This window comes from Shewanella sp. TC10 (assembly GCF_009663145.1).
In the GTDB taxonomy this organism is placed as follows: Bacteria; Pseudomonadota; Gammaproteobacteria; order Enterobacterales; family Shewanellaceae; genus Shewanella.
Genome location: NZ_VKHR01000006.1, coordinates 57,672 through 113,989, shown reverse-complemented (window position 1 = coordinate 113,989; position 56,318 = coordinate 57,672). Strand labels below are relative to the sequence as shown.

51 protein-coding genes (1 of these 51 only partly in view) are annotated in these 56,318 nt (G+C 41.4%); 27 read left to right on the top strand and 24 right to left on the bottom strand.

Features of this window, described 5'->3' with window-relative positions; all coding sequences use genetic code 11:
• Positions 1-24: 24 nt before the first annotated feature.
• The 4 genes from FNZ24_RS21930 to FNZ24_RS03640 form a co-directional block, all read right to left on the bottom strand.
• Positions 25-138, bottom strand: a complete 114-nt coding sequence (locus FNZ24_RS21930; protein ID WP_194944987.1) for a NapC/NirT family cytochrome c — start codon at positions 136-138, stop codon at positions 25-27.
• A 79-nt stretch (positions 139-217) separates the two neighbouring features.
• Positions 218-331: a NapC/NirT family cytochrome c gene (locus tag FNZ24_RS21925; RefSeq protein WP_194944988.1), complete on the bottom strand. Its 114-nt coding sequence runs from the start codon at positions 329-331 to the stop codon at positions 218-220.
• 79 nt (positions 332-410) lie between these two features.
• Positions 411-524 (bottom strand): NapC/NirT family cytochrome c, encoded by a 114-nt coding sequence (locus FNZ24_RS21920; protein WP_194944987.1) that lies wholly within the window; start codon positions 522-524, stop codon positions 411-413.
• Between the two features lie 69 nt (positions 525-593).
• Complete coding sequence (locus tag FNZ24_RS03640; RefSeq protein ID WP_153913062.1) at positions 594-1,157, bottom strand: NapC/NirT family cytochrome c; 564 nt, start codon at positions 1,155-1,157, stop codon at positions 594-596.
• Between the two features lie 750 nt (positions 1,158-1,907).
• Between FNZ24_RS03640 and FNZ24_RS03635 the strand changes: the two genes are divergently transcribed.
• The 4 genes from FNZ24_RS03635 to FNZ24_RS03620 all read left to right on the top strand — a co-directional run bounded on the left by FNZ24_RS03635 (position 1,908) and on the right by FNZ24_RS03620 (position 8,229).
• Positions 1,908-2,318 carry a hypothetical protein gene (locus FNZ24_RS03635; protein WP_153913061.1) on the top strand — a complete coding sequence of 137 codons (411 nt, stop codon included), beginning with the start codon at positions 1,908-1,910 and terminating at the stop codon, positions 2,316-2,318.
• Positions 2,319-2,431: 113 nt separating this feature from the next.
• The gene (locus tag FNZ24_RS03630) at positions 2,432-3,082 is read left to right on the top strand and encodes a heavy metal-binding domain-containing protein (RefSeq protein ID WP_153913060.1); all 651 of its coding nucleotides are present in this window, start codon (positions 2,432-2,434) and stop codon (positions 3,080-3,082) included.
• A 23-nt stretch (positions 3,083-3,105) separates the two neighbouring features.
• Positions 3,106-5,073, top strand: a complete 1,968-nt coding sequence (locus tag FNZ24_RS03625) for an efflux RND transporter periplasmic adaptor subunit (RefSeq protein ID WP_228768364.1) — start codon at positions 3,106-3,108, stop codon at positions 5,071-5,073.
• Positions 5,074-5,085: 12 nt separating this feature from the next.
• Positions 5,086-8,229: an efflux RND transporter permease subunit gene (locus FNZ24_RS03620; RefSeq protein ID WP_153913059.1), complete on the top strand. Its 3,144-nt coding sequence runs from the start codon at positions 5,086-5,088 to the stop codon at positions 8,227-8,229.
• Between the two features lie 73 nt (positions 8,230-8,302).
• Here FNZ24_RS03620 and FNZ24_RS03615 read toward each other — a convergent pair whose 3' ends face one another.
• The 4 genes from FNZ24_RS03615 to FNZ24_RS03600 form a co-directional block, all read right to left on the bottom strand.
• Positions 8,303-8,569, bottom strand: a complete 267-nt coding sequence (locus tag FNZ24_RS03615; protein ID WP_153913058.1) for a hypothetical protein — start codon at positions 8,567-8,569, stop codon at positions 8,303-8,305.
• A 121-nt stretch (positions 8,570-8,690) separates the two neighbouring features.
• Positions 8,691-9,479, bottom strand: coding sequence for a VOC family protein (locus tag FNZ24_RS03610; protein WP_153913057.1), 789 nt, complete (start codon positions 9,477-9,479; stop codon positions 8,691-8,693).
• 190 nt (positions 9,480-9,669) lie between these two features.
• Positions 9,670-10,893: an HlyD family secretion protein gene (locus FNZ24_RS03605; protein WP_153913056.1), complete on the bottom strand. Its 1,224-nt coding sequence runs from the start codon at positions 10,891-10,893 to the stop codon at positions 9,670-9,672.
• A complete protein-coding gene (locus FNZ24_RS03600; protein ID WP_153913055.1) occupies positions 10,890-11,234 on the bottom strand; it encodes an MFS transporter in 345 nt (114 codons plus the stop codon). The genes FNZ24_RS03605 and FNZ24_RS03600 overlap by 4 nt, the downstream gene beginning before the upstream one ends.
• A gap of 158 nt (positions 11,235-11,392) precedes the next feature.
• Between FNZ24_RS03600 and FNZ24_RS03595 the strand changes: the two genes are divergently transcribed.
• Positions 11,393-12,436, top strand: coding sequence for an AraC family transcriptional regulator (locus FNZ24_RS03595; RefSeq protein WP_153913054.1), 1,044 nt, complete (start codon positions 11,393-11,395; stop codon positions 12,434-12,436).
• A gap of 29 nt (positions 12,437-12,465) precedes the next feature.
• Here the strand turns inward: FNZ24_RS03595 and mtr are convergent, their stop codons facing one another.
• Together mtr and plsB are read right to left on the bottom strand one after the other, a co-directional pair.
• Complete coding sequence (gene mtr / locus FNZ24_RS03590) at positions 12,466-13,710, bottom strand: tryptophan permease (RefSeq protein ID WP_153913053.1); 1,245 nt, start codon at positions 13,708-13,710, stop codon at positions 12,466-12,468.
• An 11-nt stretch (positions 13,711-13,721) separates the two neighbouring features.
• Positions 13,722-16,142 carry a glycerol-3-phosphate 1-O-acyltransferase PlsB gene (gene plsB / locus FNZ24_RS03585; protein ID WP_153913052.1) on the bottom strand — a complete coding sequence of 807 codons (2,421 nt, stop codon included), beginning with the start codon at positions 16,140-16,142 and terminating at the stop codon, positions 13,722-13,724.
• 417 nt (positions 16,143-16,559) lie between these two features.
• Here plsB and lexA point away from each other — a divergent pair, with 417 nt between their 5' ends.
• The 6 genes from lexA (at position 16,560) to FNZ24_RS03555 (ending at position 22,760) form a co-directional block, all read left to right on the top strand.
• On the top strand, positions 16,560-17,177 hold the full coding sequence (gene lexA, locus FNZ24_RS03580; RefSeq protein WP_153913051.1) for a transcriptional repressor LexA: 618 nt from the start codon (positions 16,560-16,562) through the stop codon (positions 17,175-17,177).
• Positions 17,174-17,680 carry a cell division inhibitor SulA gene (locus FNZ24_RS03575; RefSeq protein WP_153913050.1) on the top strand — a complete coding sequence of 169 codons (507 nt, stop codon included), beginning with the start codon at positions 17,174-17,176 and terminating at the stop codon, positions 17,678-17,680. Before lexA ends, FNZ24_RS03575 begins: the two co-directional genes overlap by 4 nt.
• Positions 17,681-18,122: 442 nt before the next feature.
• Positions 18,123-19,691, top strand: a complete 1,569-nt coding sequence (gene coxB, locus FNZ24_RS03570) for a cytochrome c oxidase subunit II (RefSeq protein WP_153913049.1) — start codon at positions 18,123-18,125, stop codon at positions 19,689-19,691.
• 9 nt (positions 19,692-19,700) lie between these two features.
• Complete coding sequence (gene ctaD, locus FNZ24_RS03565) at positions 19,701-21,323, top strand: cytochrome c oxidase subunit I (protein ID WP_194944986.1); 1,623 nt, start codon at positions 19,701-19,703, stop codon at positions 21,321-21,323.
• Between the two features lies 1 nt (position 21,324).
• Positions 21,325-21,888 (top strand): cytochrome c oxidase assembly protein, encoded by a 564-nt coding sequence (locus FNZ24_RS03560; RefSeq protein ID WP_153913048.1) that lies wholly within the window; start codon positions 21,325-21,327, stop codon positions 21,886-21,888.
• Positions 21,885-22,760 carry a cytochrome c oxidase subunit 3 gene (locus FNZ24_RS03555; protein WP_153913047.1) on the top strand — a complete coding sequence of 292 codons (876 nt, stop codon included), beginning with the start codon at positions 21,885-21,887 and terminating at the stop codon, positions 22,758-22,760. Before FNZ24_RS03560 ends, FNZ24_RS03555 begins: the two co-directional genes overlap by 4 nt.
• 5 nt (positions 22,761-22,765) lie before the next feature.
• Here the strand turns inward: FNZ24_RS03555 and FNZ24_RS03550 are convergent, their stop codons facing one another.
• Positions 22,766-22,984 carry a DUF2909 family protein gene (locus FNZ24_RS03550; protein WP_102526718.1) on the bottom strand — a complete coding sequence of 73 codons (219 nt, stop codon included), beginning with the start codon at positions 22,982-22,984 and terminating at the stop codon, positions 22,766-22,768.
• Between FNZ24_RS03550 and FNZ24_RS03545 the strand changes: the two genes are divergently transcribed.
• The 5 genes from FNZ24_RS03545 (at position 22,983) to FNZ24_RS03525 (ending at position 26,978) form a co-directional block, all read left to right on the top strand.
• The gene (locus FNZ24_RS03545; protein ID WP_228768363.1) at positions 22,983-23,822 is read left to right on the top strand and encodes an SURF1 family protein; all 840 of its coding nucleotides are present in this window, start codon (positions 22,983-22,985) and stop codon (positions 23,820-23,822) included. The genes FNZ24_RS03550 and FNZ24_RS03545 overlap by 2 nt on opposite strands.
• A 40-nt stretch (positions 23,823-23,862) precedes the next feature.
• Positions 23,863-24,417, top strand: coding sequence for a hypothetical protein (locus tag FNZ24_RS03540; protein WP_102526716.1), 555 nt, complete (start codon positions 23,863-23,865; stop codon positions 24,415-24,417).
• A complete protein-coding gene (locus FNZ24_RS03535) occupies positions 24,417-25,397 on the top strand; it encodes a COX15/CtaA family protein (RefSeq protein WP_153913045.1) in 981 nt (326 codons plus the stop codon). Before FNZ24_RS03540 ends, FNZ24_RS03535 begins: the two co-directional genes overlap by 1 nt.
• Positions 25,398-25,411: 14 nt before the next feature.
• Positions 25,412-26,323, top strand: a complete 912-nt coding sequence (gene cyoE, locus FNZ24_RS03530; protein ID WP_153913044.1) for a heme o synthase — start codon at positions 25,412-25,414, stop codon at positions 26,321-26,323.
• Positions 26,324-26,384: 61 nt separating this feature from the next.
• Positions 26,385-26,978 (top strand): SCO family protein, encoded by a 594-nt coding sequence (locus FNZ24_RS03525; protein ID WP_153913068.1) that lies wholly within the window; start codon positions 26,385-26,387, stop codon positions 26,976-26,978.
• Positions 26,979-27,094: 116 nt separating this feature from the next.
• Here the strand turns inward: FNZ24_RS03525 and FNZ24_RS03520 are convergent, their stop codons facing one another.
• From FNZ24_RS03520 to FNZ24_RS03495, 6 genes are all read right to left on the bottom strand, one after another.
• Positions 27,095-27,589 (bottom strand): GNAT family N-acetyltransferase, encoded by a 495-nt coding sequence (locus FNZ24_RS03520; RefSeq protein ID WP_228768367.1) that lies wholly within the window; start codon positions 27,587-27,589, stop codon positions 27,095-27,097.
• Between the two features lie 116 nt (positions 27,590-27,705).
• A complete protein-coding gene (locus tag FNZ24_RS03515; protein ID WP_153913042.1) occupies positions 27,706-28,362 on the bottom strand; it encodes a hypothetical protein in 657 nt (218 codons plus the stop codon).
• A 95-nt stretch (positions 28,363-28,457) separates the two neighbouring features.
• The gene (locus FNZ24_RS03510; RefSeq protein ID WP_153913041.1) at positions 28,458-28,796 is read right to left on the bottom strand and encodes a hypothetical protein; all 339 of its coding nucleotides are present in this window, start codon (positions 28,794-28,796) and stop codon (positions 28,458-28,460) included.
• A complete protein-coding gene (locus tag FNZ24_RS03505) occupies positions 28,796-29,470 on the bottom strand; it encodes a hypothetical protein (protein ID WP_153913040.1) in 675 nt (224 codons plus the stop codon). The genes FNZ24_RS03510 and FNZ24_RS03505 overlap by 1 nt, the downstream gene beginning before the upstream one ends.
• Before the next feature lie 132 nt (positions 29,471-29,602).
• Positions 29,603-30,079, bottom strand: coding sequence for a hypothetical protein (locus tag FNZ24_RS03500; protein ID WP_153913039.1), 477 nt, complete (start codon positions 30,077-30,079; stop codon positions 29,603-29,605).
• A gap of 1,021 nt (positions 30,080-31,100) precedes the next feature.
• Positions 31,101-32,147, bottom strand: coding sequence for a polysaccharide deacetylase family protein (locus FNZ24_RS03495; RefSeq protein WP_153913038.1), 1,047 nt, complete (start codon positions 32,145-32,147; stop codon positions 31,101-31,103).
• Between the two features lie 9 nt (positions 32,148-32,156).
• Between FNZ24_RS03495 and FNZ24_RS03490 the strand changes: the two genes are divergently transcribed.
• From FNZ24_RS03490 to FNZ24_RS03480, 3 genes are all read left to right on the top strand, one after another.
• A complete protein-coding gene (locus FNZ24_RS03490; RefSeq protein WP_153913037.1) occupies positions 32,157-33,494 on the top strand; it encodes an MATE family efflux transporter in 1,338 nt (445 codons plus the stop codon).
• 98 nt (positions 33,495-33,592) lie between these two features.
• Complete coding sequence (locus FNZ24_RS03485) at positions 33,593-35,515, top strand: alpha/beta hydrolase family protein (protein WP_153913036.1); 1,923 nt, start codon at positions 33,593-33,595, stop codon at positions 35,513-35,515.
• 90 nt (positions 35,516-35,605) lie between these two features.
• Positions 35,606-37,546, top strand: coding sequence for an alpha/beta hydrolase family protein (locus FNZ24_RS03480; protein WP_153913035.1), 1,941 nt, complete (start codon positions 35,606-35,608; stop codon positions 37,544-37,546).
• Positions 37,547-37,711: 165 nt separating this feature from the next.
• Here FNZ24_RS03480 and FNZ24_RS03475 read toward each other — a convergent pair whose 3' ends face one another.
• The gene (locus tag FNZ24_RS03475; protein WP_153913034.1) at positions 37,712-39,850 is read right to left on the bottom strand and encodes a TonB-dependent siderophore receptor; all 2,139 of its coding nucleotides are present in this window, start codon (positions 39,848-39,850) and stop codon (positions 37,712-37,714) included.
• 567 nt (positions 39,851-40,417) lie between these two features.
• On the opposite strand from FNZ24_RS03475, the gene FNZ24_RS03470 reads away from it, so the two are divergent.
• Positions 40,418-41,494, top strand: a complete 1,077-nt coding sequence (locus FNZ24_RS03470; RefSeq protein WP_153913033.1) for a PepSY-associated TM helix domain-containing protein — start codon at positions 40,418-40,420, stop codon at positions 41,492-41,494.
• Positions 41,495-41,605: 111 nt separating this feature from the next.
• Here FNZ24_RS03470 and FNZ24_RS03465 read toward each other — a convergent pair whose 3' ends face one another.
• Both FNZ24_RS03465 and nfuA read right to left on the bottom strand, forming a co-directional pair.
• Positions 41,606-42,211, bottom strand: coding sequence for a prepilin-type N-terminal cleavage/methylation domain-containing protein (locus FNZ24_RS03465; protein ID WP_153913032.1), 606 nt, complete (start codon positions 42,209-42,211; stop codon positions 41,606-41,608).
• A 289-nt stretch (positions 42,212-42,500) separates the two neighbouring features.
• On the bottom strand, positions 42,501-43,079 hold the full coding sequence (gene nfuA / locus FNZ24_RS03460) for a Fe-S biogenesis protein NfuA (protein ID WP_153913031.1): 579 nt from the start codon (positions 43,077-43,079) through the stop codon (positions 42,501-42,503).
• Between the two features lie 321 nt (positions 43,080-43,400).
• Here nfuA and FNZ24_RS03455 point away from each other — a divergent pair, with 321 nt between their 5' ends.
• Positions 43,401-45,956, top strand: coding sequence for a M14 family metallopeptidase (locus tag FNZ24_RS03455; RefSeq protein WP_194944985.1), 2,556 nt, complete (start codon positions 43,401-43,403; stop codon positions 45,954-45,956).
• Between the two features lie 158 nt (positions 45,957-46,114).
• Here the strand turns inward: FNZ24_RS03455 and FNZ24_RS03450 are convergent, their stop codons facing one another.
• Together FNZ24_RS03450 and FNZ24_RS03445 are read right to left on the bottom strand one after the other, a co-directional pair.
• On the bottom strand, positions 46,115-46,696 hold the full coding sequence (locus FNZ24_RS03450) for a hypothetical protein (protein WP_153913029.1): 582 nt from the start codon (positions 46,694-46,696) through the stop codon (positions 46,115-46,117).
• A 135-nt stretch (positions 46,697-46,831) separates the two neighbouring features.
• A complete protein-coding gene (locus tag FNZ24_RS03445; RefSeq protein WP_153913028.1) occupies positions 46,832-47,596 on the bottom strand; it encodes a ComF family protein in 765 nt (254 codons plus the stop codon).
• Positions 47,597-47,651: 55 nt separating this feature from the next.
• Between FNZ24_RS03445 and bioH the strand changes: the two genes are divergently transcribed.
• From bioH to FNZ24_RS03420, 5 genes are all read left to right on the top strand, one after another.
• Positions 47,652-48,452, top strand: coding sequence for a pimeloyl-ACP methyl ester esterase BioH (gene bioH, locus FNZ24_RS03440; RefSeq protein WP_153913027.1), 801 nt, complete (start codon positions 47,652-47,654; stop codon positions 48,450-48,452).
• Between the two features lie 66 nt (positions 48,453-48,518).
• Positions 48,519-49,040, top strand: coding sequence for a hypothetical protein (locus FNZ24_RS03435; RefSeq protein WP_153913026.1), 522 nt, complete (start codon positions 48,519-48,521; stop codon positions 49,038-49,040).
• 298 nt (positions 49,041-49,338) lie between these two features.
• Complete coding sequence (locus FNZ24_RS03430; protein WP_153913025.1) at positions 49,339-49,629, top strand: putative quinol monooxygenase; 291 nt, start codon at positions 49,339-49,341, stop codon at positions 49,627-49,629.
• Between the two features lie 146 nt (positions 49,630-49,775).
• Positions 49,776-50,828: a radical SAM protein gene (locus FNZ24_RS03425; RefSeq protein ID WP_153913024.1), complete on the top strand. Its 1,053-nt coding sequence runs from the start codon at positions 49,776-49,778 to the stop codon at positions 50,826-50,828.
• A 122-nt stretch (positions 50,829-50,950) separates the two neighbouring features.
• Positions 50,951-51,877, top strand: a complete 927-nt coding sequence (locus FNZ24_RS03420; protein WP_228768362.1) for a hypothetical protein — start codon at positions 50,951-50,953, stop codon at positions 51,875-51,877.
• Positions 51,878-52,053: 176 nt separating this feature from the next.
• Here FNZ24_RS03420 and FNZ24_RS03415 read toward each other — a convergent pair whose 3' ends face one another.
• Positions 52,054-54,411 carry a Tex family protein gene (locus FNZ24_RS03415; RefSeq protein ID WP_153913023.1) on the bottom strand — a complete coding sequence of 786 codons (2,358 nt, stop codon included), beginning with the start codon at positions 54,409-54,411 and terminating at the stop codon, positions 52,054-52,056.
• A gap of 314 nt (positions 54,412-54,725) precedes the next feature.
• A complete protein-coding gene (locus FNZ24_RS03410; RefSeq protein ID WP_194944984.1) occupies positions 54,726-55,664 on the bottom strand; it encodes a helix-turn-helix transcriptional regulator in 939 nt (312 codons plus the stop codon).
• A gap of 194 nt (positions 55,665-55,858) precedes the next feature.
• Between FNZ24_RS03410 and FNZ24_RS03405 the strand changes: the two genes are divergently transcribed.
• Positions 55,859-56,318 carry the 5' portion of a DmsE family decaheme c-type cytochrome gene (locus FNZ24_RS03405; protein ID WP_416384810.1) on the top strand. The gene runs 491 nt beyond the window's last position, so the window shows 460 of its 951 coding nt (coding positions 1-460); its start codon is at positions 55,859-55,861; its stop codon lies beyond the right edge, outside the window.

The following is a 56,318-nucleotide window of genomic DNA, read 5'->3' as shown; positions in this document are numbered from 1 at the left end:
CCTCTCTCTATTGTGTGGGTCGACTTACTTTTTAGGATAAGGGTGAGCAACACCTTTATGACAATCTACACAAGTCTTTCTGCTTGGAATAATAATCGCCTGCTTGCTTTTGAATTCACAACAACAAATTTCAGCCATAAAAAAACCTCGCCAAGGCGAGGTTTTCTTACATCTTCGGGTCATCACTCCCGATTCACTCTCTATTGTGTGGGTCGACTTACTTTTTAGGATAAGGGTGAGCAACACCTTTATGACAATCTACACAAGTCTTTCTGCTTGGAATAATAATCGCCTTCTTGCTTTTGAATTCACAACAACAAATTTCAGCCATAAAAAAACCTCGCCAAGGCGAGGTTTTTTTACATCTTCGGGTCATCACTTCCGATTAACTCTCTATTGTGTGGGTCTACTTACTTTTTAGGATAAGGGTGAGCAACACCTTTATGACAATCTACACAAGTCTTTCTGCTTGGAATAATAATCGCCTGCTTGCTTTTGAATTCACAACAGCAAATTTCAGCCATAAAAAAACCTCGCCAAGGCGAGGTTTTCTTACATCTTCGGGTCATCACTCCCGATTCTGGACTGTCGACTTACTTTTTAGGGTAAGGGTGAGCAACACCTTTATGACAATCTACACAAGTCTTTCTCTTGTCGCCTTCTTGCTTAGCATTGCGTTCATGCATTCTTTTAGCCATTTTCTTCATATCTTCTGGTTGGTTTTCGTAGATACGAGTATGACAATGAGTACAGTTAGCTGAGTCCGTTGCACGGAAATACTCAAGTGCTATATCTGCTTGTTCTTTACGGTTTTCATCTAACCAAGCTTGGGTGTTGAAGTCTTTGATAGTTACGAAACCATATAGATCTTTCGATACGATGATTTTCTTAACTAAGTAGTCAACAGGTCCGTGTGGAAGGTGACAATCTTGACATTGAACAGTTACACCAGCGCGACCGCCGCCATGTGCTGACGCTAATACTTCATCTTTCAATGAGTGGTTACTGTGACAGGTCATACAGAACTCATCTGTACTTGTTGCATGTAACGTTTGTTGTGTAGCGAAGTAGCCTACTACACCCATAACCACACCGACTATAATCAGTGCGATAATTGAATATTTTGCGCTTGGTTTAAAAAGTGCACGCCAGTTCATCGGTCATCTCCAGTAAAAATTTTTAATTTATAATTCTTAAACTCTAAAATATAATTTTTAAATTCTAAAAATAGTAATTGTATTCTAGGTTGTTTTAGCCTTAAAAAAATGATTTAAAGGCATGTTTTAATTAATAAGTTGCCAAAATATGCTCAAAATGAGAGCTAGATCTAAATAACCACAATAATAGTGACTCAATCCAACTTACTTAAACCTAATACAAGCCGAGCATATTCGCAAAGATTCTTTAACAAAGTCGTTAAAGTTAATAAAAATGACATAGAAAAATAAAGTATTGAACTATCATTAACTTAGTCGTTCGCGTTAGTCAGTTACATTTTATCCGAGGCGATTCTACTGGTAGCATGTTAACGAGCTTGCTATGCCACCTTTGTTACTGAGTTTCAAAGATTGTTATTCCCAATTTCAATCGCTAGCAGCAACGAGCTGATTAATCGGGAGTTAATCGACTCAATGCATTATCTCATGATGTGCTCAAGGTGAATTTAGTCATAAATTTAGTGAAAGCTTAAATAAAATGAGAGGCTGATTAAAAATATTATGTAATAATGAAGTTATATTTTTTGCTAGTATCATTTTAATCACTGAATTAATTCATCAGTACCATTACAAGTGGCATAGTTCACTGTTTTAGTGAAAGAAATCATACAAAGTAAAAACGTGAGCTTTATCAACACATCAGGCTAGAACTATTGCTAAACTCAGTGCAGCTTTTTAATTGGAACATACATGCGTAATAAACTTCGTCATTCATTCATAGTGTTTACACTGCTCACATTGTTGAGTCAGGTGATGCTCACTAATGGATCTTTGATGATAAATAATGCTAATGCCCATGAAGCGCCAATGAAAAGTATGCAAGTCGAAAAAAGTCACCATAAAAACAATGAAACTGCAGATAGTGACTGTTGTAAAACAGCACAGGCACCACAGCAAGCTATTGAATCAACGAACTGTTGTGAAGGTAAAACCAGCTGTGAGCTCGATTGTAATCATTGTCTAGTGATAACTGTAACAGGTACGTTGTTAAACTTTTTACCTTGGCCAGGTAACAACATATCCGACATTGCAATGGCTACTCCAATGCCTCATTTCCACTCTATCTCTTTGCTGCAAGATTTAAGACCTCCAATAGCCTAATTCGCTTCGTTTTAGCCCTATTTTAATCTTTATATTTACGCAAAATAATTGTGCCGTTTCTCTGTTGTGTTAATACGCACTAGAGCCGGCCATCTTTACGATGGAGTTACGTTATGAAAACCTTTATTAGTATGGTATTAACTACCTTTCTGTTTTTTACATTGTCTCCTGCGATTTCTGCACACGAGCATAACCATGGTCATGAAATGCATCAGAGTTCATTAACTCAAACAGATGCAGAATATGCCTGCCCTATGCACAAAGATGTCACAGGTAAAAAAGGCGACTCTTGTCCTAAATGCGGCATGTTTCTAGAGCAAACAAAGTCTCATGAAAAATGCTGTGACAACTGCCCGAACAAGGCCGAGTCAAAAGGCAAGTGCTGTGACAACTGCCCGAACAAGGCCGAGTCAAAAGGCAAATGCTGCGATAACTGCCCAAATAAGGCTGAATCTAAAGGCAAATGCTGCGATAACTGCCCGAACAAGGCTGAATCAAAAGGCAAGTGCTGTGACAACTGCCCAAATAAGGCTGAATCTAAAGGCAAATGCTGTGACAACTGCCCAAATAAGGCTGAGTCAAAAGGCAAGTGCTGCGATAATTGCCCAAATAAGACAAGTAAAGCACATAGTCATGAGTCTGCTCACACCCATGCATGCCCAATGAACCCTGCTATAACAGGTAAAGCTGGGGACACATGCCCAAAATGTGGAATGGACTTACAGCCAATCGCTAAGCAAACAACAGATCATCAGCATCACTAAGAATTAAAGTGGAGATAGGCATTATGAGTACATTCATATTTTCAGCATTCAGGAATTATGCTGTTTGTGCTTTAAGTTTGATGTTAATGACAACACCGCAATTAGGCCAAGCCCATGAGGCTCACTCTACTGCAGAAAAAACATCATCAGTACAAGTTAATCAAGACCAATACATCTGCCCAATGCACCCAGAAGAAACCAGCCATGAACCTGGTCGTTGCTCACAGTGCAATATGTTCTTAGTTAAAGAAGAGGAAGAAGAGGCTCAAACTTCTTCTGTCCAAGCAGCTGACCAAACAACATATTTCTGCCCAATGCATCCTGAAGAAACCAGTCATGCGCCTGGTCGTTGCTCACAGTGCAATATGTTCTTAGTTAAAGAAGAGGAAGAAGAGGCTCAAACTTCTTCTGCCCAAACTGCTGACCAAGACAAGTATTTCTGCCCAATGCATCCTGAAGAAACCAGTCATGAACCTAGTCGTTGCTCACAGTGCAATATGTTCCTAGTCAAAGAGGAGGAAGAAGAGGCTCAAACTTCTTCTGCCCAAACTGCTGACCAAGACAAGTATTTCTGCCCAATGCATCCTGAAGAAACCAGTCATGAACCTGGTCGTTGCTCACAGTGCAATATGTTCCTAGTTAAAGAAGAAGAGGAAGAAACCACTTCAGTTGAACATGCGGGTCATAACCATACTCATCCTGTGACTAATGCTGTAACTCAGCCTGATAAGTCGGCAAGCCAATCTAAAGCTGAGCAGGTGCTTAGTCAGCCTAAGCCGGCATTACTTACCGCTACACAAGCGAATGATGAAGCTAATATAAAATACGTTTGTCCCATGCATCCCCATGTCATTTCAGATGAGCCTGGCAGCTGCCCAATTTGTGGAATGGATCTTGAAAAAGTCTCTATGGGCGCTGGAGCTGGCGAAGAAATTGTAGTGGGCGTCTCGGGCGGTATGCAGCAAGCACTGGGGATGCGCAGCGAGCAAGTTACTGAAGGAACGCTTTGGAAGCTAGTGCGCACCATAGGCACGGTTGAATATAATGAAAACCGTATCGGCCACGCCCATACTCGTGTTGATGGCTGGCTTGAAACGTTAATGGTGCACAATGTCGGCCAAAAAGTGAAAAAAGGCCAACTCCTCTACGAGCTTTACTCACCTGAGTTGATCACCGCCCAAGATGATTACATGCAAGCTGTTGACTACCTTAAACAAGATAAAAACCGTGGTGCGAGTTTACTGCGTAAAGCGCGTATGCGCCTCGAATTATTAGGCGTCAGCAATAGCACAATTAAGCAACTTGAGCGTACAGGTGAAACGATTTACCGCGTCCCTTATTACGCTGACCAAGACGGGTTTGTTAGTAAGTTATCAGTCCGTCACGGTATGTTTGTTGAACCCGGCACCACCTTATTTGAAATCGTCGATTTAAAAAGTGTCTGGGTCATTGCAGATGTGTTTGAAAACGAACAAAGCTGGCTTGAGCTAGGTCGACCTGTTGAAGTGACTTCAGCAGCCCAAGGTATTTTCGATTTAGAATCGACTATTGACTACATCTATCCTGAACTCGACCCTGTTTCAAAAGCCATGCGTGTGCGAATCAAGCTTGATAACCCAGGTAAGTTACTGAAACCCGGCACATTAGTGGACGTGAAATTGTTCGGAGGCCCTAAACGTGGAGTACTATCAATCCCAACAGAAGCCTTAATCCAAACGGGTCGAGAAAATCGAGTCGTTGTACAACGTGACGACAATAGCTTTGCCTCTGTGGCGGTTAAAGTTGGCATGATAGCCCAAGGTAAAGCAGAGATTATTGATGGGCTAGCCGAAGGTGAAAAGGTCATTGTTTCAGGGCAATTTTTACTCGATTCAGAAGCGAGTATTCAAGGCAGTTTACAGCGTTTAAGCGGCAGTAATACAGGCTCAGGCTCAGAACCTGAATCAGGCTCAAGTGCAGAACCTAATCCAGATGCTCACGCACATCACTAATCGGAGGTTGCTATGTTAGAAAAAATTATCAGCGCCTCCATTAGACAAAGGGCAATGGTGTTATTACTTACTGCTGTGATTGCGTTAATTGGCTATCAAGCAATGAGAATGACGCCACTGGATGCTTTGCCGGACTTATCTGATGTACAGGTTATTGTAAAAACATCTTATCCTGGTCAAGCGCCGCAATTAGTCGAAGATCAAATAACCTACCCGCTATCTACTGCGATGCTCGCCGTACCTGGCGCAAAAACCGTGCGCGGTTTTTCTATGTTTGGCGACTCATATGTCTATATTATCTTTGAAGACGGCACCGATATTTATTGGGCTCGCTCACGGGTATTAGAGTACTTATCACAAACCCAAGGTCAGCTACCTGACAATGTCACTCCAACATTAGGGCCCGATGCATCAGGCGTTGGTTGGGTGTTTCAATATGCATTGGTCGATCGCAAAGGACAACATGACTTAGCGCAATTACGCTCCTTGCAAGATTGGTTTTTAAAACTGGAATTACAAAGTGTCTCAGGTGTGTCAGAAGTCGCGACCATTGGTGGTATGGAGCAGGCTTATCAAATCATTGTTGATCCCCACAAATTGGCCTTGTACCAGATTGATTTAATGACGGTTAAAAACGCTCTCGATAATTCAAATAGCTCTACCGGCGGCTCAGTTATTGAAATGGCCGAGGCAGAATACATGATTACCTCCACAGGTTATCGCCAAACTTTAGCTGACTTTGAAGAGATCCCTCTAGGCATAGTGTCTGAATCAGGCATTCCGGTATTAATGAAAGATGTCGCTCAACTCAGAACTGGACCCACTGCCAGACGAGGTATTGCAGAGCTTGATGGACAAGGCGAAGTGGTAGGCGGAATCGTTGTGATGCGTTACGGCGAAAATGCCTTAAGCACCATTAATAACGTCAAACAAAAGCTACAAGAAGTTGAGAATGGCTTACCTGATGGTGTTGAGTTGGTGATCACTTACGATCGTTCAGAGCTGATCTTAAATTCGGTCGATAATCTCAAGAATAAAGTGCTAGAAGAGATGATGGTAGTGGGTATTATCTGCCTTATTTTCTTGCTGCATGCACGCTCAACTTTAGTAGCGATCATTTCATTGCCAATTTCTATTCTGATCAGTTTTATTGCAATGAATTTAATTGGCGTCAATGCCAACATTATGAGCTTAGGAGGCATTGCAATCGCCATAGGCGCGGTAGTTGATGCTGCCATTGTGATGGTGGAAAACACCCACAAGCACTTAGAACATTATCGACAGCAACATAATGGCGAAACACCTAAAGGTGAAGCCCATTGGGAGCTAGTGCGTAAGGCTTCTGTAGAAGTCGGGCCCGCACTATTTTTCAGCTTACTTATCATAACGTTAAGCTTTGTGCCCGTGTTTGCATTAGAAGCGCAAGAAGGTCGTTTATTCCACCCGCTCGCTTTCACTAAAACCTTTGCTATGGCGGCCAGTGCGATACTTGCCATCACCTTAATTCCGGTATTATTGGGCTATTTTGTTCGCGGTAAAATACCCGATGAAAAGAAAAACCCACTTAGCAGGCTATTAATCGCTATATATGAGCCAGTACTTCGATTAGTGCTGCGCTTTCCAAAGTTCACTATTTTATTAGCCATTCTCGCCCTTGGTAGTGCGATATACCCAATGACTAAAATGGGCAGTGAGTTTATGCCTGAACTTGAAGAAGGTGATCTGCTCTACATGCCGACCACTCTGCCTAGTGTCAGTGCAGGTAAGGCTGCTGAAATTTTGCAGCAAACCGACAGGTTAATTAAAACCGTACCTGAAGTAAAACGAGTATTTGGTAAGGTGGGTCGTGCTATGACAGCGACCGATCCTGCGCCGCTCACCATGCTAGAAACCACCATAATGCTAAACCCGCGTGACACCTGGCGTGAAGGAATGACGCTTGAAGGGATCATTGCTGAATTGCAAAAAACCGTCAAAGTACCGGGTATGACTAACGCTTGGGTACAACCAATTAAAACTCGCATTGATATGCTTTCAACAGGCGTGCGAACACCTGTGGGGATTAAGATTTCCGGTGCAGATATTGATGAACTCCAACGAATAGGTACTGAAATTGAAGCTGTGGTGAGTCAGTTACCCGGTACTCAATCTGCTTTTGCTCAGCGTACTAGCGGTGGACGTTATATTGATATCGAACCAAACCTTAAAAGCGCAGCGCGATACGGCATGACGCTTAAAGACATACAAGATGTGGTGCAAATGGCCATTGGCGGTATGCAAGTGGGTCAGTCTATTCAAGGTCAAGAACGCTATCCGATTAATATTCGTTATCCACGAGAGTTACGTGACAGCATCGAAAAGCTAAGGGACTTACCCGTGCTAACTAAAACGGGTAAGTACTTGCCCCTTGGCAATTTAGCTACCATTACCATTAGTGATGGCGCGCCTATGCTGGCCAGTGAAAATGGTCGCTTAATTAGCTGGGTGTTTGTCGATTTAGATGGCATCTCAATTGGCGAGTATATTGATAGCGCTCGTGCAGCCCTTGATGAGCAGATCCAGTTGCCAGCACGATACAGTTATAGTTTTGCGGGGCAATATGAGTATATGGAGCGTGTTGAAGCTAAAATGGAATTGGTTATTCCATTAATGCTGGCGGTGATTTTCATGCTATTGATGATGACCTTTAGCTCCTTTACCCAAGCATCTGTCATCATGCTGAGCCTACCATTCTCATTGGTGGGCAGTGCGTGGTTGTTGTACTTACTCGACTTCAATTTCTCGGTAGCTGTATCAGTTGGGATGATTGCGCTAGCAGGTGTTGCCGCTGAATTTGGTGTAGTTATGCAGGTCTATTTAAATAACAGCATTAAAGATAGGCAAGCTCAGGGACAATACAATCAACGCAGTGACTTAAGCGAAGCATTAATTCATGGTGCAGTGATGCGAATTCGTCCTAAAGCGATGACTGTCGCCACCATTTTCTTTGGATTACTGCCTATTATGTGGGGCAGTGGTACAGGTAATGAAGTGATGCAGAAAATTGCCGCGCCTATGGTCGGCGGTATGGTGACTGCGCCGCTACTGTCATTGTTTGTCATTCCAGCGATTTATCTACTGATATACGGCAGGAAACTGCCAAAGTCGCTAAGCTAATCTAACTGATAAACACACACTAAAAAGGCGCCCTAGGCGCCTTTTTTACTAATATTACTAGCTACTGCTGCTTCTATGATTCACCATTCTCAACTTGCTGCTTAAGCTTGGCGAGTTGGAACATTTTTAGCAGCCCCCACATCATAATAATCCCGCCTATACCCAGCATCACATAGTGAGTAATAGGTTTGTCGAGTGCTGGCATTGTCTCAATACCAAAACCTGCAAATATTCCGTATAACCCTGCAGCTACTAATAGCGTCCCAGGGAAATCAATCACTGCGACCATGGTCATTTTCTTTTGAATATCTGCGAGTTTTTGTTCCTTAGTTTGTTGCATGCTGCTTCCTTGAGCTGGGTTTAATATTAAAAAACACATCTTTGTATTTGCGTTTTATTAATACTAATAAGGTTTTCATTAAGCTAACAAACCTTCCTGCTGTAATAAAGCAATAAACTGATTAGCACTCAGACATGCTGAGTTTAATAATAGAGAATGTACCGCCTTGGGGATCATCAATTACCGCAAAGCGTCCCACATCAGGTATATCAGTCGGTGGAACACAAATCTTACCGCCAAGTTCATCAGCTTTAGCCGCCATCGCATCGCAATCATCAACGCTAAAATACAACATCCAATGGGATGGCATATCGCCAAACTCTTCGGTCATTTCCATCATGCCGCCAATAGCCTGCTGAGCCACCATCCATTGGGTATACTCAGCAACACCCACTTCTGACATGTCCACCGTTTCAGTGTCAAAACCTAAGACTTGGCAATAAAAGTTTTTTGAAACCGAGGCATTGCGGCACATGTATTCGACCCAACATAAGGTATTGGGCTCAAAAGATCGTTTAATTCCCACATGTTCAATGGCCTGCCAAATAGAAAAACGCGCCCCTTCAGGATCGTGGCATACGGCCATTCTGCCTGAATCTCCCACTTCGTGAGGGCCTGCAATAATTTCGCCACCAGCATGTTTAATCGATTTCACTGTTTCGTCGACATTATCTACCGCAAAATATAACTCCCAGTGAGTAGGCAACGATGCCATTTCTTTTGGCATTTGATACATAGCCCCAATATCATCGCCATCAATTTGCAGCATAGTATAGTGACCTTCTGGCATAGGCATATCATCGGCATGCCATTGAAAAAGGTTTTGATAAAAACCTTTAGCAGAAAACCAGTCATGACTTGCAAGCTCTACCCAACAAGGTTGACCTTGATCGTATTTAGACACTTTCATATATACTTATCCTTGTAAAAGTTAGCGGTGAATAACGTGAGCATGACTTAATAGTTAAGACGTTTTTTTAACTGCTGTCGAGGTAAATATCGATAAATACAACTCTTTACTGGCATAAAAAAAGCGCCCTTATCTAAGGGCGCTAATTGAACGTTTGAAACTCACTGATTCACTCTTTAAACATTTATCTTTATATAGACCAGATATAGTAAATCTGAGACTTCATTCGGATAATAATGCCGCGTATCACATCTAAAAAGCCCATAAATTCAGCAGGCTTAGTTCCCGAAACCCAAGCTAATCCGACCGATCCTACTGGGATATCATAATCTGCAGACTCTTGTAGTTTTAAGCGTACAAAGTGATGCTTATTATTGATGTTTTGCCCTGTGGTCTGCCTGACATTGTCATCGCGGGCCAATAAACTACCTTGCGCCTCTCCAGTAGCCTCAATAATACCTTCAACTTCCGCATTGAAAATTTTACTTGGGTAGACTGCTGATGCAAACTCCGCCATTTGGCCAACCTCAACGTTACGTATCGCTTGGTGATTAACTCGCATCAATACATACTTTTCATCGGTATACATCTGAATTCTCGGCGCAACACCAACATATTGCCCTTCTCGCATAATGAAGTTAGTCACATAACCATTAGCAGGTGCATAAACCTTGGTATTGTCTAGATTCCATTGTGCTTGCGCCACATTTTCGATTTCACTTTCTAAGTCTGACTGACGGCTATCAACCGTTAAGTGAGCTTTTTGAATATCGAGCTTAGCTTTCTGGACTTCAGTTTTTGATTTAGCAATTTGAGTGACATAGGCATCCACTTTGGCTTGGGCTAAATCAACTGCTGTTTGCTGTTCATCTAACTGACTCTCTGTAATCGTGTCAGGGACTTTACTGTTCTGTTCAACGTAACGAGCTAGCGTTGTCTCTTTCCAGACTAAATCTTTCTTCGCTGCGTGTAGTTGGTTTTTACTGATGGCTTCATCAGAATTTGCCGATTGCAATTCTTTCTCTGCAATCAAGATATCTTCTTTCGCTAATGACAATGCGACTGTCGCGGTTTGCTTACCCACAGAGGCTTTATTCAAAGCAATTTGATAGGGCTCATCATCAAGTTCATAGATCAACTGCCCAGCTACGACCCTTTCATTAGGTTCAACATAAATGCCTTTTACATTACCTGTAATTTGCGTTGACGCTGGACGTAACTGAATATGCGGAGATTGCACGACAGAACCGCCTGTAATATCCATAGGCGCATAGTTTAATAAACCAACCCACACGAACATTAACCAACCCGTGCCCCCTAAATATGCAAACGCTTTAGTGCCTTTATTCCACGGCATACCCACCATACGCAGAATATAAATAAACAATGCCCATACGGCTAAACCTTCAATCATGAGCTAACCTCCTCTTTTTGGGGAGTGGCTGATACTGGTTCGTCAGTATCCTTTTCACGCCATACGTCTCTAATTTTTCTCAGTGCTTTGCCGGTATCAATAAAGGCCACCATCACAGCTAACACCCAGACCCAGTGCCACAGAAACCCTATCCAGGTGAGCGCAGTAATTAATCCTATCTGTTGATGGTTTTCTTTGTGCGCCTTATCAATTGGCAGCTCATGGACTTTCCAAAAGCCAATAGCTGCGGCGGCAACCACACCCACCAATACCACTAAGGCTACGCCATGAAGTGCAGCATCAACACCTGTATCGACGAATGGCATACTGAATAAACTCATATTGATCTCACCTCGGTAAACTTAGATGTTGCATAGTTTGCCTTTAGCCCCACAAAGCACAACATCAAGTATCCATTCGTATCAATACATGTTATTTTTTGATTCAATTGGATACCCAAATTTCATATTGATGTCCGTAAACCACCAGAGAAATTGCCATGGCTTTTAATGTATCTTTTATCCGCGTTTGCTGTGTGCTCCCTTTACTGCAAGGCGTTGAAGAGCGCTACAAGATCACTCATAAAGATCTTTCAATACCAGGCAATCTGATGCTTGAACCCATGACTCTTCTTCCCTTCTCGGAAGTCGCGATGTGGCTAACAAAAATTGAGTTACTAACTGGTGACAGTGACTACATGCTTAACATTCAGGACTACTTAGATATTGGGCGATTTAATCTGCCCAATAATTGGTTTCTCGCCACACCTGATTTAGCCATCACCTTTAGACGGATCAACTATGCTATGGCTTGTTTCCATTCAGGAGCCAGCTATTACGGTTCACAATCAAACAGAATCATTAAGTGGTGCTACCGCAACGATTACGTCAGCTCGAAGGCAAAATCTCACGATTCATTAAGAGTTGCGCTGACCTTGCTAAACACTTGCCGATATTTTCTCGGAGCAGACTTCCAACCCAAAAAAGTCATGCTCAGCGGCCCTTCAATGGGCCAGCTTGGAGTGGAACAAGCTTTTGGCTGTAAAGTGACATGGAATGCTCCTCTTACTGAAGTGTGGCTGGACGTCGACTCTTTAATAAGCTCTGAACAAGATTTTTTATCTTCTCAGTCAACCCTGCAGCAAATTAGAAAAAATAACAGCAACAGTATTTCACTCAATCAGCTCGACTCTTATTTAAATATGCCGCAAACCCATGACACACCTAAGGTGCTATATGAATTAGTCAATTACATTCGCTTTTATGGGTTACCGACTGTCGACTCATTGGCAGATTTGTGCGGTTTTTCACGCCAACAACTGCAAAGGCGTTTGCAGCAAAACGGATTCAGCTTTACCGAGTTAATGCGTTATATTCTGGGAAATTTGGCGATCAAGTACATGCTGGAAGGAAGAAGCGTCAGTGAGATTTCGGCTTTACTAGGTTATGCAAGTGTACGCAGTTTCAGTAAAAGTTTTCAGCGACTTCATCGTCAAACTCCAACTCAGTATATTGAGAAGCTGCATCAAAAAAGCCCTCAATAGAGGGCTTTATAAACAGGTTTCGCTATTTGCTATTTATAAACGGGTAATAAATCAGCCATTGCGAGTAAATGACAAGCTGCAGTTAACACACCGAATAGAATCACCACCACCACTAATGGAGTGCCACCTGGCACACGGAAACTGTTCTCATCAGGGAACATCTTACGTGATTTATAAGCCATCATGGCTGGTACAATTGCCGCCCAAATCGTGGCTGCTAATGCTGCAAACCCAATGGCCATTAAAAAGCCATTTGGAAACAGTAAACCCAGCACAGTTGGTGGAATAAAGGTCACAGCTGCAGTTTTAATTCGGCCATTACTAGACTCATCAAAACCAAATAAATCAGCAAGATAATCGAATAAACCTAATGTAACCCCTAAGAATGATGACGCGACGGCTAAATTGGCAAATAGAGTCAGCATGGTATTAAGCCATGCATTAGACATTACATCGGACAAGGCGCCAACTAACACGCCCATATTACCGCCTTGGGCAATAATATCGCTGAATTGACTGCGAGGAATATTCCCCATAGTTGCTACTAACCAGCAGCTATAAATGACGAGTGCAATGAAGGTTCCGATGCAAATAGCTTTAATAATAAGGCTAGGTTGTTTGCCGTAATACTTGACCAAGCTTGGCACATTCCCGTGGTAACCAAAACTGGTTAAACCGAAGGGAATAGCGGCTAAAATATAAGGAGCGAAACTCGCTTCACCATCTGGCACTAATAACTTAACGCTATCAACATCAATCAGTAAATTACCTACCGCTAGGAAGAAGGTAATGATCATACCACCCAGCATAATCGTGGTAATACGGTCAACGACCTTGGTACTGATCATCACAATAGCAGCAAGTACAAGCGCGAACACTAAGCCAGCAATACTTTGGGGTAAATGGATCCCCATACCTGACAAAGTGTGATTCACAATGGAGCCACCGCCACTTATGTACGCATAAGTCAGAATATATAATACGAAGGTAATTGATAGGCCGTTAACAATACGCCAGAACTGGCCTAAAGTGACTTTAGTTAACGTATCAAAACTGTCCCCTGGTTTAAAATGTAGATTGGTTTCAAGTAGCATTAAACCTGAAACCAACATACAGAACCAAATACCGACCAGTATGGCAATAGAATAGCCAAACCACATGCCAGCACTCACAACTGGAAGGGAAAACATACCAGCACCAACAGTGGTACCAGCAATGATCATTGCGCCGCCTAACAAAGATTTATTTTGTGGCTGCGTTTGTGTTGAACTCATAAAGTTATTCGTTACCCATGTTCCATAGTCACACTATCGACTATGGTTTTACGAACAGATAATCGCAACATGCCATTGGCATGGTCACGAATTCGGATGACAGCAAATTGATTGTCACTACCCGACAAGTGCCCTAATTCTTTTAATTTTACACTCAAATTATTGTAGAGTTTTTTATCATAAAACTCTGGCGCAGTAATTCCGTGTAAAGCACCTAAACGCTGAGCTAACATGTGGCTCGCGCTTTCTAGATCTGAACGTTCAATATCCGGCTTGTAAGCCAATAAATTAAAGATAATCGCGTAACGTTGTAATGTCTCACTGACAGTTTCAGACAATAGCATTAACTGGGTAATATTACCTTGATTGACTTCAAACTCATCAGTGCCGCTGATCAAACCTTGCTCCACAAACAAGTCTAAAACATGATCGATATAAGCCGGTAAATCTTCAATACCCATGAACAATTCAGCTTTCAGTAATGGGTAAAAATCATTAACTATGCTGTGAATGCGCTCACGACTATGCTCTTCATATTGGACTAAGCAACTAGCGATGAGTGAAGGTACAGCCATTAAATGAATGATGTTATTGCGATAATAGCTCATCGCAATAACAGCGTGTTCTTCAATGGCAATAATTTCGCCCAATTGATCTGATGTAGAAGTAAACTTTTTAAGCGATAAACACTGTTCAACCAAATCACTTGGTGTCCCTTCGGCAACCGAGGTATAGCCAGTGTAAGGCACATCTTTCAATAACTTTAAGTATAAGCCTAACTGGCTTTCAAGCTCACTGCGCTCTAATGCATTTTGCTCAGAAGCCAATAACACCATACTGGTTAAGGTAACAGAACTTGCCGCTGCAGCACTGTTGATATTAGTCATCACTTTGTTGGCTAACGTATTTACTGCAGGTGTTAACCAAGTCGGTTTTTGCTCAGGATCTTGAGCAATTTCCTCACGCCACTCTGGCGCTTGTTGGTTTAAGAATTGCTGCACGTTAATCGGTTCGCCAAAGTTCACATAACCTTGGCCAAAGTTACCTAATTTACGCAATGCACCAAATACCTGCCAAACAGATTCTTTCTGTTTTTTCTTACCACTTAACTCTTTGTGATAAGTCGATACTTCCATTACGTGATCGTAACCTAAATAAACTGGGACTAAGGTTACAGGACGCTCAATGCCGCGAAGTACGCTGTTCACGGTCATGGCTAACATACCTGTTTTCGGCGCGAGTAAACGACCAGTACGAGAACGACCACCCTCAGTGAAGTATTCAACTGAATAGCCTTTAGCAAAAAGCTGATCTAAATATTCGCGGAACACAGCGGTATAGAGTTTATTACCGTTAAAACTACGACGAATAAAGAAGGCACCACCACGACGGAACATTGGCCCTGCAGGCCAGAAGTTTAAGTTAATGCCTGCGGCAATATGCGGTGGAACCATACCTTGGTAGTAAAGGATGTAAGATAATAATAGGTAATCCATGTGACTTCGATGACAAGGTACATAAACAATCTCATGGCCATCATGGTGTAGCTTACGAACTTGCTCAGCACTCTTAATACTGATGCCACTGTATAACTTGTTCCACAGCCAAGTTAAAAAGCGCTCAGCGATGCGAATAAGGTTATCTGAATAATCAGCTGCAATTTCATCGAGGTACTCAATGGCTTTTTCACGGGCTTTTTCTTCAGATATTTTTTTATTCGCCGCTTCTTCTTGAATCGCTTTAGTAATAGATTCAGATTTTAGCAACGAGTTAAACATAGCCTGACGATTCGGCAGCTGCGGCCCTGTCATGACTTTGCGCTGACGTCTGAAATGAACACGAGCAACACGAATTAGCTTATGAGCAATACTGACATCTGTACCGTGCTCATCTGCCATATAACGCAACGACATCGCGTTAGAGAATTGGATAAAATTATGACGACCTAGAAATAAAATCATTAGCCACTTACGTAGCCAAGTTGGGTTTTCACGTTCAAAAACCGCTGCAGTCATAGTGTCATCTTCTTTACCAGGAATGCGTCCCCAATAAAGGCTAACAGGCACCAATTGAATATCTAACTCTTTATTCTTTTGATGTAAGTCGAGTAATTTAGTGAAGTTTGCAACGAATTTCTCACCACTATGGCGTTTACCAAACAGGGGTTTACGGCCTTCAACACACACAATTCTGGGTGTATTTAATCCGTCAATGTCCAGTCGTTCATAGGGACTAGGGAGATCATACTTTGCGGTAATTTCATTTAGCGCCGCGATATCACTCAGCGATTCTGTCTTCATGACATAGACCACTGGCTTGTCACGATCTAAGTTTAAGTCAGCGAACGGATCTTCAGGCACAACGACACTGTGTACCATGAGTTTCTGGATCCAACGCAACGATTTAGCAATGATAGAGTCTGGTTTTAGCATGAGTATTCGCATTATCAACAACGATTTATTGCGCATAGGATACCAGAATCTAGATGGGATTCACTATCCTGCTGTAATGTAGTTAACAATTGATCAGCAATTAGCCCCTCCAACCCAATTAATAGATAAGTAATTAAGTTGCGTGTTTATGCTTATCAGAAATCATCAACAGTACTGTATAAATATACTGTATCAATACAAAAACACTGTTTAAGCCCATTAGACAAAGTTTCCAAAAAAGAAAACCAACAATCAAACCCCAAACTCAAGAGACTGTTTTTAAAAAATAAAACTTAACAGCAACATTGCAAGCTCATAGCTTTATAAGCTTATTAGCGAAATTTCATTGGTTAATACTTGCACGACCTCGAATACTGTATATAATGACAGTCACTGTATAAAAAAACAGGAATCAACATGAGACCTTTAACGCCACGACAAGCTGAAATTCTAGAACTAATTAAATGCAATATTGCTGAGACAGGTATGCCACCCACTCGTGCAGAAATTGCCACTAGATTAGGCTTTAAAAGTGCCAATGCTGCAGAAGAGCATTTAAAAGCACTTGCGAAGAAAGGTTGTATCGAAATCATCCCTGGCACTTCGCGCGGTATCCGCATGGTTCAGGAAGAAGAGGAAGTTGAAGAAGGCTTACCTCTAATCGGTCAAGTTGCAGCGGGTGAACCTATCCTAGCAATGGAACATGTTGAACAATACTTTCAAGTTGATCCTGAAATGTTCAAACCTAATGCTAATTTCCTATTACGCGTTCGTGGCGACAGTATGAAAGACATTGGTATTATTGAAGGTGACTTACTGGCTGTACATAAAATGCAGCAAGCTAAAAATGGCCAAGTCGTTGTTGCTCGTGTTGATGATGATGTCACCGTAAAACGTTTTGAAAAGAAAGGTAATCTTGTTTATCTCCACGCAGAAAATGAACAGTATTCGCCGATTAAAGTAGATTTAACTTGCCAGAGTCTGACAATTGAAGGACTTGCTGTTGGCGTTATTCGTAATGGAGGTTGGTTATGAACACATTATTAGGTAATGCACCACGTCATCCGGGATTATGGATGGATATGGCATCGGCAACAGCACCGGTAAAACAAGGTATTGAAACCAAACAAAGTGCCAATCAAGGGTTAACTGAACTAACTCAGCTTTGTGGTCAATTAGCCGTACTCAGTCAGCAAGGTCGTTGGATTGTTTTGATTAATCCTCCACATATTGGCTACAAACAAATACTGGCTAATGCAAATGTTCGTATGGATCGAGTATTACTTGTTCACACCAAAGACGAAGTGGAAACACTGTGGGCAATGGAAAAAGCATTAACCAGTGGTACATCCAGTGCAGTTATCACATGGACAACGCCATTAGATGCGCGTGATAATCGTCGTATTCAGTTAGTTGCCAAAAGTGCTCTTGCCCAAGGCGTTATCATTGAAGATGTAAATACTCACTTACATGATGAGCACATGGTGGACAATGCTCCTGCGACGCCAACAAGATTAAATTTGTCAGCTTTTCATTAAGCCTACCTCTCTTAGAAAAGCCCTTCACGAGTGTGAAGGGCTTTTTTTTACGCCTTTTTTCAGCAAATTAGATGATAAAGTGATCTTGATCAATATTTAATCTCCAAGTAATGTAGTTAACAAGAGGGTAACAATTTGCTGTCACTCTTGAGTTAGTAAAACTATAAAAAGCTACAAAACGCTGTAAAGATTGTGCTGGTACCATGCGGTATAGAAAGCCTTGAATAAAAAGCGTCAATTTAAGAATTGAAAAGTTCAGTATTAGGTACAAGTGTGGCCACCATAAACCAATAGAATAATCGAGTATTGATACTCGCAGCCACCGTGTACTTTGAAGTGATCAAACTTTTTCGGGAATAGAGAAGTTTGCATAGAGCAGAGTATTACTGTGTGACTTTTCCTTGTTGTTATTGCAAATCGCAATTGGCAGAGGAGTGGTCTTGTGAAGCGATTGTTGTATGGATTAATGGTGCTGTTATTTGCAGTGCCGCTTGCTGCGGCTGATATGCCGCTTAACATGACGCAAGGCGTGACAGAAATCAGTGGTAAGGTTTATGACCTCCATATGATTATTCTATATATCTGTTGTGCGATTGGTGTTGTGGTCTTTGGGATCATGATTTACTCAATGATCTATCACAGAAAATCAAAAGGTGCTGTGCCGGCTGATTTTCATGACAGTACCAAGGTTGAAATTGCATGGACAGTCGTGCCATTTATCATCCTTATCGGTATGGCAATTCCTGCCACCAAAACTCTGATTGCTATGGAAGATCCTAGCGATGCAGATTTAACCATCAAAGTGACTGGCTCTCAGTGGAAGTGGCATTACAGCTATTTCAACGAAGATGTCGAGTTTTTCAGTTTACTCTCAACGCCTGCAGATCAAATCCGAGGCGCTGCGGAAAAAACTGAAACTTACTTATTAGAAGTCGATAAACCTCTCGTATTACCAATTAACCGTAAAGTTCGATTCTTGATGACCAGTGATGATGTTATTCACTCATGGTGGGTACCTGCATTTGCGGTTAAAAAAGATGCCAACCCTGGTTTCATTAATGAAGCATGGACAAAAATCGATAAAGTCGGAACCTACCGCGGCCAATGTGCCGAGTTGTGCGGCAAAGATCATGGCTTTATGCCTATCGTGGTTGAAGCCGTTTCCGAAGCCGATTATGAGCAATGGTTGCTTGACCAAAAGCAGCTAGCCGCCGATGCCAAAGCAGCAGCTGAAGCTTCACTTTCGCAAACACTCACATATGACGAGTTAATGGCTCAAGGTGAGCAAGTCTATATGGGCGTTTGCGCCGCATGTCACCAACCAAACGGTGCTGGTCTTCCTGGTGTATTCCCATCTCTGATTGGTAGTCCACTGATTAAAGGCCCTGTTAGCGATCATGTTGATATTGTGGTCAATGGTAAAGCTGGCACTGCGATGCAAGCATTTGCTAAACAGCTTACTGCGACAGAAATTGCAGCTGTTGTAACTTACGAGCGAAATGCTTGGGGTAATAACTCAGGTGATGTTGTACAAGCAGCTGATATTAATGGCGGCGGTTCAACTGCTGAATCAGGCCCTGCGAGTGACAGTGCAACCCCTGTGACATTACCAGCAACCGCTGAGCAAGTAGAACAAGCTGCAACTGAAGCTGTTACCGAAGTGGTAGAAGAAGCAAAAGCAGAAGTCGTACTTGATGATTTAACCATGGAAGAACTAATGACCATGGGTGAGCAAGTCTATATGAGTAATTGCGCCGCATGTCACCAAGCCGCTGGCACAGGTTTACCTGGTGCTTTCCCTTCATTAATCGGCAGCCCAGCGATTACAGGACCTGTTGAAGGTCATATTGAGGTTGTCGTTAATGGTAAGGCTGGTACTGCAATGCAGGCATTTGGCTCTCTACTCACACCGCAACAACTCGCAGCAGTTATAACCTATGAGCGAAACGCTTGGGGTAATGATTCTGGAGATGCTGTACAGGCTTCTGACGTTGATGGTCATGGAAAGTAAGGGATTAAAATGAGCACTATTACACAAGATACAACTGAAGCTCATGATGGTCAGTCTCACGATGACCATGGCCATGATGATCACCATCATGGCGCGCCGAAAGGCATCATGCGCTGGATTTTAACCACTAACCATAAAGACATTGGCTCATTATATTTATGGTTTAGTTTCATCATGTTTCTCACTGGCGGTGCAATGGCGATGGTTATCCGCGCCGAACTGTTCCAGCCAGGATTACAATTAGTTGATCCAAACTTTTTCAACCAAATGACCACAGTTCACGGACTGATCATGGTATTTGGCGCCGTTATGCCTGCCTTTACCGGCCTAGCTAACTGGCTTATTCCAATGATGATTGGTGCACCAGATATGGCACTTCCTCGGATGAATAACTGGAGTTTTTGGATTCTGCCATTCGCATTTGCCATTCTGTTAAGTTCGTTATTTATGGAAGGCGGCGGGCCTAACTTCGGTTGGACTTTTTACGCACCACTATCAACGACTTACAGCCCTGATACCACGGCATTATTCGTATTCTCAGTACACATTATGGGAATAAGCTCCATTATGGGCGCGATTAACGTAGTCGTGACTATTGTGAATATGCGTGCACCAGGTATGACATGGATGAAGTTACCATTGTTTGTATGGACTTGGTTGATTACAGCATTCTTATTGATTGCCGTGATGCCCGTACTCGCAGGTGCTGTCACCATGGTATTAACCGATAAATACTTCGGTACTAGCTTCTTCGATGCTGCAGGTGGTGGCGATCCTGTGATGTTCCAGCATATTTTCTGGTTCTTCGGTCACCCTGAAGTTTACATTATGATTTTACCCTCCTTCGGTATTATCTCGGCGATTGTGCCTACCTTTAGCCGTAAAAAGCTCTTTGGTTATTCCTCCATGGTTTACGCCACCTCAAGTATTGCGATTCTGTCGTTCTTGGTATGGGCGCATCACATGTTTACTACGGGTATGCCAGTATTCGCCGAGCTATTTTTCATGTATTGCACCATGTTGATTGCGGTGCCCACTGGGGTAAAAGTGTTTAACTGGGTCGCGACGATGTGGCGTGGTTCTATTACCTTTGAAACACCGATGTTATTCGCTGTCGCCTTTATCATCTTGTTCACTATTGGTGGATTCTCGGGTCTGATGCTGGCAATTACGCCTGCGGATTTCCAATACCATGATACTTACTTTGTAGTTGCTCACTTCCACTACGTGTTAGTGACGGGTGCAGTGTATTCCATTATGGCCGCCGCCTATTATTGGCTGCCTAAATGGACTGGCCACATGTATAGCGAAACCTTAGGTCGCTGGCATTTCTGGTGTAGCACGATTTCAGTCAACGTGTTGTTTTTCCCAATGCATTTCTTAGGGCTTGCGGGCATGCCTCGCCGTATTCCTGATTATGCAATTCAATTTGCTGATGTTAACCAAATCGTCTCTATTGGCGGGTTTGCATTTGGTTTATCGCAACTTATCTTCTTAGCTGTCGTGATTAAGTGTATTAGAGGCGGCGAGAAAGCGGCAGATAAACCTTGGGAAGGCGCTGAAGGTCTAGAATGGACCATCGCAAGTCCAGCACCTTATCACTCATTCACTACACCACCAGAGGTAAAGTGATATGAGCCAGCCAACAAAATCAAACCGTAAATTACTAATAGGTCTCGTACTGGGCTCTATTGGTATGTTCGGCTTTGGTTTTGCACTGGTACCGCTTTATGACGTGCTTTGTGACACCTTAGGGATTAACGGAAAACCCCAAGGTACAGCAAGTAGTTATGAGGCGGTGGTCGTTGATAAAGAACGCACCATTACTATTGAATTTATCGCCCAAGTACAAGGCAGCATGCCATGGAAGTTTGGCCCAAAAGTGAACCGTATTCAGGTTCACCCTGGCGAACTCACTCGCACAGCTTTTTTAGCAAAAAACCTTTCTGCTAAACCCCTTGTCGGCCAAGCAATACCCTCTGTATCGCCTGGTCAAGGTGCGGCCTATTTCAATAAAACCGAGTGTTTCTGTTTCAATCAACAACCCCTAGCTGCAAAGGCTGATGCTGAACTGCCATTAATCTTTTATGTGGATCCAGACTTACCAGATTCCATTAAAACTTTGACTCTCTCTTATACCCTCTATGACATCACAGACAAACAAACTGCGGCCATAGAGCAAGGAGCAGCAAGATGACAACTAAACATGAAAACTATTACGTGCCAGCGCAAAGCGTTTGGCCCATTACCGGTGCTATCGGGTTATTCCTGATTGCTTTTGGCGCAGGTTCCTACGTTCAACAGTTAGCCACTGAAGATACTTCAGGTGGTTATATCCTAGTGGCTGGTATTGCGGTCATTATCTTTATGCTGTTTGGCTGGTTTAAGAATGTCATTGATGAATCAATGTCAGGCTTATATTCAGCCCAAATGGACCGTTCATTTCGTCAAGGAATGAGCTGGTTTATTTTCTCTGAAATTATGTTCTTCGGGGCATTTTTTGGCGCCTTATTCTACGCCAGAATGGTGGCTATTCCGTGGTTAGGTGGTAGCTCAAACAACGCCATGACCCATGAAGTACTATGGCCAACATTTGAAGCCATGTGGCCATTGATCAAAACCCCTGATGGCACCACTACAGAAGCCATGCCTTGGACTGGGTTACCGCTTTATAACACCCTCATCCTTTTAGCCTCTTCGGTCACCTTACACTTTGCTCACGTGTCATTGGAGAAATCCAAACGTGGCGCATTAAAAGTCTGGTTAGGCTTAACCATTTTATTGGGTATCGGGTTCTTATTTTTGCAGGTTGAAGAATATGTTCACGCATACCAAGAAATGGGGCTAACGCTTTCATCTGGCATCTACGGAAATACTTTCTTTTTGCTCACGGGTTTCCATGGCATGCACGTCACACTGGGGACAGTGTTCCTGATTATCTTGTTCTTTCGGGTACTCAAAGGTCACTTCACCCCAGAAAGCCATTTTGCCTTCCAATCAGGCAGTTGGTATTGGCATTTTGTCGATGTGGTTTGGCTCTGTTTGTTTATTTTTGTCTACGTCATTTAAACAAACTAATAAGGCCTTGGATTAGGGGTTACCCAACCTAATCCTAAGGCCAGTAATAACAGCACCATCACCAAAGCAGAAAAGATAACTCGACGTCCTAAAAATTGACTCATTGGTTGTTTATTTTCAGCTTTAACCATAATAAACAAGGCTCTAGCTAGATTAAATAATATGAATACAAGCAGCAGTACTAATACAAGCTTGAAAATAACTAAGGTATCCATGGGCTCTCCTTTGCGAGTCTGGCGACTATCTACTGGGTTATTGCTGCTTGTTACTGTGAGTGTGTTTTGTATTTTGGTCAAGTTAGGCGTTTGGCAACTTGATAGAGCTGAGCAAAAAACGGCGTGGCAAGCCACCTTGTCAGCCAGACAAGCTGCGAGTGAATTAAGTTTTGATCAACTGCTTGCTTTTGGCGCTGATGAAAGACTCAGTGGTTACCGTTTAAGTGTCAATGCAACTCCGGTAAATCAACAAATATTGCTACTCGATAACCAAGTGTTTGAAGGACGAGTCGGTTACTTAGCCTACCAAGTTTTTCAAGTTGCTAATGCAGGGACTAATACAAATGCTGTCACAAATGATATTACAATTGATAACGCTGAAGCAGTTAACAAAGACCTACCTTGGCTTTTGGTTGAATTAGGCTTTGTTGCTGCCAATATCGATCGTCGAATTTTACCTGACATAACCCCTGTACCACTTTCTGCCATTAGCCTAACGGGTCGTGTTTATCAAAAACAAATTAACCCTTTAAGCCACCAGCTCCATGCTGAAGACGGCCATGTGATGCGTTTTCAAAACCTCAATTTAGCGGCCTTAGCTGAGAAAATAGGCCACCCACTGGCACCAGTAGTACTGCAGCCAGATTCTATCCCTAACATTGCATTACCTAAGCCATGGACACCCATTCCATTATCAGCCCAAAAACACCAAGGCTACGCACTGCAATGGTTCACCATGGCGGCGGTATTTTTGTCACTGATGCTATGGATAGGATGGAAGCACTTAATAAAAGCAACACCTAACAGCACAGCTAGCAAGACAAGCGAAAACGAATAAAACCAAACTAATAAATTAAGCCGTAACAAGAGGAGCAAGTATGAACTCCCCAGTAAAACCTAAAAACAACAAGGCATTGTTTGCCCTAGTACTGGTATTTATCTTACCAGTGGCCGTCGCAAAGCTGGTATTAAGCATGGACTTATACAATGGCGCAGCAACCAATAAAGGCCAACTTATTCCGCCAGAGGTGAGCTATCAAAGCTTATCAATGGAAAATCCGCATCCACAATCTTGGCAGCTGTTATATCTATTACCTAAAGACTGCCTAGAACAATGTCAGCAACGTTTATACGTACTGCATCAAAGTCACGTGGCTTTAGGTAAGCATCAAGATCGCGTGAGTCCTATTATCATGCTGCAACCTGATAGTGACACGGCAATCCTTGAAAAGCTCAAAGTGCCATTTGAAACTGCCAATGCTAGCCAAGCCATCATTGCAATGATGACAGAACAGCAAATGATTATTGTCGACCCACTCGGCAGCCTAGTGATGGAATATCCTGGCATCATCGGTGAGCAAGAAAATATGGATCAAGGCAAATCAATGATTGCCGACCTACGTAAGTTATTGAAGTTGTCGAGGGTCGGTTAATGGATATAAAAAACCTCCTCAAATTCACCTTGGTATTTACCTTTGCCGTTATTTTGATGGGCGCTTACACCCGCTTATCAGATGCGGGGTTAGGTTGCCCTGATTGGCCGGGTTGTTATGGTCATATTGGCGTACCCAGTGATGCAGCCGACTTGGCTAAAGTCGAAACCAACTTTCCAAATCTCACCGTCGAGCCAGAAAAAGCTTGGCTAGAAATGATCCACCGTTATATTGCCGGCGCATTAGGCTTAATGGTGTTAACTATTTTAATTGTTTGCTTAAAAAGAGCCGATGCACCGAAAAAACTGCCGATATTTATTTCCGCACTGATCTTATTTCAAGCGGCATTAGGTATGTGGACAGTCACCATGAAACTCATGCCCATTGTGGTCATGGGGCACTTGATTGGCGGCTTTAGTTTATTTTCCTTACTACTTTTACTCTACCTAAGAACCAAACCCTTACGGATCCCAGGCGGCGATTCTTATGCGCGAAAGCTCGGTCCATTGGCGATGGTGAGTCTTGTGGTGTTAGTCATACAGATCATGTTAGGCGGCTGGACATCATCAAACTATGCGGCATTAGCCTGTACTAGCTTGCCAATATGTGAAGGCAACTGGATGGATAACCTACAGTTTGCTAAAGCCTTCTCGCCATTTCAAGGCGATCACCCCAGCTTTGAATATGGCGTACTTGATTACCCCGCTAGAATGACCATACATGTCACTCATCGTATTTGGGGCGTTATTACCGCTATCAGTTTATGTTGGTTAGCGTTTAAATTACTCAAAGCACAATCATCCATCATGCGACAAAGTGCATGGGTTTTATTTGCCCTTGTGGTGTTACAAGTGGGTTTAGGCATTAGCAATATTGTAATGCACTTGCCTTTAGGTATTGCAGTCTCACACAACGGAGGCGCAGCGTTATTGTTGTTAACCGTTATCTTCATTAACTATGCGCTGTGGCGTAAAGCATAAGCAAGGATTCTATTATGGCTAAATCACTATCTTTACCCGCAAGCGCAACCAAAACAGACACTCTGCAATGGCGCGCTTATTTCGAGATGACCAAACCAAAAGTCGTCGCACTGATGCTACTGACGGTATTGGTCGGTATGTGCGTAGCACTGCCTGGCGCTGTGCCACTGCAACCGCTTATTTTTGGCATGATTGGCATAGCCATGATGGCCGGTGCGGCGGCAGCTTATAATCACCTAATTGATCGCCGTATCGATGGCTTAATGGCGCGTACCTACAACCGTCCATTACCAAAAGGTAAAGTGTCTGCAATTAAAGCAATGACCTTTGCCACCTCTATTGGCTTAGGTGGGTTTATCATTTTATACGCATTAGTGAATCCATTAACTGCATGGCTGACTTTTGCTAGTTTAATTGGCTATGCAGTGGTGTATACCGCCTATTTAAAACGCGCTACACCGCAAAATATTGTCATTGGTGGATTAGCTGGCGCTATGCCACCACTATTAGGTTGGACAGCTGTGACCAATGAACTGCACGGTAATGCACTGTTATTAGTGATCATCATTTTCACTTGGACACCACCGCACTTCTGGGCATTGGCGATTCATCGTAAAAAAGAATACGCCAAAGTCGATGTACCTATGCTGCCTGTAACCCACGGTGTAGAGTTCACTAAAACCTGTATTTTGCTATACACATTATTGCTAGCAATAGCCTGTTTATTACCTGTGCTCGTTGGTATGTGTGGCCCAGTTTACTTAGTCGGCTCCACCATTCTAAGTTGTGGATTTATCTACAAAGCATGGCAACTTAAATACCATGACAAACCAGGGCTGGCGATGGATGTATTTAAGTTCTCTATCTACCACTTAATGATTCTGTTTTTGGTGTTACTTGTCGACCACTACCTATGGGTCAATTAATGACAGTATCAGTGACCAGTAGAGGGGAAGGAATGTGAAAAAGATAATCGCACTGGCTGTGATGATGTTAGGTTTAGGCGTGGCGGTAGCGGTTAATTTTTCGCAGCCTAAGCCGCTTGAACTTGCCAGCAGTTATATGTTCGACCAACCAAGAGCATTAGCGCCATTTACTTTGCATGACCAACTAGGCAATGAGTTTACCAATCAGCAACTACTCGGCAAATGGAGTTTAGTGTTTGTTGGGTTTACCTCATGCCCTGATGTTTGCCCAACCACACTGAATAAACTCAATGCTGCTTACCCTGAGCTACAGTCGCTATCAGAAGATATTCAGGTAGTGTTTGTGTCAGTGGACCCTGACAGAGATTCGCAAACCAAGCGCTTAGATTACATCAACTTTTTTAATAAAGATTTTAAAGCAGTCACCGCTGAACATGCACAGTTATTCCCGTTCACCAGAGACTTAGGCTTTGCCTACGCCATGGTTGGAGATGGCGCTGACTATCAAGTCGACCATAGCGCTAGTTATGTTTTAGTGTCACCCCAAGGGGAAAAATACGCGGTGTTTAAACCCAAACAACAACCAGGAAAAATTCCACAAATTTTGAATAAAGAGCTGGTTGCGGATCTAAAGCAGATTATTGAAAGTGCTTAAAATTTTTATATAGGTACTGGAAATATAACAAAGCCTCAATATGAACATATTGAGGCTTTTTAATGCGAGCCGTTGAGGAGTTCGATTTAAGTAATAGCCCTTTACTGAAGCTCGTTTTATAGCATGACTTGATAAACATCTATTTCAAACCCACGAAATAACGAACTACCAATGAATTTAAAGCCTGTTCGGTTTACTACTTTAATAGAGCTAGTATTCTCAGGCTCAATAAGTGCGTGTACGACTTCTAGCTGTAAAGTGTGCTTAGCGAAGCCTAATACTCCAAACGTAGACTCAACAGCATAGCCTTTTCCCTGTTGGCTCGCAGCTAAACGGTAATTGATATGTACAACTTCGCCAGAATCAATTTTATGTTTATTGAGGCCACAAACACCTACAAATTCAGAAGTAGAGGAATCATAAATAGCCCAGTGCCCATAACCATTTAAGTCATATTGTTGCTGGCAATTAACAATATACTCTTTAATCTGCAGTTCGGAGTGAACCCCTACTGTAGAGTATTTCATTACTGTAGAGTCAGCTAAGACCTTCGAAAGATCTTCAGCATCTGCATCAGTAATTTGTCGAATTGATAACCTTTCTGTTTCCACTACAGTCAATATAAACTCCAAGAGATATCACGCCGCAATAAGTGGTTAGTGAACGTGTGCCATAATGAAGCGAAGCGGAATCGGCACGCGTTCACGAATCCGACTTAATTGCTTTGTTATAAGCCTGCTGAAAGTTGTTCCCACTCGATAACTCTAGCTCGTATTAATTTGATGGAAATATCAGCTTTTTCTGCGATTTCTTTTTGGTTTTTCTCTGCTTCCTGCCAATATTGCTCAAATCCACGGCTGTCAAACGGTGATTGATACTGATACTTAACTGACTCTGTATGTGCAAGTTTATCAATATCAGTTAGCGAATCATAAATACTTTCAGGATAAAATGGTCGCTTCTTTTCTCTTAATTCATAAAGCTTTAACCTTGCTTCATATAACGATTGAAGGCGCGAATTTTTAATTTCTTCTTCGGTTTTACTTTCAGGAACTCTATCAAACACTGGTCTCAAACTATTAGCACGATTTCGTACGTCTACAAGCAATTCAGTGAGTTGTTCTAGAATTGAAAACTCTCTTTCATATCGAATGCTGCTGGTTTGCAATTGAGATGATAAATCTGCTTTGGTGGCTTCTAATTGATGAGCATAATCGTTTTTCACCGACTCAATTTTGTTAGTGATCTCAGCAATATCTTCTTTTGTAGCTAAGTTCTTACCTTTTTCAGACGAGTATGAAAAGAGCAGTTTTCTAAACAAAAAAATGCAGCCAACACTAATAAGAATTAGTATTTGAAGGACTATTATTAATGCTGATTCCAATTTGTTACCTCCTTTGGCTTATAACGCCTCAATAACCGGCGCAGCTTTGCTGCGTCCGGCGCCGAAGGCGCGAAGCTGGTTGACTTGTTACAAGGCTACTTACCGGAGCCACTTTTCTCTCCTGTCAGGTATGCGAGTGTGCCTGTTAACCCAGCGGTGATAATTGGTCCAATGATTACCCATAGGTCCTTTGCGTTATCTGGAATCATGAAAAATGCGATGCAGCCGAAAACACCTAATAGCCCGCATGTAATACCAACTAGCCAAAGTACGCCGATTTTAACTGATACATCTCCAGCGGCTTTAATTTGTGCGGGTGTTCTCGGCTTGCTATTCTCAGCAATCAGCTTGTTCCAAGCTTGGTTGTCTGTTGGAATTGCAGAGGAACTACTTGGAATTTGATTTGAAGAGCTACTAGAGCTTGAGCCAGCCATTATTTCACCAAACCTTTAACTTGATCAGGTGAAAATGTAGGAAGTATTTTTGCTACAACTTCAGTTAACGTATCGGTAGAAACTGATTCCATTGTTGGTACGTTATTAACATCAAGCTCTATGAATATACCTGTTTCTGGGTTACTTCCATCTCCAGATAAAGCCGTGTTGATGCTAGATATGTTGTTTAAATTAAGGCCATGCATTGATGATGCCTTATTGAACCTCAAGTTTATCTCTTGGGCATTTTGTAAATCTGTTTTTAAGTGCTTTCTTGAAATTGTATTACTTGGCGTTTTATCAGGAATATAAAAGTTACCGATTACACCAAACCGATTAACTTTTGATCTTGAGGTGATTGATTTAATAAACAAAGCAGCTTTAGCTTTAAAATCTTGGACAATTTCAGGCCAAGCCTCCTCACCTAAATTATTACCATTCAAGATGAAGTCTATTCGTGCAGGTGCAATGTTACAGTTATATTTATTATTCTCAGACCTCATCTGCACTCGTGGAATATCATGAGGTACATCGTTGGGCATTGAAAGTATTTGAGGCATTGCATCAAACAAATTACCCATATCCATATTTACCTGATTCATACTTGTATCAGGTCTAAACTGTGGCTGTTGATAAAACATAGCCAACTGTAATTTCATAATGCTTTCTTTCATTTTATAGCCTTACTTCCTAAATTTGATTTGCCTTGTAACGCCTCGTTAAGAGGCAAATAATATGTTGGCTAAAATTAGCGACGAAGGAGCAAAAGCCAACTGTTTTTTGTCCTTTTAAACGACTTGTTAGCTTTAAATTTTCATCCACAAAGCAATAAAACCAACAAAAATAAAAACACCAAGTCCCGCGATCATCTTTTTAATTGTTACCGTATTAGATTCAATGTGATTTAGTTGCTGCTGATCTAAGGCATCATTGAGCTTGTCTTTAGAGTTGATAATCCCGTGAGAGCATAAATTAACACCTATGCCTCCTGCAATTAGTACAAACGACCATTTAAACACGGTTACTACTTGGATAAACTTGCTCAGCTGCTCCTGATTAGCTGGAGAGAAACCATCAACAAAGCCATCTTTTTTATATATAGCTTCGATTAATTCAATACCCACAATAGAAAAAATAGCGATAGAAATTAAGCACCCTCCCCAATATAAATAACTCCATCGGGATTTACTTTTATCGTACATGGCTGCCAAAATTACTACAAAGGCAAATATTATGAAAAAACCTATGAGCCATAGAGTTTTAATTAAGTCTGGATCAGTCACGAAACTCCCTTTAAAGCTAACAGTATATTAGGCTGAATTCCGAATAAGAACGGTCTTAATAAGAACAGAGCGCCAGTACTTTAATCATTCAAGACTAACAGTAAACCAGTGTATCAACAATGAGTTATAACGTAGAAACAACTGATTCCTAGTTTCTCCGTCTGAGTGAAACAAAGAACTGTCATCATTGCATAAATTGCAATGTTTACGCTGAAAGAGAAGTCACTATACTCCGGCCTAAATGATAATTCGGGGGCAGGTCTTATATCTTGCGTCCCACATTAGCTTTTATAAGGCTAAAGCTTTAATTGCGCTACTAACAACTTCTATCAGTGAAAATCTTTTTGGGGCATAAACGAGTTACCCGTTTATGTTTTGTACTTCATCTATATTGGCTCAATTACTTAAGACCATCACTTAAATCTAATCCATTGCCTGCCGCAGGCTTTTGTGCAGATACAACTGCGAGACGCTGCAAGTACGTCCCTGTAAGCTCTGCCAAAACATCCATGTTTTGGAAGCTCGCTGCTGCATCTACACTGGGATTATTGTCTCTTCGAATTTACTGTATTTGTGTCAAATTAAAGAACTCAAAAGATCTAGCTCTAATTAGCTAGAAGATTCAATTTGAATTGAGGACGTTGAAGAAAATAGCATGAGCCTGACAGGACGTCAGGCTAGCTTTCGCTGGGCCATGGACGGCCCGTCGGAAGCGTTAGCATTTTCGAATAAAACCGAAGCAGTCTACAAGCGAGGTTGAAAGCTGGATCAATCCCCATCGAAAACCATGCGCTTTTCAGCATTTTTCGTCGGGGCGCTGGGGGATATCCAAAAGGGGAACAAGCGCTTTTCCCCTTTTGGTCGGGTGTGGGTGGAAAACCCACGATGTTAATCCAAACGGAGTTTGGAAATACAGGCTAAAATCCTGGGGCCAAGATTAGGTGTGGGCGAAGCGCCACGACCTTGATTTGGCTTTTGATCAAAAATGAAAACTACTTAGCCGTCAGGCTAAACCAAAAGATTATTCTTTTGGCCAACTTCCATCATTATTGGGTCTCACCCAAGCCTGCGAAAACCAATAATAGCCTTTCTGAGTTTTACTCGGAGCGGTGCAATTATAACGGCTACGCCCTGCGGGTAAATTCGCTGGTGCTTGAATACTAAACTCAGTTTCAGTCAACCATGTTGGCTTTTTCGCGCCTTGTCCTTGGACAAAACACATCACTTGATGTGGGTAAATATCAGTGATGTCTAACTCGACTTTTAACTCAGGTCGCCAATCTCCAGAAGTTAATAATGGATCAGTGATATTTTGCTTAACCACTGGCATGTTCAAACTAGTAAACTTAACTTTTAAACTATCCAAATCCGCATAAGGCCCTGCAACAGGAAAACGGGGTAATGCTGTTAAGATTGAATATTTACCCGCAGCACCAGATTGTTGGCCTAAACCAATAAAGTCATTTTTCTTAAGAATGTTTTCAACGTCAGCATTGTACTCACCATAAGGGTAAGCCAACATTTTAACGCTCTGGCCAGTATGCTTTTTAATTTCAGCTTCAGTATCTAATAAATTGTTTTCGATACGCGTTAACCATTGCTGATGGTTTTCGCCTTCAAGCTTTCGGTTCAAATGCTCATGACCCCAACTGTGGTTGGCAATGGTTGCGCCATTTTCTGCTAGTTGGTTTATTTGATCCCAGCTCATCATTCCTGCATAGCCTTTTTCAATCGGCTCAATAGAAATAAATAAGGTGTATGAAAAGTTATGCTTAGCTAATATTGGCGCTGCAGCATCAGCAATACTCTGATAACCATCATCAAAAGTAATCACAATACTTTTATCGGCTATCGGCGTATCTTGTTTTATTGCATCTACCGCTTCTGTCAGACTTATGATGGTAAACTCATTATCTGCAAGATATTGCATCTGCTCTTCAAATTGCGCCGGTGTCACACTGGTGCTCGCTGGCGATGTTTCGGATACGTGGTGATATTGCAATATCACCACCGCGCTGGCATTAAATGAGAATAACCACATTAATCCCAAGAGACTTTGTTTTAACATAAGATTCCTATGTCCATAAAAGCATTATTATTTAACAGCCAAAAAAACCGTCAGCTATTTGCGTTAGCATTGCCGATGATTTTATCCAATATCACTATTCCCCTATTAGGTTTAGTCGATACCGCTGTCATTGGTCATTTATCTGAAGCCTATTACTTAGGCGGTGTGGCACTAGGTAGCACAATTATTACGTTAATTGTCTGGCTATTGGGCTTTTTGAGAATGTCGACTACGGGTCTAGTCGCCCAAGCTTATGGTGCTAATGATAACGTAACTCAGCAAAAATTGCTGGTACAAGGTTGTAGCTTAGCGCTGATATTCGGTTTTTGCGCCATCATTTTGCAGCAACCATTGCTTGAATTCGCCATGTCTTTGAGCCAAGCCAGTGCAGAGGTAAAACACTTCTGTAGCGAATACGTCAACATTCGCATCTGGTCTATTCCATTCGCTTTACTCAACTTAGTTCTCCTTGGCTGGCTGTTAGGCAGGCAAGCGCCTAAAGCTGCTATGTGGCAACTCATTATCGCCAACATCGTTAATATCGTTTTGGATGTGGTGTTTGTTATCGGCTTTGAATGGAACGTGAAAGGGGCGGCTTTAGCCTCGGTTATCGCTGACATTTGTGCTTTTACTGTCGCAGCGGTGATTGTCAAACGTGCCCTTTATCAGCAAAGTGATTTTAATCTAGGTAAGTTATTCGTCCACTTAAGTTTTAAAGGCTATTCGCAATTACTAAAGCTGAATCGTGATATTTTTATCCGTAGTTTATGCCTGCAAGCAAGTTTTACTTTTATGACGTTTTACGGCGCAGGTTTAGGTGATGACATCATTGCTGCCAATGCGGTACTACTGAACTTATTAATGCTGATTTCCTATGCGTTAGATGGCATCGCCTATTACGCAGAGGCTGAAGTCGGCCGCGCAGTCGGACAAAAAAATCTGCAGTTATTGCAAGAGTCGGTATTACTGGCAGGTTATTGGTCTGCGCTATTTTCACTGGGTTTCTGTGTGCTATTTTATTTTGGTGGCAGTGGCATTATCAGTTTACTCACCAGTATTGAAATCGTACAACAGCAAGCCAATGTGTACCTTATTTGGTTAGTGTTTATGCCGCTACTGGCATTCGGTTCGTACTTGTTTGATGGGGTTTATATTGGCGCTGCTCAAGGTCGAGCAATGCGAAATAGCATGATTATTGCCACTTTCGTGGTGTTTTTTCCTTGCTGGTATGTGTTGCAGGACTTTGGTAACCACGGTTTATGGGCAGCCATGAGCGCCTTTATGCTGTGCCGTAGCGCCTCACTTGGACTTCATTACCGCTACAGTCAGGCTTTTAAGCAAATATAATCATTACATAGGTTTAGGTTAGTAAAAACTGGCTTTGTCCATCTTTTTACTGATAACATAGCCGTAACATAGTGACCTTATTTACATGGACTGTATCAATGAAATGGATTTTTGCCCTACTGGCAACACTTTGGCTGTTGTCAGCTTCAGTGTACGCTCAAAAACTCCCCGTAGAAGACTTTGCCAGCATTCCCGATGTGAGCCATGTCAGCATGTCTCCCAATGGCAAAAAAATCGCCTCATTGGTTAGGCTAAACACCGACGAAATGAAAGGCAGCATTATCAATATCTTAGATATTGATACCAAAGAATCTATCTACCCCATTCAAACTGACAATGAAAAGTTCGTCATTTTATCTTTAAGCTGGGCAAATAATGACACTTTGCTGATTAAAGCAAAATTCCCTGCCACACGGTATGGCACGCCCACCACAGAAACCCGTTTAATCAAATATTCATTAGAAAAGAAAAAATCACTGAATGCACTCAGCCGTAAAGCGCTAAACAAATTTAAATGGATGCCACAAATTCAGTCCAATATTATTGATAGATTGCCTAGCGAAGATGAACAGCTGCTACTGGAGATTTCAGGCTTAGGTAATAAACCTAACTATGAATCAGTCGTTAAGCTTAATACACGAAATGGTCGATTTAAGTTTGTTCAGCCAGCTGAATCCAATATTCAACATTGGGTGACTGACCGTCAGCACAGAGTGAGAATTGGTATTTACCGTAAAGACAGCCAATATCGTATTTATGAGCAAGCTGACACTGATGAAGACAGACGAATTTTATGGGAATTTGAAGCCTTCGCCGAAGACCAAGTATGGCCTAAAGGCTTTGCTCAAGATAAAAATATTCTCTATGTGGAAGCATATCATGAAGGATACTTAGCCATTTTCAAGGTTGATTTACGCGATCCAAAACTGACAAAAGAGCTGGTCTTTAGCAGACAAAACTACGATGTCGAAGGCTCATTAATCTACTCTGAACTGAAAAAGAAAGTCATTGGCATTGATGACAGCGAAGAATCTGAATACACCTTTTGGGACAAAGAATATATTGGTCTGGTTAATGGCTTAAACAAAGCATTACCTGATTACCGTAATTACATTACCCAATTTAGCCAAGATGAGCGCCGTTATATTGTCTATTCCACCAATGCCAAAGAAGCAGGGATCTATCTTTTTGGCGATCGTGATGCTGGCCAGTTAATTCCGATTGCTTATCGCTATAAAAACCTCACCCCTGAGCTCCTTGCTGATACTAAGACATTGTCCTATCACGCTCGTGATGGGCTAGAAATTGAAGCCTTTTTAACCACACCACTAAACCAAGAAGCGAAAAACCTACCAACGGTTATTTTTCCTCACGGCGGCCCTATCAGTTATGACTCAAATAGCTTTGATTACTGGACTCAATTTCTAGCTAATCGTGGATATGCGGTGTTAAGAATGAACTTTCGCGGCTCGGCTGGTTACGGTTATGACTTTATGAAAGCAGGGCTAAAAAACTGGGGCTTAGACATGCAAACCGATGTTGAAGATGGCACTCGTTGGCTGATTGAACAAGGTATTTCTGATCCCAATAAAATCTGTATTGTCGGCGCCAGTTATGGTGGTTATGCCGCGTTAATGGGCGTTGCCACCACTGAAGGCTTATATCAATGTGCGGTTAGTTTTGCAGGCGTTACTGACATAGAGTACTTAGTAAAATCATCCAGACGATATAGCAACTTTGATATCGTTAAAAAGCAAATTGGTGATGACTATGATGCCCTTTATGAGCGCTCACCAGTGAGTAAGGCCAAAGACATCAAGGTGCCAGTATTACTCATTCATGGCGATAAGGACCGTGTTGTTAGGGTTCAACATAGTGAAGACATGTTTGAAGAATTAGATGATCTGAAAAAGCCAGTTGAGTACATTGAACTTGAAAATGGCGACCATTATTTAAGTAACAATGAGCATCGAATAAAAACCTTTGTCGCCATCGAAGCGTTTTTGCAAAAACATTTATAGCACGAGATCGTAAAACACGAGCTTGAATAGTCACACATTAATTGCTCTTCGGATGAGAGCGACACTTTAACCCAAACCACTAGGATTATTATGAAACGGATTTTAGCGCTGATTATTTTGTTGTTTATCAGCCAAACGGTCACCGTCAGTGCAACAACACCTCAGCAGCTCCCAGTTGAAGCTTTTGCGAGTATTCCAGATGTCAGCACGGTACGATTATCACCGGATGGTAAACAAATAGCCTCATTAATTTTGGATGATAGTGCAGCAGTGCCGCATAAAATTGTGGCTTTGTTTAATATCGAAACCGGCCAATCACATATTCCAATCAAAAATGATCATGAACGCTATACCATATTCAATTTAGCCTGGGCCAATAATCAAACCATACTCATATCTGCTTTTATCCCTTCAAAACGCTTTGGTAAAGATGCTAATGAGAGTATTTTAATTAAATACAATACGTTAACTGGCGATGTGGGTAGTGTGCTAACTAAAAAAGCGTTAAAACGCTTTGAATCTATCCCTCAATACCAACATGACATTGTCGATCTATTGCCAAAAGATCCTGAACATATTTTACTGTCTGTATCAGGTTTCAGTAAGAGAGTTAACGAACCAACGGTTATCAAAGTTAACTTAATAACAGGCAAAACCACCACTGAACAATATTATCGTGAGCATGTAATTGATTGGATGACCGATCAACAACACAAAGTAAGAATAGCCACTTACCGAGACCCAGATAATACTGAATATAGAACTTATGAACAAAATGAAGCCAATGGAGAATTGCGCTTATTGTGGAAAAATGAAGCCTACTCTGAGGATACTGTTATCCCTATTGGTTTTGATGTTAACCCCAATATTCTATTTGTAAAAGCTTACCATGAAGGCTACTTTGCAGTTTTCAAAGTGGACTTAACTGACCCTAAACTCACAAAAAAGTTAGTCTACAAAGAGGCAAATCATGATGTCGACGGTGGATTAATTCACTCTAAAATTACTCGCCAAGCCATTGGAATTTCAACAGGTATCGATAATGAGTACCATTTTTGGGACAAAGATTATCAAAAGCTGGTCAGTGGTATCAAAATGGCGTTACCAGATACTCAGAATTACTTAACGCAATTTAGCCAAAATGAACGTCGTTATATTGTCTTTGCCACCAGCCCGACTCAACCAGGGTTATTTCTTTATGGTGACCGAGATGCTCGCCGATTAGAGGTTATTGCCAGCAAATATTCTCAACTCAATCCGCAAGTACTAACTGAACCCCAAGCTATCAGCTATCAAGCTCGAGATGGTTTGACCATTCCAAGCTACCTTTCACTACCAAAAGCGGTTGAACCTAAAAAACTCCCCACCATCATTTTCCCTCACGGTGGGCCACAATCTAATACTGGTGAATCATTCGATTATTGGGCGCAATTCTTTGCTAACCGCGGCTATGCCGTGCTGCAAATGAACTTTCGAGGTTCTGCTGGCTATGGCCATCAATTTACCACTGCAGGTTTACAAGGCTGGGGTAAAGAAATGCAAACCGATGTTGAAGATGGCACGCGCTATTTAATCAATGAAGGTATTGCAGACCCCAAGCGGATTTGTATTGCAGGTGCCAGTTACGGCGGTTATGCCGCAATGATGGGCGCGGCAATGACACCTGATTTATATCAATGTGTTATCAGTTTTGCTGGCGTTGCTGACGTAGAGGATTTGGTTAAGTTATCGCGTTTTTACACCAACCATGAAATGACCAAAAAAACCATTGGTGATGACTATAATGCACTATACGAGCGTTCGCCGATTTATCACGCTGACAAAATCAATGTGCCTATTTTATTAATCCATGGTGACAATGACAAAGTGGTACAAGTAAGCCAAAGCCGCGATATGTACCGCAAGTTAGATGGGCTGGACAAAAAAGTAAAATACCTTGAAATTGATAACGGAAATCACTACCTCAGCAACAATCAGCATCGTCTAATGACGTTTAAAGCGATTGACGAGTTTTTATCTAAGAACCTATAGTCGTAACGTTTGATAAGTTAATAAAAAAGGCCCTAACATCATTGCTGACGTTAAGGCCTTTCACTAAAACACGGTATCGTTTAAATTTTTAGATATTAGTTCAAAACGTTATTTTAGAACTTTAGTTTAGAACTTTATTTTAAAACTTTAACTTAGAGCTTTAACTTAGAACTTTGCTTCGAATGCTAAGCTGAAGTTTCTGCCTTCACCAACAGTAACGTCAGTATTAGTACCACCACCTAAGTATTCAGTATCAAATAAGTTTTTAACATTAAAACGCACGCTCATATCCGTATTTTGCACAGCAAAAGAATATGCTGCACCAAAGTCAAAACGAACATAGTCATCTTTTACAATAGTATTTTGGGTATTAGCAAAACGCTCACCAACGTAGATAGCACCAATATTCAATGCTAAGTCGTCAGTAACTTCGTAACGGGTCCAGATATTAGCTGACCATTCAGGTGCATCAACAGGTGTTTTACCATCAAGTTGCTCAGTATCTTCAGCACTTGTCACGTATTCTGCATCCAAGTACATCATCGAACTGGTCACAAATATACTGTCACTAACCTGACCTTGCGCGCCCATTTCAAAACCGCGGTGATGCTGTTTACCACTTTGAGTCGTAATGTACTCATCGTCACCAATAGGTGTGTCAAGTTGCTCACGTACCGTTACGTTGGTCACAGTCGTATCGAATACCGCACCGGTTAGTAATAAGCCACCATCAAACAGTTCCCATTTAGTTCCGATTTCGTACTGTTCACCGTACTCAGGGTCTAAATTCATGCCATCGTTGACATCATTGTCGCTATTTACGATTGACTGTGGGTTAAAGCTTTTCGAGTAGTTAGCGTAGATGCTACCATTTTCACTTGGCGAGTAAATCACACCAAACTTTGGTGAAACTGCGTAGCTATTCTCACCTTCACCGTCTTTCTTTTGCTCATCATAACGAACACCAGCAAGTACTTGCCATTCGTCATTGATGGTCATTAAGTCTTGAACATAAAAACCATAATGCTTGTAGCTCGACTCTGACTTGGTGGTGTCATTGTTGTAATCTAGATCGGGTCTAGGCACATCTTGACCTGGCATAACCATTTGAGCATCGCCGCTATCTCTTAACTGACCATAGTAGTAATCAAGAATGTTGGCACCGACTAACACTTGATGCTCCATACCAAAGGCATTCACGATACCGGTAAAGTCCATGTAGGCTGTTTTATGCTGCCAATCATCATAGCGGTCAAAGGCTTTGATTTGGTAACCATCAGTGGTTGGATCCATTCCTGCAACCATTGAAGGTGATGAATCTAAACGCTGACGAGTAAAGCTCTGGTGGTTATAACCTGTGGTCATTTTCCAATCGTCAGAAATATACCAAGTTAAATCAGCACCTAGGTTTTCAACGTTGTTGTCGGTAAATGCCCATGACATATCCCAGATATCTTCACGATCACCAACTAAGTCGCCGTTATCATCTAACCAACCGCCTCTGTCGATGCCTGTTTTGTCGTCAGTGTAATCGTACTTAACCGATAACATCACATCTTCATGTAGATCAAACTCAAGGTTCAAATAACCTAAAAAGCGGTCGCGCTCTTGCTCTTGTTCACCATTACCATCTTGGTATTCACGCCAGTACTTAGTGTCTTGTTTCACTAACACTGTGCGGTAACGAATTGATTCAGCATCATTTAATGCGCCACCCGCATCTAACTGAAAACGAGTTGAACCATTCGCGTCAGTATCAAATGCAACGTCAAATAAGTTTTCATAGGTTGGCTTTTTAGTCACCATGTTGATTAAGCCGCCAGGACCTGACTGACCGTACAGCATGCTTGATGGACCTTTAAGCACTTCAACTTGTTGTAGTGTTTCAATCGGTTGTACGTAGTGTGACCACTGCTGCTGGCCATTGATTAAAAAGCCACTGCCTGAATCAAGTTCAAAGCCACGGATGTTGAACACTTGGCGGTTCCACTTTTCGCTACCACCGGTAACACTTGAATCGTTAACCAATACTTCAGACAGGTTTCTTGCTAACTGCTCATCTGTGACGAAATCAGGAATAACATTCACTGATTGCGGGGTATCCATCAAATCAATATCACCGCGCATTGCGCCAGATGATGAACCAACTTTGTAGTTATTGAAGTTCATACCAGTCACTTCAATGCGCTCAATATTTGCAACAAAATTCTGACTCGTTTCAGTTTCATTGTTCGCTTCTTCAGCAGCTAATGACGCTGATGCTAAACCTGCTACAACAGCAAACGCAATTGGTGAAATTCTCATACAAAGTAGCCCTTAATTTGGCAGTAACCGTTAATGAGATGGATTATCATTTGCGTTCACCACTTTGTGAAGTGATTTTTTTACTAAGTGTAAAGAAGTGTGAAGAACCGCACTAATGCGAGTAAAACTCATTACTAATGTTGAATATTTATTGCATATTAACAGAAATTAATGTTAACCCACCCCAAAATATTCACCAAAAAGAACACTTAAACACACCCAACCAAACAACAATAAAAATAGTAAAACACTTTATTAACAATAAAATAACAATGGTTTCAAAATAAATCTTACTGATACTTTGCTTATATGACCTAAAGCTCAATCCTAGAAAATCAAATTCACGATGAATAGTTATTCACTTGTTAAGCATTTGAAGCATAATTTTTAATGTAAATTTGTGACCTATTTAACACTATATGCTTCCTTTACACTTCTTTAATTGAACAAAGAAATGAGATTAATTATCATTCACGAAATTTTTTACGGAGTGCTTAGTTTGTTGCTTTACAACAAACAGTACTTCCATCAATTGGCAACTGCCTAGAACACTCTGAGAACATCAACATGAATGTAGTCCCTGCTTTAAAATGGTTTCATAACTGGGTTGGTTTTGTCATCAGCATTTCAATGCTGATTGTATTAGTCACAGGTGTTTATCTTGGCGGTATGGACATGCTGAAAAGAATGGATGACAAAGGGCAGCAATATGCGCCGTTATCCGTTGAACAAAAAGCTCATGTTACCGAGACCTTATTTGAGCGCTACCCAGACATGGGAACGGTTCGCTTTCCAACCGAATACTCACCTTATATTGAAGTTGCTACTCGTGGTAAGTCGATTGCTTTTGATCAAGACTTGAATGAGCTATCCACCTATAACATCAGAGAAATTCCGCTATGGACTACCATGTTCTGGCTACACAGAAATTTCTTATTAGGTGATTTTGGTAAGTACTTAAATGCATGGGCATCAATGGTCGGCGGTATAGTCGTATTAGTGGGTATTTACCTATGGTGGCGAGTACGCAAAACTTTTAGATTAAAGCACTCAATACCAACTAACACTAAATCAAGTAGCCTAGTTAAAAGCCATATTCAATTAGGGCTATTTATCTCAGTTCCGCTATTTCTACTATGTATAACTGGCTTTTTAATCACTTATAAAGGTTTGTGGATGGGTGCGTTAAAGCAGCAACCCGTTGCAGAAGTACAATACCCTGTCAGCCAAAAAAGTGATTGGCAGAGCCAGCTTCAAACAGCCCAAGATATGTGGCCTGAATCTTCACTCGTAGCAGTAAGTAAGCCTAGACAGAAAAAACCTGAACCTGGCGCAGAAAAACCTAAAGGGCCACAAGAACTTAACTACAGCATCCGTTTTGATACCCACAGTGATGTTTGGTTGCGTCAAGCTGATAGCATCACCATGAACTATGAACAAGGTAAGATTCAATCTGCACTTTTACACAGTGATCGCCCGTTATCAGGCAAAGTCGCGACCTTTGTTAGACCGTTACATGATGCGATGAATATGCCTTTTAAATATGTGGCATTTATTACTGCTATCGCCTTTATCGGTACTGTGATTTTATTATTCAGCGCAGTGACTTTTTACCGCCGCATTTTCAAAAAGAAGCGTAAGTAATCTAAACGCAAGCTAAGTTTACTTCAAACAAAAACGGCTTACTGAAAACAGTAAGCCGTTTTGTTTTATCAAACATTTAAATTACACTTAACTCACCCTGTGAGGTACGGATTAATCTTCAATGAAAGGGGTAACAGTCCCTGCTACCGAATCATAAACAATCTTGATTTCTGCACGATTTCGGCCTCTGGTATCTCCCAGTGTTCTTAATACGTAAGTACATTGCGTCGCACCGGTGCCACCATCTGCAGTATGGCGATAGGATTCAAAATCAACATCATCTGATGTATTTCTAATGGCAACGGTAGGTGGATCTTCTATCAATGCATTCCACAAATCCACACACCCAGCCTGACCTTGGCCAATATTAACTGGGTTCCCCATTGGATTACCTTTTCCAGTGCCTAACGGATAGCCAAAGGCATTCATATCTAAATCGTCATCAGCAAAATCAGGCAAATCATTCATTGGCTCACTGCCACCAATAATTTGCCAGCGAGTATGCGCAAAGGTAACTGACTGCTCAAACGAAGCGGCAACAGCCTTAACACGACTGATTTCAGCATCGCGCTTAAGATCGAAAAATTTACTGACTGCAATAACGGCAAGCACAGCTAACACAATAATTACTACAACCAGCTCAATTAAGGTAAAACCTTTTGAACCTGCTGCAACATGATAAGCGTAAGATTTATGAGTATGGGAAGGTTTTGCCACGCAGTGCTCCTTATCGTCACCTTGTTATAGTTATAACACATGCATAACATTAAGGCGCTTTCTCTCAACCTAAAGAATGAAAAATTTATCAAACCTAAAAGATTTTTTGCTCATAAAATCAGACGCTTTTTATATTAGGCAACCCATTTAGACTATTTTATTGGGGTTTATCAAACGTGTTCATGCTGCGGATAACTCGGACATATGAGTTTTTAGACACATAAAAAAACGCGGCAGATTAAGCCGCGTTATTATTGTCTATCTCATCGATAAAACTTCACCGAAGTGATTATTGGTATGAGTGAGAACCATGTTGGTGATCTGTCACGTCTTTAACGCCAGAAAGCTCACCTGGGAACATCTCTAATAATTGCTTCTCGATACCATCTTTCAAAGTGATATCAACTTGAGAACAACCATTACAACCACCACCGAACTGAAGTACTGCAGTACCTTCTTCAGTGATTTCAACTAACATGATGTTACCACCATGGCTTGCTAGCTGTGGGTTAATTTCAGATTGAATCACATACTCAATACGCTCTTTTAACGGTGCATCAGAAGCCACTTTACGCATTTTCGCGTTAGGTGCTTTAAGCGTTAATTGTGAGCCAAGTTGGTCAGTCACAAAATCAATGCTCGCTTCTTCTAAAAATGGTGCACTTTTTTCATCAACCATGGCACTGAAACCAGTAAATGGTAATTCAGTATCATCAGCTTCAACAGCATCTGGTGGACAGTAAGATACACCGCACTCTGCTTGAGCGGTACCAGGACTGATGACAAACACACGGATATGAGTGCCTTCAGGTTGATCGGCCAGTAATTTTACAAAATGAGCCTGAGCCGTATCAGTAATGTTGATCATAAAAACTGCTCCGTTGGGTAGTACTTGAGTAAGAACCAACTTAATTAAGAACTGACTTAAATAAGGTAGTACTTGAGTAATTTAGTAGGTTTAGCGACATGATACTCTTAGTTGCCTCGGCTTTATAGTCCTGCATGTAGCAACTGTGACAAAAAATAGTCTCTTTCGGTCGGTTTTTAATGGAGATTTAAGGCTAATCACTTTATTGTTATTGCACGGTTTTCTTTTTATGATCTTGTTTCTCCTATGATTAGCTTACATGTCTTGCTCGCTCGTTTGTCAATTAGAACACTGGTAACTTTTTTTACCTGCCTGCCTTTTATGGCATCAGCCAGTGAAACTTCTCCCACTGAGACCCATATTGAGCAGCGATTACAAGCTGAAGATATTAATCCCCTCCTCACCCAACCTGCGCAGTACTTAGGTTATCCGCTAGGTGAATGGCATTTGCGTCATGATCAAATTAACCACTATTTGCAGTTACTTGCCAGTGAAAGTGAGCGGGTATCACTGGATTCAGCAGGGTTTAGCGAAGAACGTCGTGAGCAAGTTACTGCGGTCATTACCTCAGAAAAAAACCAACAAAACCTTGCTGATATAATTGAATATAGAAGCAATATTAAATATGGCACCATGCAAACCAACCGCAGCAATAAAAATCCTTTAGTGGTATGGCTTGCGTACTCCATTCACGGTGATGAGGCCAGTGGTGCACATGCTGCAATCGCGTTAAGTCACTATCTTGCAGCAGCCAATGCGCCTTGGGTAAAAGAGTTATTAGACAATACGGTGATATTGCTTACACCCACTCAAAACCCTGATGGATTTGATCGCTTTTCAAACTGGGCTAACAATAATAAAGGCCAAGTCATTGTCACTGACAATAACCATCGTGAGCATAATCAAGATTGGCCAGGTGGGCGCTTTAATCACTACCTCGCCGACTTAAATCGAGATTGGTTGTTCTTACGCCATCCTGCATCACAAGGTCGAGTGGCCTTTTTCCATAAATGGCAGCCGCATTACGTGGGAGATTTCCATGAAATGTGGCATCAGCAGTCATATTTCTTCCAGCCTGGAGTACCTGATCGCGTCAATCCTTTAACCTTGCCAGCCAATCAAGAGTTATCTAACGAGTTAGCAGATTTTCATCGCAAAGCCCTAGATGAAGTTAAACAACCCTATTTTAGCGGGCAGATGTTTGATGACTTTTTTTACGGAAAAGGTTCAACCTACCCAGATATTAACGGTGCTATCGGTATTTTGTTTGAACAAGCCAGTTCACGTGGCCAAGCTCAAGACTCTCCAAATGGGGTCGTGACCTTAGCTGACAGTATTGATAATCAATTTGCCACTTCATTATCTAGCCTTAAAGGGGCTCACGCACTGCGTAAAAAGCTAATGGCATACCAAACTAACTTTTTCTCAAGTAATGTTAAGCGATTCCGTGACGGTAAACAGTCAGGAAGATTAGTTAAAGCCCACAATGGTTCAGCGCACATTACTGAGTTGGTCAGTATTCTTGAGCAACACAAAATCAGTTTTAAATACCTAACCCAAGCTTTTGAAGATGATGATATTAACTTCACCCCACAAGACAGCTTGTTTATTCCTGATAGCCAGCCACAACATGATTTACTGCAAGCTTTATTTGATAAGCGCACCGAATTTAAAGATGAAACTTTTTATGACATATCCACTTGGAACTTTGAGTCAGCATTAGGCCTTAGCTTGGTGAACAAAGCTAAACCCAGCGAGAAATATTTGTCTGAAAAGCCCACTTTTAGCATTACTCAAACCAGTTACCCACAAGACAGTGTGGCGTTAATGATTGATTGGCAGCAAGCCGCTGCTGCTCCTATGCTTCAACAGCTGTTAAACCAAGGTGTATTAGTAAAGTACGCCTTAAAACCTTTTAGCCTTTATCCACATACGTCAGCTAAATCGTCAGCTAAAACACAGTCAAATAAACAGCCGACCGCATTTATTGCAGGCAGTTTACAAATACCGCTTAAGCAGCAAGATTTTACTGCAACAGAGTTAGCTGACATCGTGGCTACTGCCGCGCAAAAACACCAAGTAACAGTTGTCGCGTCAGCCAGTTCACATACGGCAACAGGAATGGACTTGGGCAGTGATGATTTTATTAAAGTAAAACCAGTCACCCCGCTTATCATTACCGGGGCTGATACGAATGCATCTGAGACAGGGCAACTTTGGTATTTCCTTGATAAAACCTTAGGTATCCCAACGACCATGGTTAACACCGAGCGTTTAGTATCGCTAGATTTATCTGCTTATAGCCATATCTTTATGGCAGATGGTCCATATCACTTGATAAGCGATGGCACCTCAAGAAAACTCGGCAAGTATGTATCAGAGGGCGGCACAATCGTGGCGCAAAAGCGTGCCTTAGTTTGGCTCAATAAACGTAATATTTTGAACTCTGAACCCAAGAGCAAACGTGAATTAGCCAAGCTCTTTAGCACGACAGGAATGAAGTTTGGGGACCAATCCAAACTTAAGGCTCGCCAATCAATAGGCGGCGCGATCGTATCGCTAAAATTAGATAGCACCCACCCAGTGACTTTTGGTTTGCCTAATCCACTGCCGGTAATGAAAAACCGTGAGATTAGCTTTAACCTCACCTCAACGCCGTTTATCGTGGCGGCGGAGTATGAAAACGACTTATTAGTCAGTGGTTTTATGGCGAAAGAATACCAACGCTCATTTGCTAACTCACCTGCAATGATTGTTGAAACCAAAGGTAAAGGTAAAGTTGTCGCACTTACCGACAACTTGTTATTCAGAAATATTTGGCTTGGCTCTGAAAAGGTTTACGCCAATGCGCTGTATTTTATCCCTTCGGCATTATAAACCTTAGTGTTTAGGTTTATTTGTTACTAGTCATTGTTATTAACCATTGTTATTAGCCAATGTTACGACGACTTTTCAAGCACTTGGTTCGAGCAACTCACGCCAAGAACAGTTAAAAAAAGAGCGCATTTGCGCTCTTTTTTATATTCGAATAACCCTTAATTCAATTGATGTTGTTTCAATTCTGGATCTTGGTGGGCAAACTCTAATTGAGCAATTTTTTCTTCCGCTTCGGTTGTTGTTATCACTTGTTGGTCAGCTAACCACCTGAATTTATTTATTTCATTTTCAAGTTCATTATCCAAGTTGATATCGCCATACCACCTTAATAGCTGAGCTTTTTTACGTTTAAATATTTCTTCGATAATGGTGTCATGCTTTTTATCTTGAATAATAAAGACATTACCCTGTTCTGACTTAAATACAGAAAATGTCACTTTTGATGCGAAAAACCAAATCATGCAAACAATGCCTAGCACTAACCAAAAGCTATTACTCAGTAAAGGTAAATCACTATAGTAAGCACGTACCACTCCCAAACATCCAATTATAATCCACAGCACACCTACATTTCTTACCCATTCATTTTGCTCAATACTGACCGATGACTTTTTAGGGAAAGTACCGTATTCAACATCGATGTCAGCAGAACCAGACTTGTCTTTAAATGCAAAGTTAACCACTTCATCATTAAATGTGAATGTGTGTACTGTTGAGAATTTTTTCTGTTCAATTTCCATTTTCTAACCTTAATCTCCTTATAACCATAACAACAGCTAGCTTTAGCTCGCTTGTTATTACTTTAAAAAGTTATTCCTTTCAATTTCATCGCCTTAGAACATACTGATATTATTCAATAGATACAAGTTATCGCGTTAAAGTAACCCAGGTGCTTCAGCTCTTGCTAAGCACCAAGCTTGTACGTGTACGTATTCGGCTGCAAACAACTTGCTGATTTCATTAATAGTGGTGCCTGTTGTCACCACATCATCAATCAATGCCACTCTTTGATATGGGATATCTTGGGTTAAACTGAATGCATTGGCGCAGTTAATCCGCCTTGCTTTGCCATCGAGACCAGCCTGAGCTTGGGTATCCACATGCCGAATTAATAAACCGTCGTCCATCTTAATCCCCAATTGCTGACTTAAAGCATTTGCGATTAACCAAGCTTGGTTAAATCCACGCGATTTTAAACGATTAGCATGCAGAGGCACTGGAATAATCACTTGGGGCAATTGGATAAGATCTCTCGCCACTAAATCCATCACTCGAATGGCGAGTACCTGAACAAGCGCATGTAATGGCGCGCATTGTTGTTGATACTTTATCCCAGAGATTAACTCGCCAAGACCTTGATGATAGCTGCAAGGCGCGATGACCCATATAGGCTCGCTTCGCTGGCAGTGACCACAATAACGCTGTAGTACTGACATTGTTTTGCCACAACCTAGGCAGGCTTCATCTTGATACAAGCCTGCAATAAGGCAGCTTTGACAGATCCCCGTTTGCGGCCTCTGCTGGCCATATTGATGAATATCCTGACGACACAACAAACAACGGTTGGGCAGGTTGCGCAAAATGGCATATTTAATAGTACGTAAGCCTTTATAACAGGCTTGTCGGAGTTGCCAATCCATATAATATCCTTATCCTGTATGGCAATTAGCTGAAGACCAACCTTAAGGAAATCTAGTGCAGCCTCAATTACCTAAGCTACACGTTCACACTATTGGTGAAGGCCAAGACCTCATTTTGCTCCATGGTTGGGGTGTGAATTCTGCCGTTTTTAGTCCATTACAAACGGCGTTCAGTGAGTATAGAGTGCATTATGTAGATCTGCCCGGATTTGGTGATAGCGTTGAAAATAGCGGTGATATAACAGCTTGGGCAGCACAATTGTCAGAGCAGTTACCCAAACAAGCCATTTGGCTTGGCTGGTCACTAGGCGGTTTGGTCGCAAGCCAAATTGCCATTAATCATCCACAATCTGTCAAAGCATTAATCACTGTGGCCTCATCGCCCTGCTTTATGGCGCAAGAAGCACAAACAACTCCAGAACAAGCGGGTTGGCCAGGAATTGCCCCAAAAGTCTTGGCGCAGTTTTCCGAGCAATTACAAGTCAACCTTGCTAAAACCGTTGAGCGCTTTTTAGCGATACAAGCCATGGGCAGTGATTCAGCAAAAGAGGATATTGTGGCCATTAAGAAGTTGGTTTTAGCCAAACCATTACCTAGTCAGACAGTACTAGACCAAGGATTAGGTATGTTACGGAGCGTAGATTTACGCAATCAGCTAAATAATATTCAACAGCCATGGTTAAGAATTTGGGGCAAATGTGACAGTTTAGTGCCAAAAAAGATCATAACTATTTTACCTCAGGCAACAAGTATTAAAGACGTTATTCACAATAAAGCATCCCACGCACCGTTCATTTCACACCCAGAATGTTTTTTGACCGAATTACTACCATGGATCAAAAAACATACAGACTAAAGCTATAAAACCACTTGCAAATTGACTATAATTTAAACGTTATTCGTTAATTCTTAAGTGAGTTTTATGCTGGTTGTCACCAATTATCCCCAAGTACCGATTGCGACAAGTAATGTTGCAACCGATCTTGCGCGCGCGGATAACCAGCAAGCTAAACCAATTTTACCGCCTCAAGAATTATCTAAAGCTCATCAAGAGCGAGCTTATAACCAACAAAATGAACGATTAACTCGTCATGAATTGCTTGAGCAAAAGCAGCAACAAAAACAGTCTGCAGAGCAACAACAAACCCAGCAACAAGCTTTAGGTCCAAAAGGCATTTTTCCGCAATTGTTGCGTGTCGCAGCTAATAGTAACCCAACTATCCAGCGCCGTGATATTCAACAGAAAAATGCTCAGTCAACCAATGTTGAAGCAGATAAAAGTACCAACAAAGATAATTCCCGTGCGATTCAAAGCTTATTATTAAATGATGCCAGCGAAGAGCAGTCTGAGGTTTTTTACCAACAGCTTGGTGAACGTGTTGGTCAATTTTATCAGCAACAAACAACTCCTTCAGATCAAAACCAACTATTTGCACTCGTATAAACGTACCTGCCAGCTTTGCTCTAGGCCATTCAGCTTGGAGCTACACCAGTCAAAAGCCTGCCTCAATATTTAACTAACAGTTCTATTGCTCTATCCCTCTATTGCTACTTACTAGCCCTTAACCTTTGTTATTGATTGACAACCATCGTCTATTATCAATTTTTATTTGATAATATTTCAAATATTACCCTGTTTAATCGTTTTACAAATAAGCCTACTATAATTTCATCAAACGGAAACATGCACAGATGATTAAGTTGTTTCTGTTTCAAACTCACAAGCTATAGGACATCTCAACATGACTAAATTAACTATCGTTGCCAACATTATTGCCAAAGCTGACAAAGTTGAACTTGTTAAAACAGAGCTATTAAAGCTGATTGAAATCACTCGTGCTGAAGCAGGTTGCATTAATTATGACTTACATCAGGACAATGAAAATCCAGCTCATTTCATGTTTTATGAAAACTGGGAAACTCGTGAGTTATGGCAAACACATATGGGTAACACACATTTAGCGCAATACATGAGTGCGACTGAAGGCGCTGTTGAGCAATTCATTTTAAACGAAATGACCCAAATCGCTTAAATCTTAATTCATCATCCCCACTTGTTCATTGAGCATTTATTGTGCGCTAGGCCACTTTTGGTTTAGCGCTTTTTTTAGACACATCCAGCGCACAGGGAGTTGATTTGCGGATGTCATGACCCCCCAACCGATTGGAGCCATATCCCATGGATATACTTGATTTTCAACAAGGTCCTATTAGACCCCCATCAGAAGCTAATAGCTTACTCATTCGAACCACTCAAGGCTGCCCCTGGAATAACTGTACTTTTTGCACTTTATACAAAGGTATGGATTTTACAATCAGACCCGTTGAAGACATCAAACGCGATATTTGGGCTGCCAAAAAACATTATCAAGGTAAAACCTTTACCACTTGTTTCTTGCAAGATGGTGATTCCTTTGCAATGCCAACTGCCGATTTAATTGATGTATTAAACACATTAACTGAAGCGTTTCCTGAACTGACTCAAATCAGCTCCTACGGTCGAGCCCAAACCATGGTAAAAAAATCAGCTGCAGAAATGAAAGCTATCTGTGACGCTGGATTAAATATGCTCTATTGCGGCATGGAGTCTGGCTCTGTTGAGGTATTACGTAAGGCCAAAAAAGGCATTACGCCTAACTCAATTTTAAAATCGTCTTTGCATGCAAAAGCGGCAGGAATGAAGATGATGGTATTTGTGATTTTAGGTTTAGGTGGCAAAGAGCTATCAGTACAACACGTAACTGAAACTGCTAAGTTACTCAATCAAATTAATCCTGAAGAAATACGTTTATTGTCGTTAGCGGTTAAGCCTGGCACTGAACAAGCCAGCTTAGTCGATAGCGGCAAGTTTAGCGTATTATCTGAAGTTGAAATGATTCAAGAGCAACAACAATTACTGCGCTTGTTAGATGGCATTAATAGCCGATACGGTAACTATCACTCCATTAACTTACTGATGGAGCTAAATGGAAAATTACCTGAAGATAAAACTGACTTTCTTGACCGAATAGCGCAATTTCTTCAATTAAATTTAGCCAAGCAACACAATTTCATTCTTGGCCGACGCTTAGGCTATTATCAACGGCTGACAGATCTTAATAACCAATTGCTATTTGATACTGTGCAACAAGAGCTCAATCGACTCAAGCAGCTTGAAAATGATATAACTGCTGTTCAGCAAAATGGCGTATTAGAAGACACTTTTCACCGCTTACGCCAGAGGCTTATTTAAATGTAAACCTTAATAATGTGTTGTGTAAAACCGCCCTTTATTTCATTTTGACTCATTGCTGAGCAATACCAATTGTGTGATTATATTGAGTAAATCAATTTTGGCACAAATGGGGGGCGAAAATGACACTATCAAAGTATATTTTTGCCGCTTTTATTAGCTGTCTATTGGGTAGTATTTTCATTGTAAAACCTGCACTTGCCAAAGATGTCGTTATTCTTAACCACCCCGCCTCAGAGACTGACTCTCGATATCAATATAGCTTTGAATTAATGAAGCTCGTTATGGAGCAAACCAAAGAAGATTTTGGCGACTGGGAAATTACTCACTCTGATGTTTTTATGACACGAGATCGAGTATTGAATGAACTCATTTCAGGAAAAATCATTAACGTGATGGCTGAAGCCCCGAAAGTTGGTTGGAATGAGTCATTAATCCCTATCAAACTGCCTATTCGAAAAGGTATTCAGGGCTTTAGAGTTTTCATCATTAAGCAGCAACACTATGAAGAATTTCAAAACATTGAAACTTTAGCTCAACTCAAAAATTACCCGACAGGATCTGGAATATTTTGGTCGACGAGAAAAGCACTGGAACTCGCCGGATTTGATGTGATTGTGGGTTCAAGTTATGACGGGTTATTTCATATGCTTGAACGGGGACGATTTACCAGTTTTGGTCGTGGGATCAATGAAGCCTATGATGAATTAGACAGTCACACGCAAACTTTTCCCAATCTAGTGTTAGATGATAAAGTGCTATTGCATATACCACTGATCACCATTTTCTATGTTTCCCCTAACCAGCCTGAACTCGCTAAACGCATAGAAACAGGGATGAAACGCATTATTGCTAACGGTCAATTTGATCAGGTTTTTTATCAGCAGTATTGCCAACTTATTCATAAAGCACAGTTGAATAATAGAGTGATTTTCGAAATCGATAACCCATTGATGGAAAAAGATGAGTTAATCCGGATGAGGCAGCAAGGCTTGATGCTTTCGCCAACAATGAACTTTGATGAAGTTTGCCAAATTTATACTGACTAACTCCCTGAACTTTATTGTTGCATTAACTGCCAATAACTATCCAAAACGGCCAATAACTTATCTAAGTTCTAAGTTCTAAGTTCAAAAGCTTGCTAAGCTCAAAAACTAAAAACCTCAGATAACAGGGTTATCTGAGGTTTTTGTAAACTAATGACTAATCGTCAGTTCTTAAGCGGTTATTTTTTCAGTTTGGCAAAGGCATTAGCAAATGCATCACCCATTGCCGCATTGGCAGGGGCTTTGTTTTGCTTACCTTGGCCACCTTTAGCCGACTGACCTTTAGAAGATGCTTGTTTGCCTTTACCAGCACTTCCTTTACCTGAAGTCTGTGGCTTATTCGATGATGCTTTAGCTTGTACTGGCTCATCCAAGCGCATACTTAATGCAATGCGGCGACGCTCAGTATCGACTTCCATCACTTTCACTTTAACCACATCACCTGCTTTAACTATCGTGTGAGGGTCGCTGACAAATTTGTCAGTTAACGATGAAATATGCACTAAACCATCTTGATGAACACCAACATCAACGAATGCACCAAAGTTAGTCACGTTGGTCACTACACCTTCAAGGATCATTTCGAGTTTAAGATCTTTTAACTCTTCAACGCCTTCTTTAAAGCTAGCTGTTTTAAACTCACCACGAGGATCTCGCCCAGGCTTATCAAGTTCTGCCAAGATATCGGTAATGGTGGGTAAACCAAAGTCTTCAGTGACAAATTCAGCGGCATTAAGCTCTGATAACAATTCAGAATTACCCATCAACTGCTCAATAGTTTGCTGTTTTGCCTTAGCAATCGATTCCACTAATTTATAAGCTTCAGGGTGAACAGAAGAGCCATCTAATGGGTTTTTAGCTTGATGAATACGTAAGAAACCAGCCGCTTGCTCATACGCTTTAGGCCCTAGACGTGCCACTTTTAATAGCTGTTTACGTGATTCAAACTTGCCATTTTCATCGCGATAATTAACGACATTTTTAGCTAAGGTTTTGTTGAGACCAGCGACTTGAGCCAGCAATGGCGCTGACGCCATATTTAAATCAACCCCAACACCATTTACACAGTCTTCTACCACAGCTTCAAGTGAGCTTGATAACTGGCTTTGGCTAACATCATGCTGATACTGACCGACTCCGATTGATTTAGGTTCAATCTTCACCAGCTCTGCTAACGGATCTTGTAACCGACGCGCAATCGATACCGCGCCACGGATCGATACATCAAGATTTGGAAATTCATCAGAAGCAAGTTCAGAAGCTGAATACACAGAAGCACCCGCTTCACTGACCATAATCTTGGTCAATTTAGGGTGGGTTTCTTTCATAAAGCTGATAACTTCGGCGGCTAACTTATCGGTTTCGCGAGAAGCTGTGCCATTACCAATGGCAATTAGCTCAACCTTATGCATTTTAACTAGGTTAGCCAAAGTACGAATCGACTTATCCCATACATTTTGAGGCGCATGAGGGAAGATGGTGGTGTGAGTGACAAACTTACCCGTGTTATCCACAATGGCCACTTTCACTCCGGTACGAAGACCGGGATCCAGCCCCATAGTTGCTTTAGCGCCTGCAGGTGCTGCCATCAGCAAGTCACCTAAATTACGAGCAAATACATTAATCGCTTCCGCCTCGGCACGTTCACGCATTTGGCTAATGAACTCGGTTTCCATCTGCAACGCAATTTTCACCCGCCAAGTGGCTGTGACTACTGTTTTTAACCATTGATCGACTTCTGAATCGCTCAGCTTTAAATTAAAGTGCTCAGCAATAATCACCACACAATAGCTACTCTGAGCCTCTTCCGCCTTAGGATCAGCATTCATTGAAAGGCTCAATACGCCTTCATTACGTCCTCTAAGCATAGCTAATGCACGATGTGACGGAACTTTAGTGATCGCTTCAGTATGCTCAAAGTAGTCGCGGAACTTAGCGCCTTCTTTCTCTTTACCTTTTACCATACGACTTTCAAGCACTGCTTGCTGACGCAGATGTTTACGTACCTTTTGCAGTAGATCTGCGTCTTCAGCAAAGCGTTCCATCAAGATAAAACGAGCACCATCAAGCACAGCCTTAATATCTGCAAAGCCAGCTTCTGCATTAATGAACTCACTCGCTTTAGCGTCCAATTCACTTTGACGGTTAGCTAACAAATATTCAGCCAACGGCAATAAGCCTGCCTCAATCGCAATTTGGCCTTTGGTACGACGCTTAGGCTTATAAGGTAGATAAAGATCTTCAAGACGGGTTTTGCTATCAGCAGTATTAATTGCCTGCTTTAGCTCTGGGGTAAGCTTACCTTGGGTATCGATACTAGAAAGAATCACCTGCCTTCTTTCAGCTAATTCCCGCAAATACCCTAAACGACTGTCTAGAGTACGTAATTGAGCATCATCTAAGCCCCCAGTTGCCTCTTTACGGTAACGAGCAACAAAAGGAACGGTAGATCCATCATCAAGTAACGCGATAGTCGCTGAGACTTGTTGCTCACGAACATTGAGTTCTTGAGCGATAATTTGAGCAATACTAAGCATAAGGGTCTTATTCGGCGTTGAATAACAAATATCGCCCAAAGATAGCATAATCAGCCAAAAACGTTTATTGAGTTTGTGCTTTTTCGTCTTATTTTACTTGTAAAATCACAGTAATTTTGACTTAAAAGCGTGTCAGATTATTTGAATGGTATGTCTCATATGCGGCATATATATTTATAAAATACCTATTTATAGGTATGAATTATTAAGTAATATGTTTATTGCGTCACAAAACTTTATCAATAAGTCTTTAATTAATAATCATTCTCAACTGTAACATTTGATACATTTATTTAATAATACAATGATACTATTTAAATAGAATTAGATTTTAGGCTATTAACATATTCAGTTGGGCAGCAACCAATCGTATTTTTAAAATGACGACTAAAGGTGGATAAATTTTTAAAACCACACTCATAAGCTGTCACTTTAATATTACTATTGTTTTTATTTAAAACCGAAACAATAGAATTTGCTTTAGTATTTTTTATTATGTCTTTTACGCAACAATCATCAACTTTTAGTTCTCGCTGCAAAGTTCGGGTCGACATACCTAATCTATTAGCCAAGGAAATAAGGCTTAATTCAGCAGGTGAAATGCTTTTCGCAGCAGCGCTAATTCGTTCAATATTAGAGATATTATTCAAATATTGAGGCAGCATGTTTGCCCCGTCTCGTTCATCTTTCTTGACGAAAACAGACAAGTTTTCACAGTTAAACTTTACATTATCCAGCAAATCAATGTTGTTACCATAAAAACCACTCTCAAATGGTAACTCCATAATTATATTGGACTTATCTTCATTTTTAAATTTTAAAACATGCATTATAGATACATATATGAACAAATCATCGTACTTAGATGCTAGCGATTGTTTTGCGCGCTTTGCTACTAAACCTACACTGTCTTCAGTCTCAATGCTGCACCAGTTAAGATCTGACACCTGATTATAAAATTGAGTAAACGCAAGTAGCTTACTGGCATTGCTGACATTAGTAGATAGATCAATTTTCGTGAATGCTTCCAACCTAAGAATCAAAAACTTGACCAAATCAATAAAGAAATACGGATTAGTCGTATTCTTTTCAATATAATTTAATAAGTTAGTAATGGTATTAAAACTAATTAATTCTTCATCTGGCAAATATTTAAAGTGAGCATATTCACTTGGTAAAGAGAAATTAATTTTCTCACAATATTCGCATACTATTTTAGTGTGAATAGCAGGTCGGCACTTATATTTAATCATTTTTGAACTTTTAATTTGAACGGTTGTCATTGCGGCAAGTATTTTAATTTTTTTTGTTACCCCTGATATAGATCCTGATCACAAATGTCGTTTTATGATAATCGCAATTCTTAGATTTGAAAGTCACCAATCTTTAAAATACCCCTTATTGATTACTCCATTTTTATAAATTCGATTTAATAAGGTCAGGTGACATGATGAACTGGTGTCGAAACGTCATAGCTTCTATCAGTGTAGCCCTTTGCTTATGTACATTTAATGCCGCAGCTGCGCCATGGGATGACATGACAGGTGAAGAAGTTTCTCAAAAACTGGTTGAGAAGTTCGCTGAAGGTAAGTATTCCCCTAAAGGAGCAGACAGCTGCTTAATGTGTCACCAACGCACTGAAGGTGTCGCTGACATTTTCAAAGGTGCTCATGGCGACTTAACCAGCAAAGATTCGCCAATGGCCGGCCTTCAATGTGAAGCATGTCATGGCCCTCAAGGCAACCACAACCGTGGTGGCAAAGAGCCAATGATTCAATTTGGCAAAAACAGCAAATTGGATGCCCCTACCCAAAACACCGTTTGCCAAGGTTGCCATAACGACCCAGAGCAAATGGCATGGCACAGCAGCACCCATAATCTGGAAGAGATTGCTTGTGCTGATTGTC

Bases quoted from the DNA above. Each gene is read 5' to 3' on its own strand.
- FNZ24_RS03540 (WP_102526716.1), top strand. From the start codon at position 23,863: ATGAACTCCCCAGTAAAACCTAAAAACAACAAGGCATTGTTTGCCCTA.
- FNZ24_RS03495 (WP_153913038.1), bottom strand. From the start codon at position 32,147: ATGTTAAAACAAAGTCTCTTGGGATTAATGTGGTTATTCTCATTTAAT.
- FNZ24_RS03630 (WP_153913060.1), top strand. From the start codon at position 2,432: ATGAAAACCTTTATTAGTATGGTATTAACTACCTTTCTGTTTTTTACA.
- FNZ24_RS03535 (WP_153913045.1), top strand. From the start codon at position 24,417: ATGGATATAAAAAACCTCCTCAAATTCACCTTGGTATTTACCTTTGCC.
- FNZ24_RS03480 (WP_153913035.1), top strand. From the start codon at position 35,606: ATGAAACGGATTTTAGCGCTGATTATTTTGTTGTTTATCAGCCAAACG.
- mtr (WP_153913053.1), bottom strand. From the start codon at position 13,710: ATGAGTTCAACACAAACGCAGCCACAAAATAAATCTTTGTTAGGCGGC.
- FNZ24_RS03550 (WP_102526718.1), bottom strand. From the start codon at position 22,984: ATGGATACCTTAGTTATTTTCAAGCTTGTATTAGTACTGCTGCTTGTA.
- nfuA (WP_153913031.1), bottom strand. From the start codon at position 43,079: ATGATCAACATTACTGATACGGCTCAGGCTCATTTTGTAAAATTACTG.
- FNZ24_RS03620 (WP_153913059.1), top strand. From the start codon at position 5,086: ATGTTAGAAAAAATTATCAGCGCCTCCATTAGACAAAGGGCAATGGTG.
- FNZ24_RS03450 (WP_153913029.1), bottom strand. From the start codon at position 46,696: ATGGAAATTGAACAGAAAAAATTCTCAACAGTACACACATTCACATTT.
- FNZ24_RS03615 (WP_153913058.1), bottom strand. From the start codon at position 8,569: ATGCAACAAACTAAGGAACAAAAACTCGCAGATATTCAAAAGAAAATG.
- FNZ24_RS03420 (WP_228768362.1), top strand. From the start codon at position 50,951: ATGACACTATCAAAGTATATTTTTGCCGCTTTTATTAGCTGTCTATTG.
- lexA (WP_153913051.1), top strand. From the start codon at position 16,560: ATGAGACCTTTAACGCCACGACAAGCTGAAATTCTAGAACTAATTAAA.
- FNZ24_RS21925 (WP_194944988.1), bottom strand. From the start codon at position 331: ATGGCTGAAATTTGTTGTTGTGAATTCAAAAGCAAGAAGGCGATTATT.
- FNZ24_RS03525 (WP_153913068.1), top strand. From the start codon at position 26,385: ATGATGTTAGGTTTAGGCGTGGCGGTAGCGGTTAATTTTTCGCAGCCT.
- FNZ24_RS03510 (WP_153913041.1), bottom strand. From the start codon at position 28,796: ATGGCTGGCTCAAGCTCTAGTAGCTCTTCAAATCAAATTCCAAGTAGT.
- FNZ24_RS03600 (WP_153913055.1), bottom strand. From the start codon at position 11,234: ATGAGTTTATTCAGTATGCCATTCGTCGATACAGGTGTTGATGCTGCA.
- FNZ24_RS21920 (WP_194944987.1), bottom strand. From the start codon at position 524: ATGGCTGAAATTTGCTGTTGTGAATTCAAAAGCAAGCAGGCGATTATT.
- FNZ24_RS21930 (WP_194944987.1), bottom strand. From the start codon at position 138: ATGGCTGAAATTTGTTGTTGTGAATTCAAAAGCAAGCAGGCGATTATT.
- FNZ24_RS03425 (WP_153913024.1), top strand. From the start codon at position 49,776: ATGGATATACTTGATTTTCAACAAGGTCCTATTAGACCCCCATCAGAA.
- FNZ24_RS03430 (WP_153913025.1), top strand. From the start codon at position 49,339: ATGACTAAATTAACTATCGTTGCCAACATTATTGCCAAAGCTGACAAA.
- FNZ24_RS03560 (WP_153913048.1), top strand. From the start codon at position 21,325: ATGAGCCAGCCAACAAAATCAAACCGTAAATTACTAATAGGTCTCGTA.
- FNZ24_RS03410 (WP_194944984.1), bottom strand. From the start codon at position 55,664: ATGATTAAATATAAGTGCCGACCTGCTATTCACACTAAAATAGTATGC.
- FNZ24_RS03505 (WP_153913040.1), bottom strand. From the start codon at position 29,470: ATGAAAGAAAGCATTATGAAATTACAGTTGGCTATGTTTTATCAACAG.
- FNZ24_RS03635 (WP_153913061.1), top strand. From the start codon at position 1,908: ATGCGTAATAAACTTCGTCATTCATTCATAGTGTTTACACTGCTCACA.
- FNZ24_RS03455 (WP_194944985.1), top strand. From the start codon at position 43,401: ATGGCATCAGCCAGTGAAACTTCTCCCACTGAGACCCATATTGAGCAG.
- FNZ24_RS03640 (WP_153913062.1), bottom strand. From the start codon at position 1,157: ATGAACTGGCGTGCACTTTTTAAACCAAGCGCAAAATATTCAATTATC.
- cyoE (WP_153913044.1), top strand. From the start codon at position 25,412: ATGGCTAAATCACTATCTTTACCCGCAAGCGCAACCAAAACAGACACT.
- FNZ24_RS03595 (WP_153913054.1), top strand. From the start codon at position 11,393: ATGGCTTTTAATGTATCTTTTATCCGCGTTTGCTGTGTGCTCCCTTTA.
- plsB (WP_153913052.1), bottom strand. From the start codon at position 16,142: ATGCTAAAACCAGACTCTATCATTGCTAAATCGTTGCGTTGGATCCAG.
- FNZ24_RS03625 (WP_228768364.1), top strand. From the start codon at position 3,106: ATGAGTACATTCATATTTTCAGCATTCAGGAATTATGCTGTTTGTGCT.
- FNZ24_RS03575 (WP_153913050.1), top strand. From the start codon at position 17,174: ATGAACACATTATTAGGTAATGCACCACGTCATCCGGGATTATGGATG.
- FNZ24_RS03475 (WP_153913034.1), bottom strand. From the start codon at position 39,850: ATGAGAATTTCACCAATTGCGTTTGCTGTTGTAGCAGGTTTAGCATCA.
- FNZ24_RS03485 (WP_153913036.1), top strand. From the start codon at position 33,593: ATGAAATGGATTTTTGCCCTACTGGCAACACTTTGGCTGTTGTCAGCT.
- FNZ24_RS03610 (WP_153913057.1), bottom strand. From the start codon at position 9,479: ATGAAAGTGTCTAAATACGATCAAGGTCAACCTTGTTGGGTAGAGCTT.
- ctaD (WP_194944986.1), top strand. From the start codon at position 19,701: ATGAGCACTATTACACAAGATACAACTGAAGCTCATGATGGTCAGTCT.
- FNZ24_RS03490 (WP_153913037.1), top strand. From the start codon at position 32,157: ATGTCCATAAAAGCATTATTATTTAACAGCCAAAAAAACCGTCAGCTA.
- FNZ24_RS03415 (WP_153913023.1), bottom strand. From the start codon at position 54,411: ATGCTTAGTATTGCTCAAATTATCGCTCAAGAACTCAATGTTCGTGAG.
- FNZ24_RS03545 (WP_228768363.1), top strand. From the start codon at position 22,983: ATGGGCTCTCCTTTGCGAGTCTGGCGACTATCTACTGGGTTATTGCTG.
- FNZ24_RS03605 (WP_153913056.1), bottom strand. From the start codon at position 10,893: ATGATTGAAGGTTTAGCCGTATGGGCATTGTTTATTTATATTCTGCGT.
- FNZ24_RS03435 (WP_153913026.1), top strand. From the start codon at position 48,519: ATGCTGGTTGTCACCAATTATCCCCAAGTACCGATTGCGACAAGTAAT.
- FNZ24_RS03445 (WP_153913028.1), bottom strand. From the start codon at position 47,596: ATGGATTGGCAACTCCGACAAGCCTGTTATAAAGGCTTACGTACTATT.
- FNZ24_RS03470 (WP_153913033.1), top strand. From the start codon at position 40,418: ATGAATGTAGTCCCTGCTTTAAAATGGTTTCATAACTGGGTTGGTTTT.
- FNZ24_RS03555 (WP_153913047.1), top strand. From the start codon at position 21,885: ATGACAACTAAACATGAAAACTATTACGTGCCAGCGCAAAGCGTTTGG.